51 protein-coding genes, 10 tRNA genes, 2 rRNA genes and 1 other annotated feature (1 of these 64 running past the window's edge) are annotated in these 57,671 nt (G+C 43.5%); of the genes, 56 read left to right on the forward strand and 7 right to left on the reverse strand.

What is annotated here, in order from left to right:
- The 23 genes from BLS49_RS16505 to tnpA form a co-directional block, all read left to right on the forward strand.
- A 23S ribosomal RNA gene (locus BLS49_RS16505) occupies positions 1–283 on the forward strand; the annotation flags it as partial.
- A gap of 164 nt (positions 284–447) precedes the next feature.
- Positions 448–564, forward strand: a 5S ribosomal RNA gene (gene rrf, locus BLS49_RS16510).
- Positions 565–569: 5 nt separating this feature from the next.
- Positions 570–645, forward strand: a tRNA-Asn gene (locus BLS49_RS16515).
- Positions 646–650: 5 nt separating this feature from the next.
- Positions 651–725, forward strand: a tRNA-Glu gene (locus BLS49_RS16520).
- Between the two features lie 22 nt (positions 726–747).
- Positions 748–823, forward strand: a tRNA-Val gene (locus tag BLS49_RS16525).
- 36 nt (positions 824–859) lie between these two features.
- Positions 860–933, forward strand: a tRNA-Met gene (locus tag BLS49_RS16530).
- Positions 934–977: 44 nt separating this feature from the next.
- Positions 978–1,054 (forward strand) — tRNA-Asp (locus tag BLS49_RS16535).
- Positions 1,055–1,077: 23 nt separating this feature from the next.
- Positions 1,078–1,153, forward strand: a tRNA-Lys gene (locus BLS49_RS16540).
- Between the two features lie 17 nt (positions 1,154–1,170).
- A tRNA-Gly gene (locus BLS49_RS16545) sits at positions 1,171–1,245 on the forward strand.
- A gap of 4 nt (positions 1,246–1,249) precedes the next feature.
- Positions 1,250–1,326: transfer RNA gene (locus BLS49_RS16550), tRNA-Arg, on the forward strand.
- A gap of 15 nt (positions 1,327–1,341) precedes the next feature.
- A tRNA-Leu gene (locus BLS49_RS16555) sits at positions 1,342–1,421 on the forward strand.
- An 8-nt stretch (positions 1,422–1,429) separates the two neighbouring features.
- A tRNA-Pro gene (locus tag BLS49_RS16560) sits at positions 1,430–1,503 on the forward strand.
- A gap of 130 nt (positions 1,504–1,633) precedes the next feature.
- The gene (locus BLS49_RS16565; RefSeq protein ID WP_091233013.1) at positions 1,634–2,335 is read left to right on the forward strand and encodes a BofC C-terminal domain-containing protein; all 702 of its coding nucleotides are present in this window, start codon (positions 1,634–1,636) and stop codon (positions 2,333–2,335) included.
- A 195-nt stretch (positions 2,336–2,530) separates the two neighbouring features.
- Complete coding sequence (ruvC, locus tag BLS49_RS16570; protein WP_091233017.1) at positions 2,531–3,034, forward strand: crossover junction endodeoxyribonuclease RuvC; 504 nt, start codon at positions 2,531–2,533, stop codon at positions 3,032–3,034.
- Positions 3,031–3,645 carry a Holliday junction branch migration protein RuvA gene (gene ruvA / locus BLS49_RS16575; RefSeq protein ID WP_091233020.1) on the forward strand — a complete coding sequence of 205 codons (615 nt, stop codon included), beginning with the start codon at positions 3,031–3,033 and terminating at the stop codon, positions 3,643–3,645. The genes ruvC and ruvA overlap by 4 nt, the downstream gene beginning before the upstream one ends.
- Before the next feature lie 36 nt (positions 3,646–3,681).
- Complete coding sequence (gene ruvB, locus BLS49_RS16580; protein ID WP_091233219.1) at positions 3,682–4,686, forward strand: Holliday junction branch migration DNA helicase RuvB; 1,005 nt, start codon at positions 3,682–3,684, stop codon at positions 4,684–4,686.
- Between the two features lie 17 nt (positions 4,687–4,703).
- Positions 4,704–6,818 (forward strand): SpoIID/LytB domain-containing protein, encoded by a 2,115-nt coding sequence (locus tag BLS49_RS16585; protein WP_342707210.1) that lies wholly within the window; start codon positions 4,704–4,706, stop codon positions 6,816–6,818.
- Positions 6,818–7,846 (forward strand): tRNA preQ1(34) S-adenosylmethionine ribosyltransferase-isomerase QueA, encoded by a 1,029-nt coding sequence (gene queA / locus BLS49_RS16590; protein WP_091233023.1) that lies wholly within the window; start codon positions 6,818–6,820, stop codon positions 7,844–7,846. The genes BLS49_RS16585 and queA overlap by 1 nt, the downstream gene beginning before the upstream one ends.
- Before the next feature lie 15 nt (positions 7,847–7,861).
- Entirely contained in the window at positions 7,862–9,001 is a 1,140-nt protein-coding gene (tgt, locus tag BLS49_RS16595) for a tRNA guanosine(34) transglycosylase Tgt (protein WP_091233224.1), read from the forward strand.
- A gap of 30 nt (positions 9,002–9,031) precedes the next feature.
- Positions 9,032–9,349, forward strand: coding sequence for a preprotein translocase subunit YajC (gene yajC / locus BLS49_RS16600; RefSeq protein ID WP_091233027.1), 318 nt, complete (start codon positions 9,032–9,034; stop codon positions 9,347–9,349).
- Positions 9,350–9,896: 547 nt separating this feature from the next.
- Complete coding sequence (locus tag BLS49_RS16605; protein ID WP_091233029.1) at positions 9,897–10,076, forward strand: YvrJ family protein; 180 nt, start codon at positions 9,897–9,899, stop codon at positions 10,074–10,076.
- A gap of 466 nt (positions 10,077–10,542) precedes the next feature.
- Entirely contained in the window at positions 10,543–11,763 is a 1,221-nt protein-coding gene (locus tag BLS49_RS16610) for a hypothetical protein (protein WP_091233032.1), read from the forward strand.
- Between the two features lie 213 nt (positions 11,764–11,976).
- Entirely contained in the window at positions 11,977–12,429 is a 453-nt protein-coding gene (gene tnpA, locus BLS49_RS16615) for an IS200/IS605 family transposase (RefSeq protein ID WP_091233036.1), read from the forward strand.
- 460 nt (positions 12,430–12,889) lie between these two features.
- Here tnpA and BLS49_RS16620 read toward each other — a convergent pair whose 3' ends face one another.
- Complete coding sequence (locus BLS49_RS16620; RefSeq protein WP_245742491.1) at positions 12,890–13,711, reverse strand: phosphatase PAP2 family protein; 822 nt, start codon at positions 13,709–13,711, stop codon at positions 12,890–12,892.
- Positions 13,712–13,786: 75 nt separating this feature from the next.
- The gene (locus BLS49_RS16625) at positions 13,787–14,179 is read right to left on the reverse strand and encodes a TIGR04086 family membrane protein (RefSeq protein ID WP_091233039.1); all 393 of its coding nucleotides are present in this window, start codon (positions 14,177–14,179) and stop codon (positions 13,787–13,789) included.
- Between the two features lie 176 nt (positions 14,180–14,355).
- Between BLS49_RS16625 and BLS49_RS16630 the strand changes: the two genes are divergently transcribed.
- The gene (locus BLS49_RS16630) at positions 14,356–15,105 is read left to right on the forward strand and encodes a DUF421 domain-containing protein (RefSeq protein WP_245742493.1); all 750 of its coding nucleotides are present in this window, start codon (positions 14,356–14,358) and stop codon (positions 15,103–15,105) included.
- Here the strand turns inward: BLS49_RS16630 and spoVB are convergent, their stop codons facing one another.
- A complete protein-coding gene (spoVB, locus tag BLS49_RS16635) occupies positions 15,106–16,692 on the reverse strand; it encodes a stage V sporulation protein B (protein WP_091233043.1) in 1,587 nt (528 codons plus the stop codon).
- A gap of 185 nt (positions 16,693–16,877) precedes the next feature.
- On the opposite strand from spoVB, the gene BLS49_RS16640 reads away from it, so the two are divergent.
- From BLS49_RS16640 to BLS49_RS16665, 6 genes are all read left to right on the forward strand, one after another.
- Positions 16,878–17,135, forward strand: a complete 258-nt coding sequence (locus tag BLS49_RS16640; RefSeq protein WP_091233046.1) for a post-transcriptional regulator — start codon at positions 16,878–16,880, stop codon at positions 17,133–17,135.
- A 129-nt stretch (positions 17,136–17,264) separates the two neighbouring features.
- A complete protein-coding gene (gene secD, locus BLS49_RS16645) occupies positions 17,265–18,518 on the forward strand; it encodes a protein translocase subunit SecD (protein ID WP_091233048.1) in 1,254 nt (417 codons plus the stop codon).
- A complete protein-coding gene (gene secF / locus BLS49_RS16650; RefSeq protein ID WP_245742495.1) occupies positions 18,508–19,413 on the forward strand; it encodes a protein translocase subunit SecF in 906 nt (301 codons plus the stop codon). Before secD ends, secF begins: the two co-directional genes overlap by 11 nt.
- A 100-nt stretch (positions 19,414–19,513) precedes the next feature.
- Positions 19,514–20,470 (forward strand): cation diffusion facilitator family transporter, encoded by a 957-nt coding sequence (locus BLS49_RS16655; protein WP_091233051.1) that lies wholly within the window; start codon positions 19,514–19,516, stop codon positions 20,468–20,470.
- 65 nt (positions 20,471–20,535) lie between these two features.
- Positions 20,536–22,941: a single-stranded-DNA-specific exonuclease RecJ gene (recJ, locus tag BLS49_RS16660; RefSeq protein WP_425432159.1), complete on the forward strand. Its 2,406-nt coding sequence runs from the start codon at positions 20,536–20,538 to the stop codon at positions 22,939–22,941.
- A 51-nt stretch (positions 22,942–22,992) separates the two neighbouring features.
- Positions 22,993–23,508, forward strand: a complete 516-nt coding sequence (locus tag BLS49_RS16665) for an adenine phosphoribosyltransferase (protein WP_091233054.1) — start codon at positions 22,993–22,995, stop codon at positions 23,506–23,508.
- 55 nt (positions 23,509–23,563) lie between these two features.
- On the opposite strand, the gene uraA is transcribed toward BLS49_RS16665, so the two are convergent.
- Both uraA and BLS49_RS16675 read right to left on the reverse strand, forming a co-directional pair.
- Entirely contained in the window at positions 23,564–24,859 is a 1,296-nt protein-coding gene (uraA, locus tag BLS49_RS16670; RefSeq protein WP_091233057.1) for a uracil permease, read from the reverse strand.
- Between the two features lie 196 nt (positions 24,860–25,055).
- Positions 25,056–25,400, reverse strand: coding sequence for a DUF4870 domain-containing protein (locus tag BLS49_RS16675; protein WP_175471447.1), 345 nt, complete (start codon positions 25,398–25,400; stop codon positions 25,056–25,058).
- Between the two features lie 271 nt (positions 25,401–25,671).
- Here BLS49_RS16675 and BLS49_RS16680 point away from each other — a divergent pair, with 271 nt between their 5' ends.
- From BLS49_RS16680 to BLS49_RS16740, 14 genes are all read left to right on the forward strand, one after another.
- On the forward strand, positions 25,672–27,849 hold the full coding sequence (locus tag BLS49_RS16680) for a RelA/SpoT family protein (protein WP_091233059.1): 2,178 nt from the start codon (positions 25,672–25,674) through the stop codon (positions 27,847–27,849).
- Positions 27,850–27,883: 34 nt separating this feature from the next.
- Positions 27,884–28,330 carry a D-aminoacyl-tRNA deacylase gene (dtd, locus tag BLS49_RS16685; protein ID WP_091233062.1) on the forward strand — a complete coding sequence of 149 codons (447 nt, stop codon included), beginning with the start codon at positions 27,884–27,886 and terminating at the stop codon, positions 28,328–28,330.
- A gap of 88 nt (positions 28,331–28,418) precedes the next feature.
- On the forward strand, positions 28,419–28,577 hold the full coding sequence (locus BLS49_RS24870) for a hypothetical protein (RefSeq protein ID WP_175471448.1): 159 nt from the start codon (positions 28,419–28,421) through the stop codon (positions 28,575–28,577).
- 39 nt (positions 28,578–28,616) lie between these two features.
- Positions 28,617–29,129 carry a hypothetical protein gene (locus BLS49_RS16690; protein ID WP_091233066.1) on the forward strand — a complete coding sequence of 171 codons (513 nt, stop codon included), beginning with the start codon at positions 28,617–28,619 and terminating at the stop codon, positions 29,127–29,129.
- 216 nt (positions 29,130–29,345) lie between these two features.
- Positions 29,346–29,622: a binding site (T-box leader), on the forward strand.
- A 65-nt stretch (positions 29,623–29,687) separates the two neighbouring features.
- On the forward strand, positions 29,688–30,932 hold the full coding sequence (gene hisS / locus BLS49_RS16695; RefSeq protein ID WP_091233069.1) for a histidine--tRNA ligase: 1,245 nt from the start codon (positions 29,688–29,690) through the stop codon (positions 30,930–30,932).
- Positions 30,933–30,994: 62 nt separating this feature from the next.
- Positions 30,995–32,773, forward strand: a complete 1,779-nt coding sequence (aspS, locus tag BLS49_RS16700; protein WP_091233072.1) for an aspartate--tRNA ligase — start codon at positions 30,995–30,997, stop codon at positions 32,771–32,773.
- 142 nt (positions 32,774–32,915) lie between these two features.
- Positions 32,916–33,944: a LacI family DNA-binding transcriptional regulator gene (locus BLS49_RS16705; protein ID WP_091233074.1), complete on the forward strand. Its 1,029-nt coding sequence runs from the start codon at positions 32,916–32,918 to the stop codon at positions 33,942–33,944.
- Positions 33,945–34,129: 185 nt separating this feature from the next.
- Complete coding sequence (locus tag BLS49_RS16710) at positions 34,130–35,467, forward strand: sugar ABC transporter substrate-binding protein (RefSeq protein WP_091233077.1); 1,338 nt, start codon at positions 34,130–34,132, stop codon at positions 35,465–35,467.
- Between the two features lie 120 nt (positions 35,468–35,587).
- Positions 35,588–36,898: a carbohydrate ABC transporter permease gene (locus BLS49_RS16715; RefSeq protein WP_091233080.1), complete on the forward strand. Its 1,311-nt coding sequence runs from the start codon at positions 35,588–35,590 to the stop codon at positions 36,896–36,898.
- On the forward strand, positions 36,895–37,731 hold the full coding sequence (locus BLS49_RS16720) for a sugar ABC transporter permease (protein ID WP_091233083.1): 837 nt from the start codon (positions 36,895–36,897) through the stop codon (positions 37,729–37,731). The genes BLS49_RS16715 and BLS49_RS16720 overlap by 4 nt, the downstream gene beginning before the upstream one ends.
- Before the next feature lie 47 nt (positions 37,732–37,778).
- Positions 37,779–39,533: a glycoside hydrolase family 13 protein gene (locus tag BLS49_RS16725; protein ID WP_091233086.1), complete on the forward strand. Its 1,755-nt coding sequence runs from the start codon at positions 37,779–37,781 to the stop codon at positions 39,531–39,533.
- Between the two features lie 53 nt (positions 39,534–39,586).
- Complete coding sequence (locus BLS49_RS16730; protein ID WP_091233089.1) at positions 39,587–42,082, forward strand: glycoside hydrolase family 31 protein; 2,496 nt, start codon at positions 39,587–39,589, stop codon at positions 42,080–42,082.
- Positions 42,083–42,099: 17 nt separating this feature from the next.
- The gene (locus BLS49_RS16735) at positions 42,100–42,852 is read left to right on the forward strand and encodes a tRNA threonylcarbamoyladenosine dehydratase (RefSeq protein ID WP_091233093.1); all 753 of its coding nucleotides are present in this window, start codon (positions 42,100–42,102) and stop codon (positions 42,850–42,852) included.
- A gap of 209 nt (positions 42,853–43,061) precedes the next feature.
- Complete coding sequence (locus BLS49_RS16740; RefSeq protein ID WP_091233097.1) at positions 43,062–45,191, forward strand: HelD family protein; 2,130 nt, start codon at positions 43,062–43,064, stop codon at positions 45,189–45,191.
- Positions 45,192–45,274: 83 nt separating this feature from the next.
- On the opposite strand, the gene BLS49_RS16745 is transcribed toward BLS49_RS16740, so the two are convergent.
- A complete protein-coding gene (locus BLS49_RS16745) occupies positions 45,275–45,583 on the reverse strand; it encodes a CD3324 family protein (protein WP_175471449.1) in 309 nt (102 codons plus the stop codon).
- A gap of 412 nt (positions 45,584–45,995) precedes the next feature.
- Here BLS49_RS16745 and BLS49_RS16750 point away from each other — a divergent pair, with 412 nt between their 5' ends.
- Complete coding sequence (locus BLS49_RS16750; RefSeq protein WP_091233103.1) at positions 45,996–47,309, forward strand: replication-associated recombination protein A; 1,314 nt, start codon at positions 45,996–45,998, stop codon at positions 47,307–47,309.
- A gap of 169 nt (positions 47,310–47,478) precedes the next feature.
- On the opposite strand, the gene mnmA is transcribed toward BLS49_RS16750, so the two are convergent.
- Positions 47,479–48,594 (reverse strand): tRNA 2-thiouridine(34) synthase MnmA, encoded by a 1,116-nt coding sequence (gene mnmA, locus BLS49_RS16755; RefSeq protein WP_091233106.1) that lies wholly within the window; start codon positions 48,592–48,594, stop codon positions 47,479–47,481.
- A gap of 258 nt (positions 48,595–48,852) precedes the next feature.
- Here mnmA and cymR point away from each other — a divergent pair, with 258 nt between their 5' ends.
- From cymR to mltG, 11 genes are all read left to right on the forward strand, one after another.
- Positions 48,853–49,272 (forward strand): cysteine metabolism transcriptional regulator CymR, encoded by a 420-nt coding sequence (gene cymR, locus BLS49_RS16760; RefSeq protein WP_091233112.1) that lies wholly within the window; start codon positions 48,853–48,855, stop codon positions 49,270–49,272.
- Positions 49,273–49,496: 224 nt separating this feature from the next.
- The gene (locus BLS49_RS16765; protein WP_091233115.1) at positions 49,497–50,648 is read left to right on the forward strand and encodes a cysteine desulfurase family protein; all 1,152 of its coding nucleotides are present in this window, start codon (positions 49,497–49,499) and stop codon (positions 50,646–50,648) included.
- Positions 50,649–50,736: 88 nt separating this feature from the next.
- Positions 50,737–51,234 carry a PRC-barrel domain-containing protein gene (locus BLS49_RS16770; RefSeq protein ID WP_091233118.1) on the forward strand — a complete coding sequence of 166 codons (498 nt, stop codon included), beginning with the start codon at positions 50,737–50,739 and terminating at the stop codon, positions 51,232–51,234.
- Positions 51,235–51,272: 38 nt separating this feature from the next.
- Positions 51,273–51,476: a hypothetical protein gene (locus BLS49_RS16775; protein ID WP_091233241.1), complete on the forward strand. Its 204-nt coding sequence runs from the start codon at positions 51,273–51,275 to the stop codon at positions 51,474–51,476.
- 153 nt (positions 51,477–51,629) lie between these two features.
- On the forward strand, positions 51,630–52,697 hold the full coding sequence (locus tag BLS49_RS16780; RefSeq protein WP_091233244.1) for an AI-2E family transporter: 1,068 nt from the start codon (positions 51,630–51,632) through the stop codon (positions 52,695–52,697).
- A gap of 394 nt (positions 52,698–53,091) precedes the next feature.
- Positions 53,092–55,716: an alanine--tRNA ligase gene (alaS, locus tag BLS49_RS16785; protein WP_091233122.1), complete on the forward strand. Its 2,625-nt coding sequence runs from the start codon at positions 53,092–53,094 to the stop codon at positions 55,714–55,716.
- Positions 55,717–56,173: 457 nt separating this feature from the next.
- Positions 56,174–56,434, forward strand: a complete 261-nt coding sequence (locus BLS49_RS16790) for an IreB family regulatory phosphoprotein (protein WP_091233125.1) — start codon at positions 56,174–56,176, stop codon at positions 56,432–56,434.
- 8 nt (positions 56,435–56,442) lie between these two features.
- Positions 56,443–56,859, forward strand: a complete 417-nt coding sequence (gene ruvX / locus BLS49_RS16795) for a Holliday junction resolvase RuvX (protein WP_175471450.1) — start codon at positions 56,443–56,445, stop codon at positions 56,857–56,859.
- Positions 56,860–56,871: 12 nt separating this feature from the next.
- Positions 56,872–57,186 (forward strand): DUF1292 domain-containing protein, encoded by a 315-nt coding sequence (locus BLS49_RS16800; RefSeq protein WP_091233132.1) that lies wholly within the window; start codon positions 56,872–56,874, stop codon positions 57,184–57,186.
- Entirely contained in the window at positions 57,179–57,478 is a 300-nt protein-coding gene (locus BLS49_RS16805; protein ID WP_091233135.1) for a DUF1292 domain-containing protein, read from the forward strand. Before BLS49_RS16800 ends, BLS49_RS16805 begins: the two co-directional genes overlap by 8 nt.
- Before the next feature lie 101 nt (positions 57,479–57,579).
- Positions 57,580–57,671, forward strand: partial view of an endolytic transglycosylase MltG gene (gene mltG, locus BLS49_RS16810; RefSeq protein WP_245742502.1) — the start only. It continues 961 nt past the right edge of the window; 92 of the gene's 1,053 nt are visible here — the first part of the coding sequence; the start codon lies at positions 57,580–57,582; its stop codon lies beyond the right edge, outside the window.

Below are 57,671 nucleotides of genomic sequence, written 5' to 3' on the forward strand. Positions count from 1 at the left end.
TCCCTATCTGTCGTGGGCGTAGGAAATTTGAGAGGAGCTGTCCTTAGTACGAGAGGACCGGGATGGACGCACCGCTGGTGCACCAGTTGTTCCGCCAGGAGCACAGCTGGGTAGCTAAGTGCGGTAGGGATAAGCGCTGAAAGCATCTAAGCGTGAAGCCCCCCTCAAGATGAGATTTCCCAATCAGTAAGACCCCTTGAAGACGACGAGGTTGATAGGCCTGAGGTGGAAGTGCAGCAATGTATGGAGCTGACAGGTACTAATCGGTCGAGGGCTTATCCAAATTCCTGATTCATTCAGGTCTAACTTGCAAATCTAGTTTCGTATCCAGTTTTCAGGGAACAAGAACAGCCTGATGGTTATCCAAGTGATACATAAGGTTAAATTGCTTGCAGCATTTGGCGATGCTGTGACCTGAATAATAAGCATTTGTGCTACAAATGCCCGTTTGGTGGCGATGGCGGAGGGGTTCCACACGTACCCATCCCGAACACGACCGTTAAGCCCTCCAGCGCCGATGGTACTTGAACCGAAGGGTTCTGGGAGAGTAGGACGCCGCCAAGCATTATTCCCTGATAGCTCAGTTGGTAGAGCACTCGACTGTTAATCGAGTTGTCACAGGTTCGAGTCCTGTTCGGGGAGCCATTTAAGGCCCGTTGGTCAAGGGGTTAAGACACCTCCCTTTCACGGAGGTAACAGGGGTTCGAATCCCCTACGGGTCACCATCAATATTAGAATCAATCATATGGAGGCTTAGCTCAGCTGGGAGAGCATCTGCCTTACAAGCAGAGGGTCAGCGGTTCGATCCCGTTAGCCTCCACCATCTACTTCTTTAATGAGTATGATGAGTTAATACTGACGCGGGGTGGAGCAGCCCGGTAGCTCGTCGGGCTCATAACCCGAAGGCCGCAGGTTCAAATCCTGCCCCCGCAATTATACTCAAATCCAAATTTGAGTAAAGTTTCAAAATTTACTGTGGAGCCGTGGTGTAGAGGCCTAACATGCCTGCCTGTCACGCAGGAGACCGCGGGTTCGAATCCCGTCGGCTCCGCCATTACATCTTTGAATAAGCTATGAGAGCCATTAGCTCAGTTGGTAGAGCACCTGACTTTTAATCAGGGTGTCGAAGGTTCGAGTCCTTCATGGCTCACCATTGTTTCATTACCGCATGCGGACGTGGCTCAGCGGTAGAGCATCGCCTTGCCAAGGCGAGGGTCGCGGGTTCGATTCCCGTCGTCCGCTCCATTATGCGCCCTTAGCTCAGCTGGATAGAGCGTTTGACTACGAATCAAAAGGTCAGGAGTTCGAATCTCTTAGGGCGCGCCATTAATTTCATAATGTGCCGGTGTGGCGGAATTGGCAGACGCGCGCGACTCAAAATCGTGAGGGAAACCGTGGGGGTTCGAGTCCCTTCACCGGCATCATATTTCGGGATGTAGCTCAGCTTGGTAGAGCACCTGGTTTGGGACCAGGGGGTCGCATGTTCAAATCGTGTCATCCCGATACGACCGAGACAGTCATTGGATAATGGCTGTCTTTTTTACTTGCTCTCCTTTTGATCTTGTATTGTTATTGTATATTTCATAATTTCTTAGGTCACAATATACAATAAAGTCGACAGAAGGGGATTATCGTGAATATTTACCGGATTAAAAAACAGCTCAGAAGACGTTGGAAAAGATGGAGACGTGCAATTTGGACCATTGGTGCTTGTGGCTTAGTAGGGCTGATGGCTTGGCTTGGTGTGCCTCTATCTGATCAAATGGAAAAACTAATGACTACGCAACCAGGTGTGATGGAGACGCTAGGAAAAATACACGAAATAGATAAACTAGCGATTGGACAGAAGGAAAGCTCAGATCAAGATTCATCAGATCAATGGCTCGATGATATCAGAAGATCAGAGCAGGTTCGGATCGTTCATTTGAATAAAAAATATACTTGTGGAGAAGAAGAAAGCTCTGTACTCGGCATATTGTCACCGATAGAAATTACAGAATTAATGAAGCAGCATCCAGATTGGATTGGAAGAGTTGGTGCTGGGGGAGATGTATGGCTGGAAGAGTCCATTGAAGGATTATCTGAGGAGTGTCAACAGGATGGATACATCGGAGTAGATAAGAACGGAAACTTAAGCCTGTTTGAAGGACCACCTAAGGACGAGAAGGTCATCAAAACCTTTTTTCAACTGGATGTTGGTACAATGGAAAGCGCACTCCCTGAAGAAGTGCTGAAACAATTGAAACAAGGTATTCGGGTGCAGGATGTATCCGAATATAACAGCGTGCTTTCCACCTTTAGTGATTATGCAATAGGACAGGGTCAACATAGATAGTTAAATCAGCTAAATGAGCAAAGCGAAAAATGAGATAAAGTAGTGGTGATAAAAGAGGCGAGTAATTCGTCTCTTTTTGTTTGCAAACTTTTTTCCTCAACATGTCTAAACTTTTGATATAATGAAGTGAATACATATGTTCGCTTATTCAAACTATTTGTTCGAGTAAACAGGGCATTTGAGGAGAGACAACATTTGCGGATATTAGGCATCGACCCCGGTATTGCTATCGTAGGCTTCGGATTTATAGATAAACAAGGTAGTAAATGTGTCCCTGTACAATACGGATGCATTCAGACTGAGGCGCATACTCCTGAAGAAGAACGGCTGCTTCATGTATATGAAGGAATAGTGCAGCTCATTGATAAATACAAACCTGATGCGGTTGCCCTTGAGAAATTGTTTTTCAATCGTAATGTAACGACAGCAATGACCGTTTCACAGGCTAGAGGAGTTATGGTACTGGCTGCTACTCAAAAAGGATTGCCAATAGCTGAATATACACCCATGCAGGTAAAACAAGCTATTGTCGGATATGGCAAGGCAGAGAAAAAACAAGTTCAGGAAATGACTAGAATGTTTTTGAAGCTTCAAGCTATACCAAAACCGGATGATGTTGCGGATGCTCTTGCTGTAGCAATCTGCCATGCACATTCGTATACTCTAAATTCCAAATTGAATGAGGTATTGCGGAAATGATAGATTTCTTACGTGGGCAGATTGCCTTATTAGAAACAGAATATGTAGTACTTGATGTACATGGTATTGGTTATCGTGTGTTTTGTCCGAACCCCTACGTGTATGGAACAAAAAAAGATGAGATCGTTACGATTTACATTCATCACCATGTACGTGAGGACGCCATTTTATTATTTGGATTCTCGACGAGAGAAGAACAGAAATTGTTCCGGAAGCTTATTGAAGTGTCTGGAATAGGACCACGTGTAGCTCTAGGCATATTAAGCGGCGGAAGTCCGGATCATGTGGTGGCGGCAATTCATCAGGAGAATATCAGCTTTTTAATAAAGTTGCCGGGAATAGGTAAGAAAACAGCACAAAGAATGATTTTGGACTTGAAGGACAAGTTGGATGGAATGGGTGCACCTTCATTATTTGACGAAGCGCCGGTACTTAGTGATGCTCAAGAAGGGAACTCCGGCTGGCCGGAAGCGAGAGAAGGGCTTAAAGCGCTCGGTTATACTGATACAGAGCTGGATCGTGTATGGCTGCGTTTGAAAGACAGTGTAGGTCCAGATGAAGCAGTGGACTCTGTGATGAAAAAAGCCCTTAAGCTGCTCTATGCGGGTTAATGGTGAGCAAGAAGGAAGGAGTGCAAGGGATCGATGATGGAAGATCGAATTATTTCTGCTAATTTGATGATGGAAGACCAGGCTGTAGAGCTGAGTCTTCGTCCTCGTTATTTGGCGGAGTATATCGGACAGAATCAGATAAAGGAAAATATGAAGATATATATAGAAGCAGCCAAAATGCGAAAAGAGGCGCTTGACCATGTACTGCTGTATGGTCCTCCGGGGCTCGGTAAAACTACGCTAGCCAACATCATTGCTAATGAGCTAGGTGTAAACATTCGGACGACATCAGGGCCCGCTATTGAACGGCCTGGGGATCTAGCTGCTTTACTTACGAACCTGCAAGAGGGCGATGTATTATTCATCGATGAAATACACAGATTGCACCGTACAGTTGAGGAGGTGCTCTATCCGGCAATGGAGGATTCTGCGCTGGATATCATGATCGGTAAAGGGCCAAGCGCAAGATCCGTTCGTCTGGATCTGCCCCCATTTACCTTGATAGGAGCTACTACTCGTGCAGGTCTTCTCTCGGCTCCACTTCGTGACCGTTTTGGAATTGTAAGCCGTCTGGAATTTTATGCGACAGAGGAATTGAGCTTCATCGTCTCTCGTGGGGCTGATATTTTTGGTATAGAAATCATTGGAGATGCTGCAGACGAGATTGCTCTTCGATCTCGGGGAACGCCTCGGATTGCAAATCGTCTCTTTAGACGGGTGCGTGATTATGCGCAAGTGCGCGGTGATGGGCTTATTACCACGGATATAGCAAGAGAAGCTCTGCAAATGCTGCAGGTAGATAATATGGGACTGGATCTGATCGATTACAAAATGCTGCAGGCGATGATTACAAGCTTTAGAGGTGGCCCCGTTGGCCTTGATACGATAGCAGCAACCATAGGAGAAGAAAGTCAGACGATAGAGGATGTATATGAACCATATTTACTCCAAATCGGATTTTTGCAACGTACACCTCGAGGACGTATAGTAACGGCTGCAGCCTATCAGCATCTGGGTTTGCCGTTTCCTGAACATCAGTAAATGAGGAGGAGCAGATTGTGGTATTAGATAAAACGAGTATGAAAATAAGTAGATGGGGAAAAGGAATCCTTTCTGGATTTCTTTTGCTAGGTGCATTACAATTGCCGGTATCATCGGTTTCAGCTGATTCATCCATAGATCGTACTGTTCGTGTTGCCCTGTTTCTAGATGCGGGGAGCACATATAAATCAACTGTTCCAGCAGTTACTCTCAAAGCAGAATCAGAGTGGTCGGCAGGATTCTCATTTGGAGGGGGATTTGAAAGCTGGGTTCAATTGAATGCCGGACAATCGGCACGGTTCAGTGTTGACGGATTCAAGGTAAAAGCGATGGAGAGCAAGGACTGGAGCATCGTTTCCGCTGCAGTTAAGAAGCTTCAAGGCACTGCGGACAAGCCTGTATTAATTGCTCTGGATCAAGGAGGAAGCACACTCTATCAAATCTTTACCGGACCATACGCCACCGCTGATGAAGCTAGCAAGGCAGCTACACGAGTCGCTTCCTCTATACCAGGACAATTAAAAGGACAAGCACCTGAGGCTAGAGGAAGTTATTACTACACTGCAGGAAGCTTCGGAAGTAAGGGTGAGGCTGAAAGCCTTCGTCAAAGCATCAGCAGCCAAGGGGTTGACGCATACGTTGTATTAACTGCTCCACAGCAATTTGCTGTATGGGTCGGTGGAATGGCTAGTGAAAATGATCTGGCAGGCTTGCAGGCACAACTTGCTCAAACTATGCCGCAAGTATCACTTGCCCCTGTTAATCAGGGTACAGGTCTTATTGAATTTAAAGATGCTACACTAAATCTTGAAGCTCCTTCTCCGGTGGATCATTATAAATTGACAGGTGCTGATGCTAGGCTGATTATTCGAGATGGAGAGCAATCGGTTATTCAGGTAACTGAACGTTCTGCGCGTCAGTATCGTGGAGATTTTGAAATTAGCAATTATAACGGCCAATTGGCACTCGTCAATGAGATTTCGTTGGATCAGTACCTTTATTCTGTTGTAGCTGCCGAGGTTCCTTCGTCATGGCATCTGGAATCATTGAAAGCACAAGCTGTGGCTGCTCGCAGCTATGCTCTATATAATTCAGCTATTAATAAGTTCAAAGTAGCAGGACTCGTAGACACGACGTTAAGTCAGGTGTATAACGGGGTGGATAAAGAGATTGCAAGCATAACAGAGGCTGTTGATAGTACAGCTGGAGAAGTTATCATGGCAAATGGCAAGGTTGTCGAAGGTGTTTTCTCTTCTAATAGTGGAGGGGTAACAGCAGATTCATCAGAAGTGTGGAACAGTGTAAATTCCATATATTCAAGTACTTTGAGCCAAGAGGACAAGGCGGCTGAGGCTTCATTGAAATCCTGGTATCATGTTCTTTTGTCGACTGGCAAGACAGGGTATATTCGTGAAGATAACATTGTATTAACGGGTGGATCTACAGCTGCAGGGCTTAAAAAGCTCGCGGTCACAACGAGCTCTGTTATGGTCAGACCATTGCCAATAATTCAATCTAACGTAGAACCTGTTGCTAAAATGAATCCAGGTGATGAGGCGATCATTTTGGACAAGGTGAGTGAGTCGAACTCATATGCTTGGGTTAGAGGTCCTTTCAGTTCCGATGATTTGGTGAAATCGTTAAAAGGCAAAACTGTAACGGAAGCTCCAGCTACTATTACGAACCTGGAAGTGACCCAAAGAGGTCCATCTGGCCGGGTATTGCAGGTTAAAGCAAATGGTCAAATTCTGGATGTAAAATATCCTGATCTTTACAGATCAGCGTTAGGCGGACTTCCAAGCACGCTGTTTGATATTGTTGCTATCGGAAGGTATACTGTACAAGGTGCTGGAGACGTTAGGTCAACGGCGACATCGACTTCAGGGACAACAGTATTGTCTTCGTCCGGCGTAAAGACAAGCAGCGGCAACAATTTAGTCGTACTGGGTGCGGACGGAGTATCGAGAGTTGTTGAACAAAGTAATGAGTTTATGTTTGTAGGACGTGGAAATGGTCATGGTATCGGCTTGTCCCAGTGGGGCGCTAAAGGCATGGCTGACGCAGGGTATGATTATCGTCAAATTTTGCAACACTACTATCAAAATGTGTCTATTGTAAGGAATGAACAATAATGAATGTTGAATTATATGATTTTGATCTTCCAGAAGAATTAATTGCTCAAACTCCATTGACGGATCGCAGTGCTTCACGGTTGTTAACGCTGAATAAAAATGATGGAAGTGTAGAGCACCATACGTTTTCAGATATATTGGAATATTTGCGTCCTGGCGACACGCTAGTGCTAAATGATACTCGAGTTATTCCAGCACGTTTGTTTGGTGTTAAGGAGGATACTGGAGCAAAAGCTGAAGTATTACTGCTCAAAAATTTGGGTGAAGATTGCTGGGAAGCTCTTGTTAAGCCGGGAAAAAAATTAAAAACAGGCTCAGTGATTGTTTTTAGTGATGAATTAAAAGCGACGATTGAATCTGAGGGAGAAATGGGTGGACGTGTTCTTCGTTTCTTATACACAGGAATTTTTAATGAAATTTTAGACCGATTGGGTCAAATGCCTCTTCCACCATATATTAAAGAAAGACTCGAAGACCAGGAGCGGTATCAGACGGTATATTCCAAGCATGAAGGTTCTGCCGCTGCACCTACAGCTGGACTTCATTTTACAGAATCTTTGCTGCAGCAAATATCCGATCAAGGAATCGATATTGCTTTTGTAACACTTCATGTGGGATTAGGGACTTTTCGGCCGATGTCGGTTGATCGTGTAGAGGATCATGTAATGCATGAGGAATACTACGTGCTTCCACAGGAAACAGCTGACCTTCTTAATGCAACTAAAGCCCGAGGAGGCCGTGTTGTTGCTGTAGGCACAACATCTGCACGGACGCTGGAAACAGTGGCTCAAAAATGCGGGAATGGTCCTGTGGTTAAAAGCAGCGGTTGGACAGGTATTTTTATTTATCCTGGCTATGAGTTTGGATTAGTGGATGCCCTGATTACTAATTTCCACTTACCTAAATCCACATTAGTGATGCTGGTAAGTGCACTTGCAGGTCGGGAAAATATTTTAAACGCATACAAGGAAGCGATCGAACAGAAATATCGTTTTTTCAGCTTTGGCGATGCAATGTTCATATATTAAAAGGGATGGTTGATAATATTGGCAGCAATAACCTACGAACATATCAAAACGTGCAAACAATCCGGTGCTAGGCTGGGACGTGTACACACGCCCCATGGCATAATTGAGACCCCAGTATTTATGCCGGTCGGAACTCAGGCTACAGTCAAGACAATGAGCCCTGAGGAATTAAAGGAAATGGATGCGCGTATTATTCTGAGCAATACGTATCATTTGTTTTTGCGTCCGGGTCATGAAATTATTCGGGAAGCTGGAGGGCTGCATAAGTTCATGAACTGGGATCGTGCGATATTGACCGATAGCGGTGGATTCCAAGTGTTCTCACTTAGTGAGATGCGTAAAATTACAGAGGAAGGCGTACATTTTCGTTCTCATTTAAGTGGTGATAAGTTGTTCCTCTCTCCCGAGGTTGCTATGGAAATCCAGAATGCGCTGGGTTCAGATATCATGATGGCTTTTGACGAATGTGCTCCATATCCAGCTGAGTATGATTACGTGAAGCATTCGCTAGAGCGTACAACTCGTTGGGCTGAACGTTGCCTCAAAAGTCATGCACGTCCTGACGATCAGGGCCTGTTTGCTATCGTTCAGGGTGGTATGTACGAAGATTTGCGCAAACAGAGCGCTAGAGATTTGACTTCCATGGATTTCCCGGGGTATGCTATTGGTGGACTGAGTGTAGGTGAGCCTAAGCATTTGATGTATGATGTGCTGGACTATACAGTTCCACTTTTGCCAACAGACAAGCCTCGTTATTTGATGGGAGTCGGTTCACCGGATGCACTTATTGAGGGATCAATTCGTGGAATTGATATGTTCGATTGTGTGTTGCCTACCCGGATTGCGCGTAATGGTACAACAATGACAAGTCAAGGCAGATTGGTCGTTCGAAACGCTCAGTATGCTAAAGACTTTGGACCGCTTGATCCTGAGTGTGATTGCTATACTTGTCGGAACTATTCCCGAGCGTATCTCCGCCATTTGATTAAAGCAGATGAAACGTTTGGACTTCGGCTGACTACATATCACAATTTGCATTTCCTGGTTAATCTGATGGGCAAGGTTCGTCAGGCAATTATGGATGACAGATTGCTTGATTTTCGGGATGAGTTTTTTGAACAGTACGGTCTGATTGGCAATGAAAAAGGATTTTAATGGATTCAGGACATAAAGGGGAAGGAGGAAATGTACATGTTTCAATATGCAGCAGCTGCGCCATCAGGAACGAGTTCGCTAATTTCTTTCATTGTTCCACTCGTGCTTATGTTTGCAGTATTTTATTTCTTATTGATTCGTCCGCAAAAGAAAAAACAGCAAACTCGTAATAACATGCTTAACGCTCTTCAAAAGGGTGATAAGATCGTTACGATCGGTGGTTTGCATGGTACGATTATGGAAATGGCAGACGATACGGTTGTTCTACGCGTGAATGATGTAACTAAATTGACTTTTGATCGCAATGCGATCAGTCATCGCGTGGACACGCCTTCAGAGAGCAAATAATCGAATTCGGTAATTGCTGTTAGATGAGATTGTAGGATAGCCCGCATTGCGGGCTATTTTTTTGTCTAAAGAAAGGGGCTGTCCCAAAAGTAGGTTTATTGTCAAAACTAGAAATAGCCGTGCAAGGAAGACGATCCCCACACCCTGCACCGCTTGATCCTGCCACATTCTATGACCGTATCTCATGTGTAATAGTGTCATGATGCGGAATTCCTGAAATTCCTGCAAATGTGCAGGCTTTGATCATGTAAAGCCTCTAAATGCCCTAAATTGCTGCGAATGTGCAGGCTTTCTCTAAGGATTCTTTTCAAACCAGTCTATTCTGAACCATATTCCTGCATTTTTGCAGGCTTCTGTTCATCCTTTTATAGCAACTTTAAAAAAAACTGTATTTTTACATTCTTTTCCTGATATTTTGCCTTTCCACTGCAAAAAAAAGTGTCCCTCAAAGTTATCTTAGATAACTTTTGGGACAGCCTCGCGATCCGCAAAATTCGAGTGTCTGCATTAGACAAACTTCGTAAAGCAATGCAGGGAAGGGGGGATTATGGGGGAGGGACAACAACCATTTACATACTTACTTACAGCAATAAGCCAGGTTGGATTTCCTATTGTTCTTACTGCGTATCTACTTACTCGATTTGAAAAGAAACTCGACAAACTAACCGAAAGTAAACGAGCCAAAGTGAGGAAATCTATGGAGAATGATCTTTTTGATTTAGTTTAGCTCGCACAAAATGGAAATCTTGAAGCATTAGAATCAATTATTCAAACCATTTTCCCTGCAATTCGGAGTCAACGCATGAATGTTACTACTGGACGTCAAGACGATCTTGAGCAAGTTATTGTAGAGACTGTTGTAGAGACTGTTATTAAAAAAATCCTTTCCTATGGTCTATCTAAGAGTCCAGATTTTACAAGCTTCTGTGAGAACATCACTAATAGCAGAGAAGTATAAGAACAAATCATAAATGCCCTAGAGCACACTCGTTTACGAGTGTCAAGGTTGTAGAGAACTCCACATTTTTTTAACGGTGGGATTCTTTTCTTGTTTTTTTCAAGCTAGTGAACGGGAACATATTAACGCGGAGTCGCATTTAATTATTTTGATCGCTCTATTATATATGAGTTGCACCGCAACATTTTGCAGCATCATTCGTCTATATAAAAAAATGAAAAGTGGCGATCACGTCGTGCGACGAATTATTACGAAATTATTGATATGTGCCGGGTTGCTTGCTTCTATTGCCCTTCCGTTACAGGTTGGCTATGCTCAGGCATCGATATCTGAGCTGCCGATCATTGAAAATGACGCGGCCGTGTTTCAATTGATATCGCACAAAATATCTGCAAAATTGAACAAGTCATCCATCACATTGGATTCGGAGTCCTTGAAAGCTTCTCCGCTGCTTATGAAGAACGGCAACCTCTACTTACCGATCAAGTGGCTAGAGCTAGCGCATGTTGGAAAGATCATGAAAAGCACAAAAACGAATAGTTATTGGGTCGAGTTTAGTCCAGATCATCCGACTTACTTTTCAACCATTCATTTCAAGCCTGACAGCCCCAAACTATATACTGAATCGAACGGCAAACTTACAGTGCTCGATGATGCGCAGAAAATTCTGCCACCGTTTATGAAAAACAATACGCTGTATGTTCCAGTTTCAATGTTGCCACGGATGGGGATCAACTATAACTGGAGCCAGGGAACTTTGCAGTTGACGTGGAGTGAGATGTCAGCGAAGGTTCTGCACCCTGTCTATACGACAGAGGCAGGTCGTATCACGTTCAGTTCATTGGTTCAAAAAGGGTACGGAGAAGTTTCTTTAATGCAACGCTTGGGTCCTGACGGAATGTTAGCCGTTCAGGATAGTAAAGGGTCAAAGACCAACGACAAGTCGATCAAAATTGGAACTCGTGAATTTAATCGGGTTGAGTTTTCCGTTGATCTCCGTCCAGGACCGAATCCGCTGCAGATTCATTCCAGTGACAATCCATCTGCAGACATCATCGTCAATCGGATCGTTAAAGATCCATCCTTGATTCCTGTCCGATATACCCATGATACGTATGCGAATAATCTCGTATTTAATAAACCAACACAAGGCTACCTGCGGGTACAGGCTGGAGAAGCCATTGAAATTAGCGGATCTGTCATTACGGAGTATATTCAGAGTCTTGGATTGGAATTGATGAAGTTTCAGAATGGAGACTATCAAACAAGCGGCAACCGAACAGTCGTTCAGATGAACGAGAATAGAGAGTTTAACGGGTCGATCGCGATCAATGAGCCAGGCAGTTATTTGATTAAAATACTTAGTCTGGACGTATTCGTAGGGGGAGAGACATCGCCGTACAGCTCAGAGAAATGGGCGGAGATTGCGGTTGAAGTACTGCCGAAAGGCAAGTAGCGGGAAGAGCTAAAAAGTATACACATGCAGGGCTATCCATCGGATAGCTCTTTTATTATGGCTTAAGCCAGTTGAGCTCGCGAAGCGTGCGAAACAAAAAACCACCTGCTATGCGGGTGGTGTAGTCAAGCTTATAGCAAAAAACCACCTGATGCGGACGTTATAATAGAGTTGTTCAAGCTACTATGTATAACGAAAGGATAAGGTGGTTTAATGGCTAATCGAAGTGATATGTCACATACAAAGTGGATGTGTAAGTATCATATCGTATTCAGCCCAAAGTATAGACGAAAAGCGATATACAATCAATACAAGGAGAGTATACGAGATATACTGAAGCAACTGTGCAATTACAAAGGAGTAGAAATACTAGAAGGACATTTAATGCTGGACCATATCCATATGCTGGTGAGTATTCCACCGAAGATGAGCGTATCGAGCTTTATGGGATACCTGAAGGGAAAGAGTGCATTAATGATCTTCGACAAACATGCAAATTTGAAATATAAATACGAAAATCGTCATTTCTGGGCAGAAGGCTATTATGTCAGTACAGTAGGTCTGAACGAAGCAACGATTCGAAAATATATTCAGGAGCAGGAAAGTCACGATATCGCACTGGATAAGCTGAGTGTGAAGGAATATGAAAATCCCTTCAAGGGATAGCAGGTAATAAAAGCACCCCTTCAGGGGTAGGCAAAAGAGGCAAAGGCATAGTAGCTTGAACGAAGTGAAAGCTAGCGCCTTTAGACGCGAGCCGGTAATAAAGGCTTATAGCCTTAGAGCAAACCACCCGTTGGACGGGTGGTTATGATTATGGCTTAAGCCAGTTGAGCTCGCGAAGCGTGCGAAACAAAAAACCACCCGCTATGCGGGTGGAGGGATCAAGGGTTTGACCAACTAGACCATACTTGTAAAATTGAGATGTTCAGGCTCAAAAAAAGGATGGTCTAAGATGGCGAAAAGAAAACTATAGTCTAGCTCAGAGATATTATAATGACTTCTTTGAGGAAGTAATTGCCTTACAGAAGAAATATAAGCCACCCCATGGCTACATTGACAATGCACTTCAGACGAACGGGACTTTGATTACTGATCGTTGGGCGTATTTTCTGAAAAAAAATTATTATGCCTGAATGTCATGTGGGATATCGATTCGATCTTGGAACCGATTTGCCCATTTCAAGCCGAGAGAGGACGCAACACCTGCTAGAATAAGTCCGCCAAGCATATCGATTAGCCAATGAATACCTAAATAGAATATGGAGAATACAATGATAGCAGCACTACTGACTGCAATTGCTGCCCAAATGCGATTTCCGGATCGAACAGCCAGTATGGCAACAGTAACTGAAATCGATGTATGAAGACTCGGAAAGCAATTATTTATGCCGGATAACGGACGATATAGCGTATTAAATTCAGGAAAAGCCTCGAGCATGTATAAAGAAGCGCCTGAAGGAGCAAAGGACCAAACTTCATTTACTGGAATTAACAGATAGAAGGGAATTGCTATCAAATAGTTAATCATTACAGCACAACAGGTAGCTTTAAGAAACTGAAGCCTTCTCTCACCAGCAAAAATGATTAAGGATGATAGAATTAGTGCCTGGAATACAACTAGATAGAAAAAAGAAGATATGGTCGTAATCCAATCCGAATGAAACCAGCTTTGGAAGGTAGCCACAAACTTACCCTCAAGAGAGAAAAGCCAAGGTGTGAAATCCGCGTTATAGGAAATACTCTCTTCAAACTTAAGCTCTAGGCTGTTAAGTAAGAGTACCCCAATCATGGATAAAAACATAATCAAGAAAACTTTAGAATGGATGAGTTCCTTTGCGAAACTGACAATAGGGCGCCATGGGTTGGACAAGGTTCCTATGCCAATTAGAATCAATGTTACAACGACCGTCAGTGCTGAAATTGAGAACATCGAGTGAAATTGCAATGATAAATCCTCCTTATGTAAACTGGGACAGATATGACCAGATTACCATAACCGGAGAATTAATGTAACCAAAGCTTATTTTTTATGCAAATTTACTCCAAGCACACCGCCTGCTGCACCGATAAGTAAGGCCGGGATGAGAAGTGAAAGATCGCTAAATGTTAAAGAACTGTCGAGGGCCAGAAAACTGATAATAAAAAGCAACACTCCATAAAACAATCCTGTTACAGCACCTTGATACAATCCCTTACGACCAGCACGTTTTCCTGATACCAGTCCACCAAACAAAGCCGATAGGGAATGCACGATATAGATATACAAAGTAAGATCGGTTTCTTCAATTATTTCAGACTGAAGCAATAAGGATAATCCCAAAGCACCGATCATCATCCAAAGAAAAGCGTACCATAAGCCGGATAACGTGGGGTGTGATAACCTGAAAGAAAAGATGAGGCGGATGTAGTGCATGACGCGATCCTCCAATCGAATATTGATATCCCATATGTATGGTCAAGCTGCCGGCAATATGACTGAAGGGAATGTTTTTTAAGGAATAAATTGTTGGGGATGGGAAGGAGGAATTGAGGTCAAAATAGCAATACATTGTTTTCTTGAAGCATGATTGCTATTGGGAGGGAATCACTGTGACTGAACATATATTCTCGCTCGTATTTCGTACGGTACTTATGTACTTTTCGGTGTTTATATTTATGAGAATTATGGGAAAAAGAGAAATCGGCGAGTTATCGATATTTGATCTGGTGATCTCTATTATGATTGCAGAAATTGCTGTTATGGCGATTGACAGTGAGACGCCTTTGTACGATGGATTTGCGCCCATGATCACTCTGCTTGTTATTCAGATCGTAACCGCAGGACTATCTCTTCATTATCCAATGGTTCGTATGTGGTTCGATGGCAAACCAAGCGTTATTATTCGTAGCGGAAAAATAAACCGGGATGAAATGAAGAAGCAGCGATACAATCTTGATGATTTAGTTACTCAGCTTCGTGCGCAAAAAATAGACAATATCGGAGATGTAGAATTTGCTGTACTTGAAACTAGCGGACAGCTTAGCGTTTTGCCTAAGGATAATTCTGAGAAGAAAACCGCTGAACCCAAGTACAATAAACGAGATTCGACGAATAACAAGGACACAAAAGAGGCGTTAGCTGCCTCTCTTGCATCAAAAATCAAATATGAAGCACTACCATTTTCACTTATTATGGATGGACGGGTAGATGATGATAATTTAAAAATTATCGGGAAGACGCGATTTTGGTTGAAGAATCAAATCCAAGCGTATGGGGTGAATGATTTTAAGGATGTGTTCTATTGTTCAATTGATCATAAAGGCAAAATCTACGTTAATAAAAAAGAAAAGTGGTTATAGCTATTGTGTAAACCATTTACGCAACAAGGGCAAGCGCTTCACATCCTGAAAATCAATCAGACCAATAAAACCTGCTAACGCCACATAAAGGATTCCTGCTATCATCGAGGTGGCAATGAATTGAAGAATCATGCTTGAACTCATAATAACTTCGTTAAACATAAAGGTTGTGGCTCCGGCCATAATAATCATCAAACAACACACCTTGATCAGATCTAGCCAAGGAAGACGGTAATGAAGTGAACGGGATACGCTGAAGCTGTGAAGTATGGTTACAATGACAAAATTAACGATAATGGCGATGACAGCCCCATAGATCCCAAAGTCAGGATTGGACGCAAGGTAGAAGATTAATGAAATTTTTACGATAGCCCCGATTAAGGTATTAATCAAAGCCCGTCCCGGTTTGTCTAACGCCTGCAAAGTTGCTTGGAGTGGAGCCTGAGCATACAGAAAGATGGCAAATGGAGCCATCGTTTTAAGCATCCCGGCAATTTCGGTGTTTTTATAAATAAGCAGACATAGCGGTTCAGCGAGAACATACATAATGACGGCGAATGGTGCGCCTGTGACGAGCGCAAGTCTTAAGGATTGATGCAGACGCAAATGGATGGTTCGCATATCGCCTTTTGCCTGGGCTTCGGCCAAAGAAGGCACCAGGGAGATAGCGAGCGATGAAGTTAGTGCTCCTGGAAGCAGCAGCAACGGGATTATCATGCCTTGAAGCGCTCCATATTGTGAAGTTGCTACAGCGGTAGCTATTCCTGCAATAGCGAGGCTTTGTGCGGTAGTAATCGATTCAAGCAGATAAGACATAGAACCGACAAGTTTTCCCCCAGTTACTGGAATCGCTACTCTCATAATGCGGCCAAGTGAAGGAACAAACAGCTTTGTGAATGGCCTGTGCTCCTCTGTTTTTTGCTTTTTCATTTTCCGTTGAGCCCGAGCTTCTCTTGACCGAAGTCTTTGATATTGCCATAGCAGCACCGCAAGACCAATAACTTCTCCAACGACGACACCAAGCATGGCTCCCGCAGCCGCATATTCAATGCCTTTAGGTAAAAGAAGGAATGAAAACCATAACACGCAAATAATTCTGGCAATGGTCTCAAGAATTGATGAGACTGCGGATGGGATCATATCCTGCTTGCCTTGAAAATATCCACGGTAAACAGCCGAGACAGAAACGATAATAATCATTGGACTCATGGCGATAAATGTCTGATACACTCGGGGATCGGTCAAAATATAACGGCTTACCCAAGGAGCTCCGAGCAGACAAATTAGCATAAATAAACAGCCAGCAACTATGGAGAATATTAGGCTCGTCCTCAGAATGACTGCAGATCGATAAGATCGTCCCTCTGATTCCGCCTCAGCCACCAGTTTGGCTACAGCAAGTGGAATTCCTCCCGAAATAATCGTAACCAGTACAAGAAAAAATGGGTATCCCAGTTGATATAATCCAACGCCCTCAGCGCCAATAACACGGGGTAGCAAAATGCGAGGGATAAAGCCGAGTATACGATTGACGATACCTGCTACTAGAAGAATCATAGTGCCTTGAATAAAAGTCTGCTTATTCAAAGTAATTTCCCTCTCTCCCGTTTTGAACATAACAGCTGGACAACATTTATGACTATTATTTAAGATATGCAGGACCTGTCCGGCTTCATGACTTGTCTTTTTTAGTTGGAAGCTTTTATCCAAGCAGGAATCGAAAAAATGAAGTAGAATGTAATAAGACAGGGTTGATGGAAGGAGGCTTCATGATGGCAGAAGAAGAGTTCACCGAGAAACATCTAAATGAAGCGATTGAAACGTTATGCCAAAGTAAGGCGGAGGAGTTCCGGCTAATCGGCTATGAGCATGTTACAGGGTCGGATATTTGGGCGTGCATTAACCAGAAATATGAAAAGAACGGTTTTCCGCCACTGCACCAATTGGTGAACGATATTCTTTCCCTAAAGGCGACCCAGTTTATGAACTATATGACGATTTCCGCTTATCGTGGATCCCGTTTCGAATGAAAGGGGTCTTTTTTGTGATGCAAACTTGAGGAATACGTTAACAAAAAGACAACAATTGATAAATTGACTGGCTTTTCCTGCATCGCTATAATAGGAATATTGAGAATTGAAAGGGGAACGAAGTGCGGGATGAAAAGAATTATAGCATTCATAACCGTCGTGGTTGTTTCAACTGCAATTATGGCATGGACAACTCCTGACCTGCTTAAAAATGTCCGTCTTGGCCTAGATTTAAAGGGCGGATTTGAGATTCTGTATGAGGCATCGCCAATTGAAGGCGGCGCAAAGGTCACACGGGAGTCGCTCTTAAAAACAGCGCAAAGTCTTGAGGAACGGGCCAACAAGCTCGGTACCAGTGAACCAGAGGTAACAACAGAAGGGACAGAACGTATTAGATTAAAGCTTGCGGGCGTAACTGATGAGGCAGAGGTTCGCAAGCAAATGAAAGAACCTGCATCACTCACTTTCCGCAGTAAAGATGGAACGGAGACCGATCCAAATCAGTACAACAAAATCGAGATGATTGGTACTGACTTCGCTGAAAATGGTGCAAAACTGGAATTCACTCAAATGAATGAACCAATAGTTGGCATCAAAGTGAAAAGCAAGGATAAATTTGCTGAAGTTACTAAGCGTTTGCTTGGTAAGCCTTTGGCCATTTATATGAATGAAACGCTAATTTCTGATCCTGTAGTACAAGCTGTACTAACTGATGGAACAGCATCGATTAGCGTTGGCGGTGATCTTGATAAAGCGAAGGAGCTTCGTGACCAGATCAACCTTGGGGCATTGCCGCTGAAGCTAACTGAGAAATACTCACAAAGTGTTGGAGCTACGCTTGGTAAGCAATCTTTGAAACAAACAATTGAAGCGGGCTTAATCGCATCCGTATTAATTATCCTATTTATGGTTGCGATGTATCGCATCCCGGGCTTATTTGCGGGATTTGCTCTTATTGTTCACACTTGGCTATTGATACTCGTATTTGTATGGGCGGACTTCACGCTGACCTTGCCGGGTGTAGCCGCGTTTATACTAGGTATCGGGATGGCCGTGGATGCCAACATCATTACAAACGAACGGATCAGGGAAGAAATACGAAGCGGGAAGAGCATCATGTCTGCTGTCAAGGCAGGGGGCAAGCATTCCTTCCGTACGGTAATGGATTCCAATATTACGACGATAATTGTAGCTGCAGTTATGTACATGTTTGGTACTGGTGCAGTAAAAGGTTTTGCGCTTGTGCTCATCGTTGAAATCGTGCTTAGTATTGCTACGAATATTTATTTCTCCCGCTTCCTGCAAAACCTGCTCATTAAAGCTGGTAAGCTGTCGAAGCCGAAATATTTCGGTATAAAGGAGAGTGAAATTCGTGAGCTCTAATCATAAAAACATTAAAACTCTTGATTTCGTACATCTAAGTAAATACTTTTACATTTTTTCAATTACATTGACGGTTTTGGGTCTTATTTTCCTCGCTATTTTCGGTTTGAACTACAGCGTAGATTTCAAAGCCGGATCTAACGTGGACATGACGTTAACCAAAAATTTAACAGCAGAAGAGGTCACACCGATCCTTGAAAAGCTTGAAATTTCCAAAGACGCCGATCTTACAGTTGGTGATCAAAGAATGAGTATTCGTTTTAACGAAGTATTGAATGAAACTCAAGATCATCAATTGAAGGAAGAGATATTGAAGCTTGATGGCGGGGCCTCTTTTGAAGTGAATACTGTAGATCCAGAAATGGCGAAAGAGCTTGCTAGAAATGCGATCTATGCAGTTCTGATTTCTTGTATCGGGATCATCATTTACGTCAGTATTCGATTTGAGTGGCGTTTTGCAGTAGCTGCGATCGTAGCGCTTCTACATGATGCATTTATGGTAGTTGCCGTCTTTTCGATTTTCCGTTTTGAAGTTGATCTTACCTTTATCATTGCGGTCCTCACCATTATCGGTTATTCGATTAATGATACTATCGTTATTTTTGACCGGATTCGTGAGAACCTGCGTTTTGCTAAACAGAAGACAACAACAGATTTGCATGAGCTCGTTAACCATAGTGTGTCCCAAACTATTATGCGTTCTTTGTATACGGCACTTACCGTCTTTATTGCAGCATTCTTCTTGTACCTGTTCGGCGGAGAGTCCATCAAAATGTTCTCGCTGGCGATGGTTATTGGACTATTGTTTGGTGCCTATTCATCAATCTTTATTGCAAGCCCGCTCTGGTTCGTACTTAAGAGCAAGCAAAAGAATAAGCCGGCCAAAGCGTCCTAAACGACTATTTAGCCTATGTTTGGTATGATAGAGCCGCGTCCTTTTTGACGCGGCTTTATCACTCTTTTCAGAAAGATTGTGCTTCAGGAGGGTTACTACTATGACACGCGAACAGACCGTGCAAGCGGACTCTATGACTTGGCTCGGTATAGTTAACCATGTAGTCCTGTCATTGCTTAAAGGAATAGTGGGCTTGTTGTTTGACAGCCCTGCTCTGCTAGCTGGAGGATTGTATTCAGCCTCGGATGCAGCGGCTATAGTCGTAAAAAGAGTTAAATTGCCTCATTTGCGAAAACAGACGGGGGCGACACAGCGCATATTTACCCACAAAGAGTCTATAAGACCTTTGGTAGCTATAATGATCTCGGTTGTATTACTTCTCTGCGCATTGCAACTCGGCATTTCTTCGATTACTGCGCTATCTAAAGGAAATGTTTCTGCGCCTGGTTATATGGCTGGCGTTGCTATCGTAATTGCCATTGCGATTAAAGAGGCAGTATTCCAATTTCAATACCGGTGGTGGAGAAATAGATCGCCAGAAGATACACAATCATTAATTGAGTCTCATCGTTATTCTCTGTATTCTTCAATTGCCATTCTAATTGGTGTTATCGGCGCTATGACGGGACAGGCCTGGGATTTAGAGGCTATGATATATCTTGATACAGTAGCATCTCTTATTGTAGTATGTCTTCTGATTTGGAGAGTGTATCGTTTGATTAGCACCTCTATTTACGATGCACTTCTCTCGGAGAGACAGGAGGATACGACCAGTTTTATAGAAACTGTTCAGAGGGTACATGGCATAATTGCAGTTGAAGATTTGAAAGCGCGTGAGAGAGGGCATTACGTGACTGTAGACGCCAAAATCAGTGTGAATCCACGCCTGACCGTTCAGGAGGCGAATATTATAGCTAACCGGGCCAAGGTGCTGCTCATGAGTCGTTTCTCTCATGTTAGTGAGGTCAGTATTCTCATTTTACCCTATGATCCCGGCTATCCTTATAAAAGCAATCATGATGATGCAGGTGATAACAGTACGACCTTAATTCAATAAATATTTGTTGTTTGAATATCGGTAGCGACATTTGCTTCGGTGTATTGGTGAAAGAAGGTGTAATTGTGCTTCAACCGAAATATGACTGGAAGGTTCTGCTTTCAAATGAAACAGACGCTCAAATGCTGAGCGAACTGCTTGAAATTCATCCTCTTCTGGCTAAATTATTAGTGTCTCGCGGGATGAAAACAGCTAACGAGGCGAACGCATTTTTGAATGGTTCTGTGGAGGATATGCACGATCCTTACCTGCTAAGCGGTATGAAAGAGGCAGTGCCTCGTATAATGCAAGCTCTGGAGTATGGTGAGCGCATATTGGTCTATGGTGATTACGATGCGGATGGAGTATCGTCTACTACACTGATGATTCAGTTAATGCGCAGATTAGGAGCTAATTTTGAATATTATATTCCGCATCGCTCGAAGGAAGGGTACGGACTTCACATTCATGCTTTGGAAGAGGCCCATAAACGAGGGGTTACATTAGTTATTACGGTAGATACAGGCATTAGTGCGGTTGATCAAATAGCCTATGCTAACAATGCTGGTATGGATGTTATAGTTACGGATCATCATGAGCCGCCAGATTTTTTACCTGAAGCTTATGCACTTATTAATCCCAAACTTCCTTATTGTCAGTACCCCTTCAAAGGATTGGCAGGTGTAGGGGTGGCTTACAAGCTCGCAACTGCTTTGCTAGGTTCAGATGTACCTGAAGCATGGAGTGAACTGGCTGCATTAGGAACGATTGCGGATTTAATGCCTTTAGTTGGAGAGAATCGAATGATTGTCCGCACAGGACTTAAATCCATGTCGCAATCCCCGTTTCCTGGGATGACGGCATTGCTTAAGGTGGCAGGGTGGAACAAAGGAGAAGTGACCTCAACTCAGGTTGCCTTTGGACTAGCTCCAAGGATTAACGCGAGCGGCAGAATGAGCCATGCGAACAAAGCAGTAGCACTATTAACCGCAGAAAGTTCGGAACAAGCAGACATGGCAGCCCATGAGCTTGATCTTTTGAATAAAGAGAGACAGTCGCTGGTTGAAAATATAGTGGGCGAAGCGATGGACATGCTCGAAGGTAAGGAAGCTTCAGGGAACCTGCCTGATGTTATCGTTGTAGCAGGAGAAGGTTGGAATGTAGGAGTTGTTGGTATCGTAGCTTCCAAAATTCTTGAGCGGTATTATCGTCCGACTCTTGTACTGGGAATTGATTCTGATACTGGTCAGTGCAAGGGCTCAGCCAGATCAATTCCGGGCTTTGATATTTATGAAGCATTAAATCATTGTTCTAGTCTTCTGGAACATTTTGGCGGACATCCATCCGCAGCAGGTATGTCGCTTCATCGTGATCAATTGGAACAATTTGATCAGAGGTTGAATGCATTTGCTTCAGACCTGCTGCTGCCAGAACATTTAATTCCTACAATGACAGCTGATCTTGAATGCTCACTACAGGAAATAACGTTGCCTATCATTGAACAATTGGAAGGATTAGCTCCATTTGGCATGGACAATCCCAGTCCTCGTCTGCTCATTCGAGGCGCTAAGCTGCTGGAGCTTAGACAAATGGGCAAAGATGGAAAGCATTTAAAATTAACGCTAGAACAGCATGGAAAAATGATTGAGGCTCTGGCTTTTGGCAAAGGAGAGATAGCTTATTTGCTCTCGAAGGATGCCATGGTCGACATCATTGCTGAGCCTGGAATTAACGAGTGGAATGGTTCTCGCAAAGCTCAACTGTTTATTCAGGATATATCGATTCCTCAGCTGCAGGTGTTTGATTATCGCGGCTCCAGTCATCCAGAATCTGCAATACAAGACATTCTGGAGCGTCTGTTAAAGCTGCCAAATTGCCAAGCTAATTCAACGGCAGTCGTGTTAAACGATGGTTCGGATGACATGTATAATTTCAAATTGAAGGACACCTCTCTTTGGGTATATGATAGGAGAGTTGGTGTTCTTCCGAAAAGTGATGGTGTGGAAAATGCTGCTGCCCATCACATTAGAACACTATTTGTTATGGAGCTTCCTAAATCGCCCGTTATCTGGAATACCATATTAACTCTCTTCACATCGTTAGAAAGAGTATTTCTGATGCATCCGATGTCCAAATCTGATGATGTGATCGAGATTCCATCTCGTGAACATTTTAAACAGGTCTATGCGCTTCTTAGAAGGCTTGCTGTGGTAAGTATAGCTGAAGACGAGCTGGTACAAGCTCTGAAGGCCCGAACCTCGTTATCAAGACGTATGCTGGCGATGACGCTGGATGTTTTTGAAGAACTCGACTTCATCGAACGGGCATCGGGAATAATAACGGTAAATAACGCACCCTCCAAACGTCCGCTAGATAGTTCAAGCAAATACAAGGAACTGGGATGGTTGGCAGAGATGGAGCAAATGATGCTGCACTCACGTGCGTCCCAAATTACCGAATGGATGCTGGCCCAAATTCAGGAGGTTTCATAATATAAGTTTTTTGTTTTGTTGGTTATGCATTTAATTTAGGAGGAGATCTATTTGGATTTCAAAGATTACATTCGGGTGATTCCGGATTTTCCGCAACCTGGTATTAGTTTTAAAGATATTACGACTCTACTTAACGATGGGGAGAAGTATCGTCTAGCAATTAATGAACTGAAGGAATTGGTTTCTGATCTGAAAATTGACCTTATTGCGGGTCCGGAGGCACGCGGGTTTGTAATTGGAGCTCCGCTTGCTTACGCATTAGGCGTAGGATTTGTTCCTATTCGCAAGAGCGGCAAATTGCCTTATGAGACCATTGAGGCTGGATACGACCTTGAGTATGGTAAGGATACTCTGGCTATGCATAGTGATGCAATCAAGCCGGGACAAAATGTACTCATAGCTGATGACCTGCTGGCAACAGGTGGAACGATTTCTACATCCATTAGTCTTGTACGTCAGCTCGGTGGTAATGTCGTCGGAACAGCATTTTTGATTGAGCTTAGTGAGTTGAACGGGCGCGATAAATTGGATGGAATCAATGTGGTTTCTTTGGTGAAATATCAATAAAAGATTGCAAAAAAAGCCCGTCCGGAAATTCCGGACGGGCTTTCTCACTGTCTAATTAATGTGATGACTCAGACTCCTCAAGATCGTTAGAAATACGAAGTACTTCAAACAATTTGAACAGAAGGCTTAGCAAAATACCAACAATTGTAGCTAAAGCCATACCTTTAAGTTCTACTGTACCGAGTGTCAAAGTTGTACCGCTAAGTCCGACAACGAGAACGACCGTTGCAAGCAGCATATTTGTAGCTTTGGAAAAATCTACTTTTTGCTCTACGAAGATACGAAGACCAGATGCTGCGATAACACCGAACAACAGTAGCGATACACCACCCATAACTGGTGTTGGTATAAACGCAATAAGCGCTGAAAACTTACCAGAGAAGGAGAGCAGGATGGCGATAATAGCTGCTCCACCGATAACAAAGGTTGAATATACTTTTGTAAGAGCCATAACCCCGATGTTTTCACCGTATGTAGTATTTGGTGTTGAACCAACGAAACCGGAAATTACTGTTGAAATACCGTTACCGAGCAAGGAACGATGCAATCCAGGATCTTTGGATAAATCTTTGCCAACGATGTTGCTCGTTACAAGCAAGTGTCCGATATGCTCAACGATTACGACGAGAGCTACTGGAATGATTGTGATGATCGCGGACATGTTAAATTGAGGCGTTGTAACATCAGGCATTGAGAACCATTTAGCATTCGCGATGGCTTCTGTATTTACTTCGCCCATGAAATAAGCTACAACATAACCTGTAACGATACCGATCAGAATATGAATGATCTTAGGGAATCCTCTGAATAGAACCGCACCAAATACGGTAACACCTAGGGTAATGAGTGAGAGTGTGATATGTGATGGATTCGGTGTCCAAGCCTTTGTAGGGTCACTGTTGATCCAGCCAGCCATACCAGCGGCTACTGGAATAAGCTCCAGACCGATCAGGGCAACAATGGCACCCATTGCGGCTGGTGGGAATACGACGTCAATCCATTTCGTTCCAGCATACTTAACTAACACACCGATCAGAATGAAAATAATACCTGTGACGATGAACGCGCCAAGTGCAAGGGCATATCCATTATCAGGATGGGTACCTAGCACAGCCAGAACAGGTGAAATAAATGCAAAGCTGGAGCCGAGGTATGCCGGAATTTTGCCTTTACAGATAAAGATGTAGAGTAGAGTACCGATCCCGTTCATTAGCAAAATCATACTTGGGTCTACTCCGAACAAATTAGGTACAAGCACTGTACTACCGAACATAGCGAACAGATGCTGCAGACTCAGCAATAGGCCGGGTCCAAATGGAACTTTTTCATTAACTTGAATTTCACGTTGCAAAACAGGGTCACTCCTTATTTTATAGGTGATGACTATCCTTAATAGATTAATTATATTGGCGACATTTTTCAACAATAAAATTATGATATCGTTTACTTTTTATTTACTATTTCCAGATTGCGATCATTTGAATACTTATGTATGAATAAAAAAGCCCGAAGCGAGTGGCTTGGGCTGGAAGCAAGTTGATTAAAGCTTAAAAGTTCTGACTTTGCTTCTCGGCTATGTCGCCTGCAATGGGCAATTTAAACGTCTTGCCTTGCAGAGCCATAAGCATAAGTACAATCCACAGAATGAAGCTAAGCGGAGAAATAATGAATGAGGCAATCCATCCGATGACTGGTATGTATGTAAGAATAATATTCAGGACGGTTAGTGTTCCAAAGATAATAATAGATTGCATCGCATGGAATTTGACAAACTTGCTTTGTTTTTCAATGATAAGAAAGATAATACCTGTGATAAATCCTAATACGTAGCAGAGCAGTCCGGCTACTTTGGGATCAAGTCCTGTTGATGAAGGTGTTATGTGTTCATTCATGCCGCTGATTTCCTCCTAATTTAAAATTATGAATTGTTATCATGAAAGATTATTCGCGATGTATGGATAAAATTCCTCTTTTTGGAATGCACTTTTGCATATTGTTAGCAAGGTTGTCAGCATCGCGCGATTTGTTGAATACTCTGGGCTAAGAGTTGACGGAAGAGACCTCAAGAGTCATAATAATATACAATCAAAAATGGGGCAAGAATGACATTTTGCAAGCAGTTATTCAGCTTATTTTCATATAGAAAGGAATCGAATAGATTCAATGGGCATAGAGCGATTACTTGAAAAGGCGTCCGCCTATATAAAAGAACCGGACCTTAACCGCATACGGGAAGCGTATGAATTCGCGGAACAAGCCCACCATGGACAGTTGCGGAAATCCGGTGAGCCGTATATTTTGCATCCGTTAGCGGTTGCAGAAATTGTCGTAGGCATGCATATGGACATATTGTCGATAATTGCCGCGCTTCTTCATGATGTTGTTGAAGACACTACAGTTTCATTGAAAGAGATTGAGAGCCAATTCGGGAATGACTGTGCACTGCTTGTAGATGGATTGACAAAGCTTGAGCGAATCAAATTTCAGTCCAAAGAAGAACAGCAGAATGAAAACTATCGGAAAATGTTTATCGCTATGGCTCAGGACATCCGTGTCATTGTCATTAAACTGGCTGACCGCCTGCATAATATGCGTACGCTTAAATATCAATCTGAAGAAAGCCAGCGCCGCATTGCTTACGAAACACTGGAAATCTTTTGTCCAATCGCTAATCGGCTCGGTATTTCTGCAATCAAATGGGAAATGGAGGATATTGCTCTTCGGTATTTAAACCCGCAGCAATATTACCGCATTGCCAATCTGATGCGTAAGAAGAGAGCAGAGAGAGAGGAATTCATCAAAACTGTAATTTCCAGAATTGCAGAGAAGCTGGATGAGATGGGAGTTGAAGCGGATCTCTCTGGACGTCCAAAGCATATTTATAGCGTGTATAAGAAAATGACGACAAAGAACAAGCAGTTTAATGAAATTTATGATCTGCTTGCGATTCGGATTATTGTAGATAATATTAAAGATTGTTATGCAACCTTGGGGATCATTCATACATTATGGAAGCCGATGCCTGGCAGATTTAAGGATTATATTGCTATGCCTAAGGCCAACATGTATCAATCTCTGCATACGACCGTAGTTGGACCGACTGGTGAACCAACCGAAGTGCAGATTCGTACATGGGAAATGCACAGGACTGCTGAGTACGGGATCGCTGCGCACTGGGCATATAAGGAAGGCTCTGACTCTGGCGGTCCAGAGAATAAAATGACCTTTTTCAACGAAATTCTGGAACTGCAACATGAAGCAAAGGATGCTTCAGAGTTCGTAGAATCGCTTAAAATGGACTTTTTCTCGGATCTTGTTTTTGTGTTTACCCCTTCTGGTGAAGTTATTGAGCTGCCGACGGGCTCTGTGCCGCTGGATTTCGCATACCGGATTCATACTGAAGTGGGTAATCGTACAATCGGCGCCAAGGTGAATGGCCGAATTGTTCCGCTTGACCATAAATTAAAAACTGGCGATATTGTTGAAATTCTGACTTCAAAGCACTCGTACGGACCAAGTCAGGATTGGCTCAAAATCGCTCAGTCTTCGCATGCCCGAAGCAAAATTAAGCAGTGGTTCAAAAAAGAGAAGAGAGAAGAAAATGTCGATAAAGGCCACGATGCAATTGAACGTGAACTTAAGCGAGCCAGTATAGATACTTCTGTTTGGATGACCGATGATAAGCTGCTGGAAGCTGCTAAAAAGTTTAATTTTAACGATATAGAGGATATGTTGTCTGCGATTGGTTTTGGCGGTCTTACAGCTGCGCAGGTAGTGACCAAATTGACGGAGAAGCTTCGTAAGGAGCAGGAGGAAGGAAGCTATATTGAGCTAACCTCCGAGGTTAAGGAAGTGAAGTCTGCTCCTGAGATTCGTAAATCTCGTCCAACTAATGGTGTAGTCGTTAAAGGAATTGACAATTTGCTCGTACGTTTTGCTAGATGCTGCAATCCTGTACCTGGAGATGACATTATCGGCTACATTACACGTGGTCGGGGTGTTTCAGTTCACCGCAGTGATTGTCCCAACATTCCTGCTGCAGGTGAAGGTGAAGAAGCTGCACGCGTCATTGAGGTAGAATGGGAGAACGCGATTGAAGCTAATTACAGCGTTGATATAGAGATCACTGGCCATGATCGCCGTAACTTCCTGAATGAGGTTCTACAGGCCGTTTCAGAGAGTAAAACGAACATTTCAGCAGTCTCTGGACGTTCTGACAAGAACAAGATGGCTCTTGTTCATATGACGATTTTGATCCGTAATACAGATCATTTACAATCGGTTGTAGAGAAGATTAAGCGTGTCAAAGATGTCTACACCGTGCACAGAATCATGCAATAAATGACATGAAGAATGACAGGGAGTAAGCAGACTGATGAGAATCGTGGTACAGCGTTGCAAGCAAGCTAAGGTAAGTGTTGATAACAGAGTCATTGGTTCGATTGAAAAAGGGCTAACGCTACTAGTTGGAATTACACATGAGGATACAGAGAAGGAAGCTGGTTATCTTGCCGAGAAAATTGCGGGTCTTCGCATTTTTGAAGATGCTGAGGGAAAGATGAACCTTAGCGTGCAGGATATTGGTGGAGCAATATTATCAGTCTCGCAGTTTACGCTTTACGGTGACTGCCGGAAAGGGAAACGTCCAAGTTTTATTTCCGCTGCAAGGCCGGAGACGGCAAAGCCGCTTTATGATCGATTCAATGAAATGCTGCGTGAGAAAGGACTCACTGTAGAAACTGGCGAATTTGGCGCAGACATGGATGTAGAATTCACAAACTGGGGACCGGTGACTTTGATTTTGGAGCACCCGTTTAATTAAAAACACTTGGATAGGGAACTTCGGTTTTGGATAACCTTCTAGACATAGTCTGGAACGTTAATTTCCAAAAAAGGAGTTCCTTTTTATTATGCGGCAATCGAGGAAAGCCAAGGCTTGGCAGTCACTACAATGCATACAGGCAGCAGGTCAACGTGAAGCTACAATTCTGTCGCAACTGCATCAAGCCGATGATCGGGACATGATGAATGAGCTTAAGCCATCAAGGGAATCATTGGCACGTCAGTAAATGAAAAAAGCTGAATTAATAAATAAAGGAGAATAAGATATGGTAAAGCATATTCAGGCATATTTTGAGAGTGAGGATCAAGCTGAAGGGGCGAAAACACATCTTATCGCACAAGGGGCAAAGGCCATTGAAGTAAGCTCGCTAAATATGGGTATGGGAGCAGGAATGGATCAAGGTATGGGGGATAATCTTAATGATAGTCATAATGTGTTAGTTCCCCTCCTGCCAGTAAATGGGGATGCTACAAATATGGGTGGGCCGTATGGAGCGGTTGGAATCCCAGGAACGATGAATGCACAGACCATCATACCAGCGATAACTTTGGGGGACAGAAGGGCAGATGAGGATGGCTTTGAAGTTCAAGATGAGCGAACGATGGCGCAGGGAGATCAAAGAGTTATTGATCCGATTGTAGATATTGATCTTGTGGATCGGGCCAGTTCTAACCATTTGAAATACGTATTAAGTGCAAAAGTAACAGATACTGATTATGATGAAATTGTCAGCATGCTAAGGTCAAAAGGTGCAATTGTGGATGAGTCTTTTGAGTAAACGCTTTCTACTTTGTAATATAACTGTAATATTAGTTTCATGTTCCTTTAACATAGTCTGTATATAATAACAGCATGACCCCCTTTTTAATATAATATCTTTGGACCTGCACCCCGTTGGTAGCAGGTTTTTTTCTTTGTAGCGTGTTTTTCTGCACTTTCTAGACTTGACTTTATTACTGCAGTTCCTTAAAATCAGTGAGTATACAGTTTTTATAGTGATTCGATGAAGGGACAAAGTAATTCAACCCCACATCTGCAGAGAGGAATCCCTGGGCTGAAAGGATTCTGGTGATGATTGAACGAATGACTTCCCTGAGAACCGACGACGAAATGCATGGCGTGTAGGGCAATGAGCTTTATGTGTTGCTTTGTCAGAGTAGACGTACGGCGCAGGCGGGCGTTAACCGTTTAAAGCGAATATTTCATTAGTGAATATTCGGAATGTGGGTGGCACCACGGGTGATTTGAACAATCGATCTCTCGTCCCTGTTTGTTTGTAATCAAACAGGGAGGGGAGTTTTTTTATTTTCAAATAGTAAAAGATGGAGGGAAATATATGTCTTTTCAGAAACCAAAAGGCACGCAGGATTTGCTGCCAGGAGTAGTAGAGAGATGGCAATATATTGAAGAGAAGGCTCGCGATCTATGTCGACGCTTCAATTACCGTGAAATTCGGACACCTATTTTTGAACAGACGTCACTGTTCGAAAGAGGTGTGGGTGAGACGACTGATATTGTGGAGAAGGAAATGTACACGTTTCTTGATAAAGGAGATCGGAGTATGACTCTGCGTCCAGAAGGGACTGCAGGGGTGGTTCGCTCTTACGTTGAGAACAAATTGTATGGTGAGCCTGATGTGAGCAAGCTGTACTATATTGGCCCCATGTTTCGTTATGAACGACCACAAGCAGGTCGCCAGCGTCAATTTCATCAATTTGGGATAGAAGCCTTCGGAGCTACAGATCCAGCAATAGATGCCGAGGTAGTAGCACTAGGGTATCAATACTGCCGTGAGCTTGGTTTGCAAGGGGTTAAGGTAGAAATTAACTCGGTAGGCAATCCTGCTGTTCGTGCGGCTTATCGGGAGACATTACTGGGGTTCCTTATGCCTATGAAAGATACTTTGTGTAAGGACTGTCAATCCCGTATGGAACGCAATCCGCTTCGTGTATTGGATTGTAAAGTTGACCAAGCCAAGTTTGAAGGCGCACCTTCAATTTTGGACAGCCTGGATGAAGAATGCTCTATTCATTTTGCAAAAGTTCAAGAGCTGCTTACGGCTATGGAAGTCGATTATGTCATTAATCATCGCTTGGTTCGAGGTTTGGACTACTATACACACACAGCATTTGAATATAAGGCTCAAGGCATCGGAGCCATCGATACGATTGGCGGTGGCGGACGCTACAATGGTCTGGTTGCTGAGGTTGGCGGACCTGATCAGCCAGGTATAGGACTTGGACTTGGACTTGAGCGAATTGCTTTGATTCTAGAGAAGCAGGAAATTGAAATGGGCGAGGTTAAGCCGCTCGATGTATATTTCGTTGCTCTTGGCGAGGCTGCAGACAAGGAAATAACTACACAGCTGTACAGAATTCGACAAGCTGGGTACTCGGCTGAAAGAGACTATCTGGGTCGTAAAATGAAGGCACAGATGAAATCTGCGGAGCGTATGCAGGCACGTTACACAGCGATCCTGGGGGAGGACGAACTCGAACGTGGCGAGATTGCCCTTAAGTCGATGGAAAGCGGTGAGCAGCGCACTGTGAAGTTAAGTGAACTTGCAAATGAACTGAAGTAATTAATTAGTGTATACACAACTCACAATATAAATAATTTTATGTAAAGGGGACAAACAGTATTATGAAACGTAGTCATCAATGCGGAACGCTTAGTACCGCAAACATCGGAGAAACGGTAACATTAAACGGTTGGGTTCAAACCCGTCGTGACCTTGGGGGGGTACTATTTATCGATCTTCGTGATCGCAGTGGTATCGTACAAGTTGTTTTTAACCCAGCATATTCCGGCGAAGCGCTTCAAGTAGCCGATAAGGTTCGCAGCGAATACGTTATTGCAGTTAGCGGGAAGGTTGTACAGCGTGATGCCGAGACAATAAACCCTAACTTGCCGACAGGTCAAATTGAAGTGCAAATTACTGAAATTGAAGTGTTGAACGCTGCAAAAACTCCTCCGTTCTTTATTGAAGATGGCGTAGAAGTTGATGAATCCATTCGTTTGAAATATCGTTATCTTGATCTTCGCCGTCCGGAAATGCAAAATACGCTGTTGCTTCGTTCGAAAGCAGCTAAAGTATTCCGCGATTTCCTGGATGGAGAAGGCTTTATTGAAGTAGAAACACCAATCCTAACGAAGAGCTCTCCTGAAGGTGCGCGTGACTATCTCGTACCAAGCCGTGTGCATCCAGGCGAATTTTTCGCATTGCCACAATCCCCGCAGCTTTATAAGCAATTGCTGATGGTGAGTGGCGTTGAACGTTACTATCAAATCGCTCGCTGCTTCCGTGATGAAGACCTGCGTGCTGACCGTCAACCTGAATTTACTCAAATCGATATTGAAACTTCATTCTTTTCACGGGACGATCTGCTCGACATGATGGAGCAATTGGTTGTTCGTCTATTCAAAGAAACTAAAGGCATTGATATCCCTACTCCATTCCAGCGTCTTAGCTACGCCGATGCGATTGGCAAATACGGCTCTGATAAGCCTGATCTGCGCTTTGGCTTGGAGCTGCAGGATGTCAGCGACCTTGTAGCGACTAGTGGAGTAAAGGTATTTGCTTCTGTCATCGAAAAAGGCGGACAAGTTAAAGTGTTGAACGCTAAAGGCTGCGGAACTTGGAGCCGTAAGGACATTGATGATCTGGGTACGTATGCATCCCGTTACGGTGCTAAAGGTCTTGCTTGGATTCAGGTGAAGGAAGGTGAATTCCGCGGACCGATCGTTAAGTTCTTCACTGAGCAAGAAATTGAAGATCTTAAGGCACGTACTGGTGCAGAAGAAGGAGACTTGCTTCTTTTCTCCGCAGACAACAAAAAGGTAGTTGCCGACGTTCTTGGTGCATTGCGTCTGAAAATCGGTCGTCAGCTTGGTCTGATCGACGATAATGTATTTAAATTTGCCTGGGTCGTTGACTTCCCGTTGCTTGGCTGGGATGAAGAGCAAAAACGTTATGTAGCTGAACACCATCCGTTCACACGTCCACGTGAAGAAGATATCGAATTGTTTGATACAGACCCAGGACAAATTCTGGCTCAAGCCTATGACCTCGTATTGAACGGTTATGAAGTTGGCGGCGGATCTATGCGTATCTATAAACGTGATATTCAAGAAAAAATGTTCAAAGCCATCGGCATGTCTATGGAAGAAGCTCAAGACAAGTTTGGCTACCTTCTGGATGCGTTTGAATATGGTACACCACCGCATGGCGGAATTGCCTTCGGTTTTGACCGTCTCGTAATGCTCCTGTCCGGTCGCACTAACCTGCGTGAGACAATTGCATTCCCTAAAACAGCGAGTGCGACCGATCTGCTTATGAACGCTCCGTCCGAGGTAGATGCTCTTCAAATAGAGCAGTTGCATATCAAGCTGGCGAAGAAACCTGTTGAAGAGAAGAAATAATACGGTTATCACAATAAAGGGGCTCCTTGATTCAGGGGGCCTCTTTTTGTGCGAAAAATATTATTGACAAAGAAACAAGAGGATGTTTTAATCAAATTGTACTTGATGTAACGTTTAATCATGAAATAAGGTTGGAACTCAAATGAACAACAAAGTGTCGATCAAAGATATCGCGCGTCTTGCAAACGTTTCAATTGCGACGGTATCCAATGTTATTAATGGCAAAGGCAGAGTATCGCCAAATACTGTGAGCAAGGTGAACAAGATCATTCAGGAATTGCATTTCGTACCTAGTGCATCCGCACGAAGCCTGAAAGATATGAAATCACATCTGATTGCGGTAGTTGTACCGTTTCTGGAAAAGGGAATGCTTCAGGACAATCCGTTCTATTGGGAGTTTGTACGCGGGGTAGAGAGTGGAGCACGTCATCACGAGGTACAGGTTATTCTACTAGGAATTGATGAGAATGAAGACTTTTCGTTTGTAAGGCAGCGCCATTTAGACGGTCTTATTGTAGTTGGTGTATTTGAACATACGTCAGCTTTTCAGAAATTGCTGTCTCTAGATATTCCATGCGTGTTTTTGGATAGTCATTTATCCAATCCTGATTTTCATCAGATTGATCTTGATGATGAAGCAGGTGGATACTTAGGAACCAAACACTTAATCGGGCTAGGACATAAAGTAATCGGAGTGCTTACAGGCAAATTGGAGGAAGGCGGGGTTAATTATTTCCGTCATCAAGGCTATTTAAGAGCACTTAGAGAATCCGGGATTCCAGAAGATCCTGAGTTGGTTTTTGAAGAGTCGCCTTCTATTCAGGGAGGTTATCAGGTAGCTCAGCGCATCGGCAACTATAAGAGTAAGATCAGTGCTATCTTTGCCTTCTCGGATGTATCGGCGATTGGTTTGATTCGGGGCTTGCATGATATAGGCCTATCTGTTCCTGCTAATTTGTCGATTGTTGGGTTTGATGATATTTTTTATTCCCAGTATCTGATTCCTTCTCTGACTACCATTCGGCAGGATATTGTAGCTAAAGGTCAGATCGCGGTAAAAATGCTTCTGGATCAAATTGACGGAACAGGCCTTGGTATAGATAAAAGGTCCGTGAAAATTCCAGTGAGCCTGGCGGTCAGACAAAGCAGTACAAGTTATAAAGAAATATAGTTCTCACACAAGGTGTAACTATATTTTTTTGATAAATGATTAAACGTTTAATCAAAAAGTTGATTAAAGGAGGTGGTCTGAAAGCTTAACTATTACTGGAGAAGGGCTACATAAATAACATGTTTGATTAAATGTTTTAGTAAAATCAATGTAAGCGTTTAATTAACTAGAAGGGTGGTTTTGCAATGAATATGAAATTTAGAAAAATGCTGTCTTTATTGTGTGTGATGGTGTTGCTATTTACGACTACAGTGGCATGTTCATCAAAGAATAATTCGACTTCTAATGGAACCAATGGGACTAAAGCTGAACAACAAGGTGCTGCCAACAATACTAACAATAGAACTGATGCTGCAGCAGAAGATGAGCAATTGACTCCTGAATCTGGAGCTAAACTGATCGTTTGGGATGGAAATGATGGAACTCCTTTTTTAAAAGAAATTGTGAAAGAGTTTTCTGAGAAGTACAACATTCCGGTAGAGGTTCAAGAACAGGGAGCCCCAGAGCAGATGCAAAAAATGAAAACCGATGGTCCTGCAGGATTGGCCGCTGACGTTCTCGTATTGCCGCATGACAATCTGAGTGAAGCAATTGCAGGCGGTTTTGTACTGCCAAATGATTTTTTTGAAGAAGAGACACGTGCAGAGTTCCAGGAGACAGCTGTAAACGCGGTTACTAAGGACGGCATTTTATACGGATATCCACGTAACATGGAGACTTATGCTTTGTTTTATAACAAGGAGCTGGTTACTGAGAATGATCTGAGCAGTTGGGACAATATTATCAGCTTCTCCAAAAAGTATAATGATCCAGCCAAGAAGAAATACGGTTTTATGATGCCGCTGAACATTTTCTATTTTGCATATCCGTTCATCTCTGGTTTTAATGGCTATATTTTTGGAAATGACAACACAAACCCTGAAGATATCGGACTGAACAACGAAGGGTCTGTTGAAGGAATGAAATACTTCCAATCCATGCGTGAAATTCTGCCAATGGAAGCAGCTGATGCAACGATTGATGTAAAAACTGGATTGTTCCAGGAAGGGAAGTTGGCAATTAATCTTGATGGTGTGTGGAATATCGGCAATTTCTCCAACCTTTCATTTGAAGTAGGTATGGTTCCTTTGCCTGAGTTTCCGAATGGACAACAGCCAGATACTTTTGCTGGTGTGAAGGCTTATTACGTGAGTGCTTACAGTAAATATCCTAACGCAGCGAAATTGTTCGCCAGATATGTAACCTCGCAAGAAGCATTGCTCAAAAACTTTGAAATGACCGGATTCATTCCAGCTCGAAAAGGAATGGAGAATGAACCGGCAATTAAAGATAACGCAATGGTGAGCGGAGCAATTAAGCAGTTCGAGCATTCCATTGCAATGCCTTCCATTTTTGAAATGCAGCAAGTATGGGCTCCTATGGCAAATGCTCTTGAGTTGATCTGGAAAGGCGAAGATGTCAAGAAGACGCTCGATAGCGCTGTTGAAAGTATGAAGCAAGGCATAGAGACGTTGAAAAAATAACGTTGGATATTGAATGACGTCGTCCGTTCTAAGTGACGGATGACGTCGTCCATTTTGTATTGATATACGCGTTCAAAATATGACTTTTTGAACAACCTCTTATACGGGAGATGATTGACAATGAACCAGCATCGTAAGTGGGCGACCGTATTATCGCTCATAGGTATGGGGTTTGGTCAAATATACAATAGACAAATTATTAAAGGATTTCTACTATTTATCGTTCATCTGCTAGGGATTACGTTGGCAATGGTATTGCCAAAAGCTATCTGGGGATTGGTGACATTAGGAGAACAAGCCGATCATCTCGAAAAAGTAGGCAAGGTTTACGTCAATGTCCGTGGAGACCATTCGATCTTCCTGATGATTGAAGGCATGATCGTCATTATAGCAATGCTCATCATAGTTGCTATTTATATCGCTAATGTAAAGGATGCCTACAACGTTGGAAAAATGCGCGAACATGGAATAGCGCCGCGCCGTTTCTCTGATACACTTCATTATCTCGGTGAGGTTAAGTTTCCGCAAATGATCATTTCCTTACCGATTCTGCTCGTTATTTTCTTTACTATAATGCCTATTCTTTTCATGATTTCTCTAGCGTTTACGAACTATTCTGCGCCAAATTATTTACCTCCAGCCAAGCTCGTCAGCTGGATCGGGCTGGATGGCTTCAAGGATATTTTTACGATCAAGGCGTGGAATCAGACTTTCTTTGGAGTAGCGTTCTGGACGCTCATATGGACGGTATGTGCGACCTTGACTACATTTACAGGCGGATTTGCTGCAGCTCTGATGGTTCAGAAAAAAGGGATTCGTTTTAAAGGCTTCTGGCGGACTCTCTTTATTATTCCTTACGCGATCCCTCAGTTCATTTCCCTGTTGATCATGAGAAACATGTTCAATGGAGAATTTGGTCCGATCAATCAATATTTGTCTTATTTTGGACTTGGAGGCTTGCCTTGGTTAACAGATCCGTTCTGGGCCAAATTTACAGTTATTATTGTTAATATCTGGATTGGTTTTCCAATTACCATGCTTATGATTATCGGTATTCTTACAACAATATCGAGGGATTTGTATGAAGCTGCCGAAATTGACGGAGCCACACCATTTCAGCAATTCAGCAACATAACCTTTCCATCCGTCATGCTTTCCTTTGGACCACTTCTTGTTATGTCCTTTGCCGGCAATATTAACAATTTCAATTTGATTTATCTCCTGACGAATGGTAATCCTGCAAATCCGAATTATCAATCTGCAGGCAGTACGGACATTTTGATTACCTGGTTGTTTAAATTAACGATGGACAGCGGTAAATACAATTTTGCATCGATTATCGGTATCTTTATATTCATCATTGTTGCGTCCTTCGCAATTATCAATGTTCGTCGAACGAAAGCATTTAAGGAGGAGGATGACTACAGATGACAACATCGAAGCGTAAATTCAGTATGGGCAATCTATTCTGCTACCTGGGGCTAATTATTATTGGTATTGCTTGTGTATATCCGGCACTTTGGGTCGTTATGTCTTCTTTCCGTCCGGGAAATGCCTTGTACAGTGAGACCTTGATCCCGTCCTCGTTCACACTGGAGCATTACAGTGATTTATTTGAAAAGTACCCTTTTGGGCAGTGGTTCATTAACACCTTTAAAGTTGCTTTTTTTACGATGATATTCAGCACAATTCTCGTAACAATCACAGGATATGTATTCTCGCGTTTTCGGTTCAAGGGCCGTAAGAAAATGATGCTTGGCCTGCTCGTGATCGGGATGTTTCCGGGCTTCATGAGTATGATTGCTGTCTACATTTTGTTAATGCAGCTGCAGCTTCTGAATACGCACATTTCGTTGATTCTGGTCTATTCGGCCGGGGCACCGATGGGATACCTGTATGTCAAAGGCTACTTCGATACGATTCCGCAGAGTTTGGTGGATGCTGCAAAAATAGACGGTGCAGGGCATTTAACTGTATTTCGTCGTATTATATTGCCGCTCTCCAAGCCGATGCTGGTCTATCTTGCGTTGACTTCCTTCAGCGGCGGGTTTGTTGATTTTATTTTTGCCAATATGGTACTAAGTACGCCAGAAAAACAAACCCTGGCTGTAGGCTTGTTCCGCATAGTACAAGGTAGATCTGCGACAGAGTTTACTATGTTTGCGGCAGGGTGTGTATTGGTTGCTGTACCGCTGACTTTATTATTTATTTTCCTGCAACGCTATTTGGTTGAAGGGCTTATGGCAGGCGCCGATAAAGGCTGATCTGCAAATCCGGAAACTGACATTATACTAAAGGAGCTGGAAACTCTATGCTATTGGAAGCTATTTATCATCGATCAAACGATTGCTGGGCTTACGGATATAATGAACGCTCGGTTCATGTACGTATTCGTACAAAAAGAGCGGATATCGATAAAATCAATGTACTCTACGGAGACAAGTGCAAGCCGTGGGGAGATATGAAGGTCAAGCAAATGGAGTTGCTTGCTTACGATGAGCTTTATGACTATTGGCAAGCGGAGGTAGATCCACCTTACGGTAGATTGGCTTATTGTTTTCTTTTGACAAAGGGTGAGGAGCAGATTTGGTTCACAGAAAAAGGGTTCGATAAAACCATGCCAAAGGAGCATCTGGGATGCTTCGAGTTCCCTTACCTGCACCCGATCGATTTGCAAAGTCCACCGGACTGGGCGAAAAACGCAATATTTTATCAAATCTTCCCGGAGCGCTTTGCAAATGGCGATAAGTCCAATGATCCGGAAGGAATACATGAATGGGGAGATAAGCCGGAATATCGTAATTTCTTCGGTGGTGATTTGCAAGGAGTTATTGATCATCTGGACTATTTAGCCGACCTGGGTATTACCGTGATATATTTCAATCCTATATTTGAAGCACCAGCCAATCATAAATATGATACACAGGATTACATGAAAATTGATCCTCATTTTGGAACGAAGGAAACGCTAAAGGAATTAGTGCGCTCCTGTCATGAACGGGGAATTCGCGTCATTTTGGACGGAGTATTTAATCATTCCGGTGCTACGTGGCCCCAGTTTCAGGATGTAGTAAAAAAAGGCCCTGACTCAGCGTATTACAACTGGTTCCACATTCAGGAATGGCCGCTTCAAGTGGTAGATGGCATTCCAACCTATAAGACGTTTGCATTTGAAAAAACGATGCCAAAGCTGAATACCTCGAATCCGGAAGTACGTGATTATTTCCTTCAGGTAGGTCGTTATTGGATCGAAGAGACCGATATGGACGGATGGCGACTGGATGTAGCTAACGAGACGGACCATACTTTTTGGAGAGAGTTCTCTAAAGCGGTAAAAGAAGTCAAACCGGATGCTTATATTTTGGGTGAAGTTTGGCATGACGGGATGAAGTTCCTGCAGGGGGACCAGTTCCACGGGGTTATGAATTATCCGGTCTCGAATGCTATTCTTGATTTTTTTGTTTTCCAGCATGAGGATGCGCACTCTTTTGTGTCAAAACTGGGAAGGTATTTAGCCAGATATCCGCAGCAGGTGAATGAAGCTTCATTTAATCATTTGGATACACATGATACGGTTCGTTTGTTGACCTTGTGCGAGAATGATAAAGCGAAGATGAAGCTGGCTGTAGCTTTTCAGTTTACTTTTATCGGGGCTCCAAGTATTTATTACGGAGATGAAATTGGTCTGGACGGACAATTTGATCCGGATAACCGTAAATGCATGATTTGGGAGAAACAAAATCAGGATTTGGACTTGTTAACTTTTTACAAAAAGTGTATAAAATTACGTAAAGATCATCCAGCATTAATTTCAGGGGCGTTTCGGGTTCAATCGGCCGAGAAGGGCTCATCACTGCTCGTATATGAACGCCAGGAAGGAGAGGATCATCTGATCGTAGCTATGAATGCATCTTCTTCGTCAAGCTTGGTCACTGTTTCTTTACCTGATGGTGTGTGGAAGGAAGCAGATATGGTGGAGGACGGATTTGTGAGCGATCAAAATTATGAAGGTGAATATAAGGCTGAGCTCGGTCCGTATAGATTTCATATTTTATACAAGAATTGATATGAATCGTGAACTGTACTGTCAAATAGAAAAAGAAGGAGTGGTGAAAAATCATGCAAACGAGTGAGAAAATTCACCCAGATCAAATAGAGAGCGAGTCTATCTCGATATATCGTGACATTGGTCCGTATAAGGGCTACGAGTGTAGGGACAAGTATGTCATGATCTATAGTGAGCATGCCAATCTTACCGTAAAGCTGGTGACGCCGGGTATTGTCAGAATATCGGTCTCACTGGAGGGTAGAGATGCTGAGCTAGAGCCATCAAAGGCGTTGCTACCCTATGAACCGCTTGAAGGCTGGAATGTGATTGAGCTGAATAATGAATTGGAAATTACTAGGGGTAATGTTGTCCTCGTTGTAGATATAGCTGCGTTGTCTTTTTATGTGAAGACTGGTCAGGGAACGTTGTGTGGGTCTTACAAGCTGTCCTTCTCTGATACCGCTGTGCGGTGTCAGGGCGGCATGGATGATGAAGCTATGATATACGGACTCGGTGAGACTACGGGATATTTAAATAAACGCGGCGAGAGATATACGATGTGGAATTCCGATGTGTTTGATCCGCACGTACCCGATATGGAGTCGCTATATCAATCGATCCCGCTGCTGATACACCATGCATCCGATAATACTTTCGGATTGTTTATTGATAATCCGGGAAGAACTGTTGTAGATTTGCGCGAAGCGCTAGATAGCTACTTTATTGAGACGGCCAGCGGAGAAATGGATTTGTACTTCATTACTGGCCCCGGGTTTAAGGATGTCGTTACGAATTATTCGATATTAACAGGTAAAATGCCGCTTCCACCACTGTGGTCATTAGGCTATCAGCAATCCAGATTCAGCTATATGAATCAGGAGGAAGTCATTCAGCTCGCGCAAAACTTCAGATCCAAGGGCATTCCATGCGACGTTATTTATCTTGATATTCATTATATGGACGATTATAAAGTGTTCACCTTCGATACGGATCGTTTTCCTGACCCTGCAGCCATGATGAGCGAATTGAAGGAACTGGGATTTCGTATAGTGCCTATAGTTGATCCAGGCGTAAAAGTCCAGAATGGCTATGAGGTATACGAGCAGGGGATTGAAGAGGGACGTTTTTGCCAAACTCCTGATGGTAAAGAGTATGTTGGAGCCGTCTGGCCAGGTCCAAGCGTATTCCCGGATTTTACGGATGAAGTTACTCGTGAATGGTGGGGAGCACTTCATCAGTTTTATGTGGACTATGGAATCAGTGGAATATGGAACGATATGAATGAGCCCAGTGTATTTAATTCTCCTACGAAAACGATGGATGACAACGTGATTCACCGTAATGATGGAAATCCAAAAACACATGGAGAAATGCACAACATTTACAGCTTGCTCATGAGTCAGGCAACTTATGAAGGAATGGAGAAGCTGTTGCAGGGAGAAAGGCCATTCGTGTTGACAAGAGCAGGTTATGCCGGAATTCAACGATATGCCACGGTATGGACGGGAGATAATCGGAGCTATTGGGACCATATGAGATTGTCAATGTCGATGGGACTTAATCTCGGACTCTCCGGGGTAGCTTTTTGCGGAGCAGACATTGGCGGGTTCATGCACCATGCTTCTGGAGAGCTGTTAGCCAGATGGACCCAGTTAGGCGTATTCACTCCTTTCTGTAGAAATCACAGTGCTATCGATACTCGCAACCAAGAGCCATGGACTTTTAATGATGAGGTCGAAGAGATTTGCCGAAAATATATTGAATTTAGATACCGGATGCTTCCTTATCTCTATTCTCTTTTTTATGACTCAACCTGCACAGGACTCCCTATTATGCGGCCGTTAGTGTTGGAGTATCCTAAGGATCGCAATACGTATCATTTGTCTGATCAGTTTTTACTGGGAAAAGATTTGCTTGTTGCCCCGATCTATGAACCAGGCAAACAACACAGGGTTGTCTACTTACCTGAAGGTATCTGGTTTGATTATTGGACAGGAACGCGATATGAGGGAGGCGCTCATATTATCGCTCATGCGCCGCTTGATGTTTTGCCGCTATACATTCGGGCAGGGGCTATCCTTCCTCAGACACAGCTGATGCAGCATACGGGTCAGGCAATTTGGCACAGGCTTGATATCCATTTATATGGTCAAGGCAGGTTAGGTGCGGCAGCTCAGGGTGATGTAGGGGCAATAGGTGCTGAGGTTTCATATCATACAGATGCCTGTGGTGCTTTTACTCTGTATGAGGATGATGGTTTAAGTGATCGGTATGCTCAAGGAGCTTATAATTTGATTCAAATTAGTACTGAAGAGAATGATCGTCAATATACAATTAGTGCTGCTTATGAGGTCTTCGGATTACAACAAGACGATAAATCCATACTGTTTACTGTTCATCATCTTTCCTTTATTCCGAAGTCTGTGAACCTGATTTCAGAAGTTCCTGAAATGAAGCATCTTGAGGAGCAGAGTTTTGGATGGTATTATGACAAACAGGACAATCAACTGTATATTAAAACGCAATTAGCGGGGTTGCAGGAGGTTGAAATTATCGTCGAGGGTTAATAGGAGGTTAGCAGACAATGCTTCATCAATTTTCACGGACAGAGCTCGCTATCGGAGCTGAAGGCCTTGCTGTAATGAAAAATAGTACTGTGGCGGTACTTGGAATTGGCGGTGTAGGTGCGATGGCAGTCGAAGGACTGGCCCGTACTGGAATCGGTCGGATTATCCTTATTGATAAGGATGTTGTCGATATCACGAATGTGAATCGTCAAATTCATGCCTTGACTACAACAGTCGGACAAAAGAAAGCAGATTTGATGAGCGAGCGGGTTAAGCTGATCAATCCGGATTGTGAAACGATCGCTTTAAATATGTTCTATACGGAAGAAACGTATGAAGAGTTGTTTAAATATGATATCGATTATGTGCTCGATGCTTCTGATACGATTATTTATAAAATTCATTTGATCAAAGAATGCCGTAAACGGAATATTCCTATGATCTCTAGTATGGGTGCAGCAAACAAAATGGACCCTACTAAGTTCCAGATTGCGGATATTTCCAAAACACATATGGACCCGATGGCGCGCGTGATTCGCACGAAGCTGCGCGAGGACGGGATCAAAAAAGGAGTAAAGGTCGTGTTCTCCACCGAGCAGCCCGTGAAACCGCGTGCGGATGTTACGGAGAAAATCGCACCTGAAGGAGCGAAAATTCGCAAAGCTAAGCAGCCGCCAGCGAGTAACTCTTTTGTTCCGCCAGTAGTAGGTCTCATTATGGTTAGTGCTGCTGTTCGTGATTTGTTGCAAGCGGGCGGGGTTCAGGTATGAATTCAGTTTTGATTCAGCTAAATCTGGTGCTTTATGCGCCTGAAGAAATAGTGGGAAAAATCCATTGCAGCATCCAGCCTCGTCCTCGACGAGGTTTTTTATTCGCTTTTTTAATCCCGCAGTGATATAATAAAGCTCCTTTTGACTTCGACGACTTTAGGCAGTTAAGCTGAGGAACGAACGGAATTTGATCTTAGGAGGTAACTGAAGTGGAACAATTTCAAAGTGCCTATCAAGAGGAAAAGGAGCGGCTGGACCGCACCTTAGAGACTATTGACAGGAAGCTAGAGCAATTAAGAAGCATCCCCGTCTACACGGGACATGATTTTACGGAGCAGCTGCTCGAAGAAAATCGTGAAATGCAGAGACAGCAGCTTGAGCAGTCGCATCGTGAGCCTTATTTTGGCAGACTGGATTTTGAAGAGCAAGGCAAGTCGATGTCCCCGTTGTACATTGGGAAAGTCGGCGTAAGCGGTGATGATGTTCGTGAGCCGATTGTAATCGATTGGCGGGCTCCTGTAGCCAGTCTATTTTATTCTTTTACAGGTGGAGATCATGCGGAGTATGAAGCGCCAGAGGGTCTGATCGAAGGTTTGGTGTATCTGAAAAGAAACATAGTAATCCGTAAAGGAATACTGGAGCGGGTTGTGGATACGTTTAACAAGGATAGTGACGGACCTGCAGTTTCAGACGAGTTCCTCGTATACAGACTGGGAGAGAATAAGGACAACCGTCTGCGAGATATCGTCTCAACGATTCAGGCGGAACAGGATAAGATCATCCGGGCCGCGAAAAATACAGCACTCATCATTCAAGGCGTAGCAGGTAGTGGTAAAACAACAGTGGCACTGCACAGACTCGCCTTTTTGCTGTATCAGTATAAGGAGCAGATCAAGGCAGAACGCATGGTCATTTTTGCACCGAACCTCATGTTTATCGATTATATTTCAGAGGTGCTGCCTGAATTGGGCGTTGGTGATATCATGCAGAGCACCTTCAGCCATTGGGCTCTTCAGATCCTTGGAATTCATAATGATGGGCTCTTGGTTAGTGATACGGATTCTCTAGTACGTTGGTTTGATAGCAGTGAGAAGGGAAACGAGGCTTTAGAGGATTCACTTCTACCGGGAAGATATAAAGGTTCACTTGAGTTTAAGTCGGTGCTGGACGAATATTTAGAACATATAGCGCCTAATATTGTTCCGGTGATCGATTTCGAGCCATGGGAAGGGAAAAGGCTTCCTTACAAAATGATTGAGCAATGGTTCGAGGATGAATATCGCCACTACAAGGTAGCAGAGCGTAAGGAGCGGGTTCTAGCCCGTATCCATCGCTGGATTGAAATGGAGCTTAAGAAATCTCCGTCTGCTGCCGTGATGAAGGAGCGTAAGAAAAAAGCACAGCAGCGGGAAAAGGCGTATGCCAAAAAGTGGCCGGAGCTAGAAGCGTTGGCTCTGTATCGGAGCTTATTTATACCCTCCAAAGCGGAGTCCCAAGAGATTCAAGCAATTACCGACAAAATACCAAAAGGAATCTTCAAAGAAACACAAGCCTACCTGAAAAAAGGAATGCTGCATGAAGAGGACATGGCTGCACTGCTATATATATATTCTGGTATTCAGGAGATTAACGGGAATCTGACTTTTGACCACGTCGTTATCGACGAAGCGCAGGATTTTAGTCCGTTTCAGGTGGCGGTATTGGATCGATTTGTAAGAGGACATTCCTTTACGATACTTGGTGATTTGTCGCAAGGCATCCATTACTACAAAGGGGTTCGCAAATGGGAGGAGATGCAGACTCTTTTTGATCCTGAAGAGACAGCTTATTTTGCATTGACTCGAAGCTATCGCTCAACGATGGAGATTATCGATTTTGCCAACGAAATATTAAAGCGTGGTGTGGGCAGTGAATTGCTTGCGGTTCCGGTATTCCGTAGCGGCGACCCTGTTCGTCTTGAACCAGCCTATGGGAACGATAGATTGCGGATTATTTCGGCTACATTGGAACAAGCAAGTTCGCATGACTATCGCACAGTTGCGTTGTTAACCCGAACGCTGCATGAAGCTGAGTTGCTGCATACTTACTTACTTGAAAAATCGGTCGAAGCCCATTTAATCAACGGTGACAAAACGCAATATGAAGGCGGTATTTCTGTACTGCCTGTGTATTTGTCTAAAGGATTAGAGTTCGACGCGGTTATAGTAACTGATGTAGACCAAGACCACTATGGACCAAGTGATGCAAAGCTTCTCTATGTGGGATGTACACGGGCGCTGCATGAATTGTGGCTTTTGCATGGAGAAAAGCTGCCGGATTATGTTGTGGCAACAAGTTAGCCTATATAAAACTAAAACAACCGCCTTATGCACTCATAGGCGGTTGTTTCTATTTTAACAGTGTTCCATTATTTATCATCGAATTATTCACTAGCTGTGGCGGCGGCCTCGCGATAGGACGCTCTCATTTTGCTGAGGATTTTGCGGATACTCTCATCAGACAGATAATAGGTTTTTGCCAAATCACTGATGGAATGGCCTTTATGGTGCATATAGTATATTTCCTGATTTCTTTTGGCGATTGATGTGCGGGTTCCGCTCAATTCTCCCCATAATGCTCTGGATTTTTCCGATTTGGGGATGTAGAGCAGTTCGCCTTGTATATAGCGCTGAAGCTCCTTCAGCAGCCTAGGGGGAAGCACATCCTTCCCATTTTTGTAGTTCACGAGCATGGTCCTCCTTATTTCTTGGTTCAGTGATCAATAAGGTATTGAAATAAGTCCACATGTCGTAAATCCCCCTTTCGGCATAGAAATTTTTGTTGGATAATTTAATGATATCGGATCTATATTAACATATTTTAACATGCAATCCTACAAAAAAATTCAAGATAGCAATAAATAAGAGGGGCCTTGCGGCCCCCCTGTCTAGGGCTTCCGCGTTAAGCGAAAGCCACCTCGCTCGCTGTAAACACTTTGATCAGCCCCCTTTTCCAGCTATTTGTCGGCCCGACATCTATATTAACTCATATATGACTCTTGATCGGTAGCGAAAGAACGATTATAAGTGTTTTTTACTATGGCTGTGTTAAAATAGAGGTTGCGAGTAAGTTGATAATGATGATGTAATCAAGGAAGTGAAGGTATGGATTTATTTTCAGTTCGTCAAGATAATGACCCAACCGGAAGACTGCTAGCGGATCGTATGCGGCCGACCTCGTTGGATGAATATATTGGTCAGGAACATATCATTGGTCCAGGGAAGTTGCTGCGCCGTGCGATTGAAGCGGATCAGGTGTCTTCGATTTTGCTGTATGGTCCTCCAGGCTGCGGAAAGACGACACTTGCCCATATTATATCCAAGCATACTCAGGCCGAATTTGTTCGACTTAATGCGGTAGATGCATCGGTAAAGGATGTTCGTGAAGTTATTGAGAAAGCGCATAATGACAAATCCTTTTATGGGACAAAAACGATTCTGTTTTTGGACGAGGTGCATCGATTCAACAGCTCCCGGCAGGATGCGCTGCTCCCGGCTGTTGAAAAAGGAACGATTATTTTTATCGGGGCGACGACAGAGAACCCGTTTCATTATGTGAACGGAGCCTTGCTCAGTCGCTCGACCTTGTTCCAACTAGAGCCACTTAACAAGGAGCACTCCAAGATCGCGATGAAGCGAGCGCTGGAGGATTCCGAGAACGGGCTAGGCTTCATGAAGCTTAACGTTGACGAAGAGGCACTTGAGCATATTGCAGTAATGGCGAACGGAGATATTCGGCGTGCGCTGAATGCACTTGAGCTTGCAGCTATGACAACACCGGCCGAGAGTGATGGAACCGTCCATATTACGCTGGAGGTAGCAGAAGAATCGATTCGTCGTCCTTTGGTTAAAGCGGATGAATCTACACAATATGATGTTCTTTCGGCTTTTCATAAAAGCATCCGCGGCTCAAGCGATGCTGCCTTGTTCTGGTTCCTGTACGCGGTGGAGAAATTAGGTATGGACCCGATGACATTTATTCGTCGTTTGATCGCAGCAAGCAGCGAGGATATCGGATTAGCCAATCCTCAAGCCATGGTACAGGCGATTGCCGCGCTGGATGCTTATCGCAATAACGGTTGGCCGGAGGCAAGGCTGAACATTGTACAGGCTATTTTGTTTGCAGTGGAGAGCCCCAAATCCAATGGAGTCGTTACAGCGATTTCGAACGCGATGTCAGCGATTGACGAGGTGAAATCAGCCGAAGTTCCTTTGCATTTACGGGATACCCACTACAGGGGAGCTGCTAAGCTTGGACATGAGGGCTACAAATATCCGCATAACTACCCGGGGCACTATGTGAAGCAGGAGTATTTACCGAGTAGCTTGTCCGGAAGAACATTTTATGAAGCGACTGAGCAAGGGAATGAGAGTAAAATCCGTCATAATCAGGAGCTGCGGCGCAGAAATAGAGAGTAATGTATAAGGTGATTGAGTAATACATGCTGGCGTTGCATCAAACGGATGCATGAGCGTCAAAAGTGACGTAGAAATGGTGAGTGGAGCGGCAAACAGGCGATGGCGAGTGAGGCGAAAAAAGTTCCGAGACCCATTTCATAGGCCTCGGAACTTTTTTTACTTTACATCTTTATTTTTTCGGCAATTTAACTGGTGCTTCGATCGTACCGCCACCAAGACATAGTTCACCATCATAAAATACAACAGCTTGTCCAGGCGTTATCGCCTTTTGTGGTTGGTCGAACTCAACAAATACTGTACCATCTTCCTGCGGTGTTATTGTAACACCTTGATCCGGTTGACGATAGCGGAACTTGGCAGAGCACTTGAACGGACCTTTTGGCAGCTTGTCAATACCTTCAATCCAGTTCACAGCGGAAGCGGTCAGAGCAGTAGAATAAAGGCTGTAATGACTGTCCCCTTGAACTACATACAAAATATTTTTCTCCAGATCCTTTTCCGCAACAAACCAAGGCTCGCCATTTCCTGAACCGCCGATTCCGAGACCTTGACGCTGACCCAGTGTGTAGTACATTAGTCCATCATGACGACCCTTGACCTCGCCAGTAGCGATATCGACCATTTCACCGGATTTAGCTGGTAAATAATGGCTTAAGAACTCGCGAAAGTTGCGTTCTCCGATAAAACATACTCCTGTACTATCTTTTTTCTTGGCCGTGTATAGTCCGGCTTCAGCAGCGATTTTACGAACCTCTGGTTTAGGAAGGTGACCGATCGGGAACATCGCTTTGGACAATTGTTCTTGATTCAGGGCATTAAGAAAATAAGTTTGGTCCTTGTTGCTGTCTACACCACGCAGCAGCTTGAACTCGCCGTCTTCCTCAACAACACGGGCATAATGACCAGTTGCAACATAATCAGCTCCGAGAGATAGAGCCTTGTTCAGAAATTCCCCGAATTTGATCTCCCGGTTGCACATGACATCAGGATTAGGCGTACGTCCCCGTTTATATTCTTCAAGGAAGTATGCGAATACTTTGTCGTAATACTCTTTCTCAAAATTGACGGTATAGTAAGGGATGTCGATCTGTTCACAGACACGTCTGACATCCTCTGAATCTTGCTCCGCAGTACAGTTGCCGAACTCGTCGGTATCGTCCCAGTTTTTCATGAATATGCCAATGACATCGTAGCCTTGCTGCTTCAAGAGCAGGGCAGTCACAGAAGAGTCTACGCCCCCGGACATTCCGACAACAACTCTGGTTTCATGGTTTGGTTTAGACATGGTTTTCACTCCTTTAGGCCTCTTTTGACCTGTCGATATTTTATCATAAGAGAAGGGATATATACGATGATCCCCTAACATTTGTAACAGTATGGTAAACAATTGTAGCATTTATTGCGCGATTTGTTTTCCAAACAGACATATGATATGTTACGATAAACAGAGATTAATTATAGGAATAGAAAGATATCCTGTTATTAATTGATCAAGGTTCAATTATATAAAGATTATTCGAAAATTGAAAGAGGTTGATTTTTTATGAAAATTTCCACTAAAGGACGTTATGGGCTAACGATTATGATGGAATTGGCCTCGAAATTCGGCGAAGGGCCAACCTCACTTAAGAGCATTGCCGAGAAAAATCAATTATCTGAACATTATTTGGAACAATTAATAGCTCCACTTCGTAATGCTGGTCTTGTTAAAAGTATCCGTGGTGCTTACGGCGGTTACATTCTATCCCGTGAAGCGAGCGAGATTACGGCGGGAGATATTATTCGTGTGCTCGAGGGCCCGATTTCACCTGTTGATTTTACAGAAGAGGATGATCCGGCAAAACGTGACCTGTGGCTCCGCATTCGGGATGGCATTGCGGAAGTATTGGATTCCACAACACTTGAGAATCTGATTTCATTTGAAGAGCATGGAGCTAAAGAAAACTATATGTTCTACATCTAGCATTGTAGCTCGAAAGCTTGAGAGTGAACAATAATGAAGAAGATAAAGAATGACTAACATAAAAAGGAAGTGACCCTCTCCAGTACGATTGAATGAGTGGTTGCTTCTTTTTTAATGAGGCGAACAAAGGAAAATTTCGGTTGTTATCATAGTAGTTTTTTTGTGCAAAATAATATAAAATATAGTTCGTTTTAAATGTACCTTCAAAATATAAGGTGGTTTCTATGAAACATATATATTTGGATCACGCTGCTTCGACTCCAATACATCCTGAAGTAGCTGAAGTGATGATGTCAGTTATGCGCGAGCAATATGGTAATGCCTCAAGTATACATTCTTATGGTCGTGCTGCAAAAAAATTGGTGAATGGAGCTCGTGACAGGATTGCCAAAGTATTGGGCTGCCGCTCTGATGAATTGGTGTTTACAAGCGGTGGGACCGAAAGCGATAATCTGGCTATTTTCGGAACAGTTGCAGCTCGATCCCAACGTGGTAGACATATCATTACTACATCTATAGAGCATCATGCTGTGCTTCATACTTGCGAGAAGCTGGAAAAGGATGGATTTGAGGTTACTTATTTGCCCGTAGACCGTTATGGTAGAATACACTCTGAATCCGTGCTGGAGGCCATTCGTCCTGACACAATTCTAGTTAGCGTGATGTACGGAAATAATGAAGTTGGCACAATTCAGCCTATAGAAGAGATCGGCAAAATTACTTCCGAACGAGATATCGTGTTCCATGTTGATGCAGTACAGGCATTAGGAACCGTGCCGATCCATTGCAACGAGCTGCCGGTGGATTTAATGAGCTTTTCTTCGCACAAAATTAACGGGCCTCAAGGTGTAGGTGCACTTTATGTGCGACACGAGCTTATGATTGAGCCACAACTTCATGGAGGTTTACAGGAGCGCAAACGCCGTGCCGGAACGGAAAATATGGCGGGAATCGCCGGATTTGCCAAGGCGTTGGAACTCGTAAACACAGGATTAGCTGAGGTGGTTCAGCACGATGAGATGCTGCGCAGCACTTTACTGAACTCTCTTGAACAGCGCATCGGAAGTGATAGATATCAAATCAATGGCTCACAGTCGGAACGTCTTCCGCACATTTTGAATATCAGCTTCCCAGAATGCGATGCAGAGACGATGCTCATGAATTTGGATATGGAAGGCATCGCAGTTTCCAGTGGATCAGCTTGTACCTCCGGTTCTTTGGAGCCTTCACATGTGCTGGAAGCAATGAACCTGCCTAAAAATCTTTTGAGTTCTGCGATTCGATTTAGTTTTGGATTGGGTAATACTAATGAAGAGATGAAACTTACCGCTGAAAAAGTTGAAACCATTTTGGAGCGTCTACGTAGTAGAAAATAATGGGCTTCGATTTTAACTTTTTACGGAGGGAGGGTGCTGCGTTTTTTGTCAGCGTATGAATTTGCCCACCGAGGAGGGACCTGTACTTTTGAAGCTTCAGGAGATGATAGGTTTAGCTGTATTTGATCTGTCTAATGGGAAACAGGTTGGTAAAGTCCTCGATATTCTGCTGAATGAAGATTGGTCGATCTCAGGTATTCAATTGGAAGGCAAGAAGCTGTTCTCCTCCAATATTAAGGCGGTTCTATGGGAAGATGTCATAGCCTATGGTGAAGATGCCGTGATGATTCGAAGTCAACAGGCAATCCGGAAATGGAAAGCCGAGAATATACAATTAACTTATTTGGACGGTAGCAGTAAATTGAAAGAACTCCCTGTCCTTACCAGAGACGGGGTAACTATAGGATTCGTATCGGATGTTTACTTTGACCAAGAAAAGGGAAATACAATTACTGGGATTGAAATTAGTGACGGGTTTATTTCCGATCTGATGGAAGGGCGAAAGGTGCTTCCCTATGTTCCGGAAATGACCGTGGGTGAGAATGTGATCATGGTGCCACCGGGTAGCGAGCAGCGGCTGGAGTGAGATCATGAATTTTGTTGACGGATAGGTGATAATGTATGATGAAATGTCCAAACTGCAGTTCTAAAGATATCGGGAAAATCGGTTCCCACCAATTTTATTGCTGGGGCTGCTTTATCGAATTGACGGTAAACGGAGAAAAGATGTCGGTCTATCAAGTAGAAGAGGATGGAACGCTTAGCTCTCTGGATGATTTGTTTTTTGGAGAAGAAGTTCAGCAGGACTTTAACCAATTGCAATTGTAATAACAGAAATATTCATAACGAGGCTCTTTCCTTTTGCGGGAGAGAGCCTTTTTCGTTGTCTTACAGTGATGGGTAACGATTATTTTTACGATTACAGGCATATACTTTGTTCATAGCTGGTCCGATTCCGATGTTCGGGAGGGATATTTGAAGGTGGAGCCGATCTTTAAAAGTAAAATGTTTCGTTACGCTGTTTGGTTATTGCTAGGTCTTATCATTCTCTTTTTCGTGTGGACGCTTCGCCCGATGTTTGCGGTCGTGTTCAATTTTATAAAGGTTATATTTTCTCCTTTTATTATCGCAATGATTATTTCTTATGTATTAAATCCGGTTGTCAAAATGCTCGGAGACAGAAAGGTTCCGCGTACGATGGCAGTCCTCTTAATATATGCGGTATTTTTGACAAGCTTATCGGTCATTTTGATGAATGTGATTCCGATGTTCGCGTTGCAACTTGAGGAATTAGGAGAGCATTTGCCGGAATTAACGCTACATACGCAGCAGTTGATGAACCGCTGGGATAACAGTATTTTACCGGGCAGCATACGCATGGGTATGAACAATTGGTTTTATCAGTTTGAACACCGTCTTGCAGGAGCAATTTCAAGCTTTCTCGACAATATCGGCACAACAATTGGAGTAGTATTCAACGCATTTATTGTACCGTTCTTGATCTTTTACATGCTAAAGGATTTTGAAGCCTTTGAGAAAATTGTACTTAGATACTTGCCGCGAACAAGACGCAAATCCATCGTTACATTGCTAAAAGAAATTGATGATGCACTCGGAAATTATGTACGGGGCCAGTTTCTCGTGTGCGTTATTATCGGTGTGCTGGCGTATATCGGGTATATGATAGTTGGTATGCCATTTGCTCTTTTATTAGCAGGTGTAGTGGCGGTTTGTAATATCATCCCTTATGTAGGTCCGTTCCTGGGGGCGGCTCCTGCGCTGATCATGGCAACGACGATTTCATGGAAAATGGTGCTGTTTGTGTTCCTGGTGAATTTGATCTGCCAATTGATCGAGAGTAACATTATTTCTCCGCAGGTCGTCGGACGAAGTCTTCACTTACATCCAATGACGATTATTTTTGCACTGCTTGTAGGGGGAGAAATTGCCGGGATTCCGGGGCTAATCTTCGCCGTACCGCTGTTTGCGGTGGGGAAGGTTGTGATCCAGCACTTTTATGCTTATTACGTTAGGCGTAAAACGGTTTAAACGGGAGCATGCGTGCATTGACAGCATATTCTTCGCCTTATATACTTAAAATGATTTGTTTAAAATAATTTTGTAAATCTATGATGAAATAAAGTACGTCCAAGTTGATTTTCCCAGAGAAGGAGTTCCTTCGTTTAGGTGACAGTGTTTACCTCCGCGATGGCTGAAAGAACCCGAATATTGACCGGATGGAAAGCTAATTTCGGAGTGTGGATTAAACTTCACCGGGTGGTTTCCGTTAATGGACCGATAAGGCGATCGTTCTATTTTGCTCATGACGTGCAGAATAGTCGATAACCAGGGTGGTACCGCGATTGAATCGTCCCTGAATTTCAGGGGCGTTTTTTCTGTTTTATATGATTTTGTGAAAACATTTACCAGGGGGTATATATCCATGAAAGCAAGTGAAATTCGCTCTAAATGGCTAGAATTTTTCGCCAGCAAAGGGCACAAAATTGAACCAAGTGCATCGCTCGTACCGCATAATGACCCGTCTTTATTATGGATTAATGCCGGTATGGCGCCGCTTAAGCAATATTTTGACGGTCGTGTAAAACCGGAGAATCCACGTCTTACTAATTCGCAGAAATGTATCCGTACGAATGATATCGAAAACGTAGGGAAAACCCGTCGTCACCACACTTTTTTTGAAATGCTTGGCAATTTCTCCATTGGCGATTATTTCAAAGAAGAAGCAATTACGTGGGCATGGGAGTTTTTGACGGGAAAAGAATGGATTGGCTTTGATCCTGAACGTCTGTCTGTAACTGTGTATCCGGAGGATGAAGAAGCATACAAGTTCTGGAATGAGAAGGTTGGCCTTCCGGCTGAACGGATCATTAAGCTGGAGGATAACTTCTGGGATATTGGCGAAGGCCCTTGCGGACCTTGTACAGAAATTTTCTATGACCGTGGCGAAGCATATGGCGATTTGTCTGATCCGGAATGTTATCCTGGCGGAGAAAATGAACGTTTCCTTGAAGTGTGGAACCTTGTATTCTCGCAGTTCAATCACAATAAAGACGGCAGCTACACACCGCTTCCAAATAAAAATATTGATACAGGCGCAGGGCTTGAACGTTTTGCTTCCATCCTTCAGGATGTGAATTCCAACTTCGATACAGACTTGTTCCAACCTATTATTGCAAAAACGGCCCTGCTTGCTGGAGTGAAATATGGTGAGAAGGAAGAGACGGATGTAGCTTTTAAAGTTATCGCGGACCATATTCGTACAGTTGCATTTGCTGTAGCTGATGGCGTATTGCCTTCTAATGAAGGACGCGGTTATGTTATTCGCCGTTTGCTCCGCAGAGCGGTTCGTTATGGCAAAGTGCTTGGACTGGACAAACCGTTCATGTTCGGCCTAGTTGAGACTGTTGGCGATATCATGGGCACTTACTATACCGATGTTGTTGCAAAACGGGATTTTATCGAAAAAGTAATTCATGCTGAAGAAGAACGTTTCCATGAAACGCTTAGTGATGGTCTAGTTATTTTGTTCAATATGAGTGAAGAGGCCAAAGCGGAAGGACGTACAGTAATTAATGGTGCAGATGCGTTTAAATTGTATGATACTTATGGATTCCCGCTCGACCTGACAGAGGATTTTGCAGCAGAGCATGGTCTTGGCGTAGATTCTGAAGGATTTGAAGCGGCGATGGAGGAGCAACGTGAACGTGCTCGTGCAGCGCGTCATGACAGTGGAAGTATGAAGGTACAAGGCGGAGCACTGTCTGACTTTACGACTAAAACAGAGTTTGTTGGATATAATGAGCTTGAAATCAATACTAAAATTGTAGCCATTGTGGCTGATGATCAGTTCGTGGATACACTGTCCGAAGGGCAAAGTGGTCAAGTAGTTTTAGCTGAAACTCCTTTCTATGCGGAAAGCGGCGGTCAAGTCAGTGACCAGGGTATCATTCGCAGCGACGCTGGAATTGCTGATGTGGAAGGGCTGTTCAAAGCGCCTCATGGCCAGCATGTACACCATGTCACTGTAACTTCTGGTGAATTGCGTGTAGATGCAGTAGTGACAGCGGTAGTTAACCGCGAGCTTCGCAGAGATATCGTGAAAAACCATACGGCGACTCACCTGCTGCATAAAGCACTTAAAGAAACACTCGGCGAGCATGTGAATCAAGCTGGTTCCTTGGTAGAGCCTCAGCGTCTGCGTTTTGACTTCTCGCATCTGGGCAGCATTTCTCCTGAAGAACTAGTAGAAATCGAGCGTCGTGTGAATGAACAAATCTGGAATGCACTGGATGTTGTCATTGATCTGAAGCCGATTGATGAAGCTAAGTCAATGGGAGCTATGGCGCTGTTTGGTGAAAAATACGGAGATATTGTTCGTGTAGTACAAGTTGGCGGATACAGCTTGGAGCTGTGTGGTGGTTGTCATGTAAGCAATACTTCTGAAATAGGCCTGTTCAAGCTCATCAGTGAGAGCGGTATTGGCTCTGGCGTTCGTCGGATCGAAGCCGTTACGGGAAAAGGTGCTTACTTGTTTATGGATGGTCAACTCGACCTTCTGAAACAATCCGCAGTACTTCTTAAATCCAATGTAACAGATGTTCCCAAACGGATCGAAGCTCTGTATGCACAACTTAAAGAGCTTGGCCGTGAAAATGAATCCTTGCAAAGCAAGCTCAGCACCATTGAAGCCGGGGAACTGACCAGCCAGGTGGTTACGATTGGTTCGACAAAGCTCCTGCCCGCACAGGTTCATGTTGGAAGCATGGATGCCCTTCGCGGAATAGCTGATGAACTTAAAGTGAAACTGCCGGATACCGTGCTAGTGCTTGGTGCGACTATGGAAGACAAGGTTAACTTTGTTGTTGTCGTTCCGCAGGAGCAAGTGAAACAAGGCCTTCATGCTGGCAAGCTTGTAAAAGAAGTTGCTGCAATTTGCGGCGGCGGTGGCGGCGGACGTCCGGACATGGCACAAGCTGGCGGTAAAGATGCTTCCAAGCTCGAAGCAGCATTGAAGCATGCTGAGCAGTTGATTGCTGCACAAGTTTAAGGTTCAGTAAGGATTTAAGGATTTACAGAAATAAGCAAAACCTGCAATTATGCATTTTTTTGCTAGCGAAATTTCTGATTGGAGAGGAATTCCTGCAATTGTGCAGTAATTCTGAATCAATTTCGTTGATAACGAAATATTACGCCCCAAAAAATGTATTTTTGCAGGAAATTCATTTGACTAATGATCAGCAGAAAGAATTGCTGTATATTTGCAGGAATTTGAATTTTGAGATGGCATCTCACCTAAGCGTTTGTTAAGTCTTTGCTGATGAATTGAAGATAACAATCTGAGCCTGTTATTTCTTAAGCCAAGCTGTAATCAAAATTTGCCTTTTTGAGCAACATATAAAGGGAAAATTTCCTTATGGAGCCCATGATATGATATAGTATGATTAGGATTAAGATGAATCAGTCTGCGAATACCAACCGTATGTCTGAAGAAGCGAGGTGTCATCATGGACTCCATGGATAAAACCGTCAAGTTTAATGTTACTGGCGATGTTGAGGAAGTTTCTGCCAAAGAAATTCTTCTTGCGGTATATGAGGCTCTCCAGGAAAAAGACTACAATCCTATTAACCAGATTGTCGGTTATTTATTGTCCGGAGATCCGGCGTATATACCGCGTCATAACAATGCAAGAAGTATGGTGCGCAAGAAGGAAAGAGATGAGCTGATCGAGGAACTGGTCAGATTTTATCTTGCAGGACATCGTTAGGAGTAATCATGAAAATATTGGGTCTTGATTACGGGGACAGAAGAATTGGTGTAGCACTAAGTGACGCCTTCGGTTGGACAGCACAAGGGCTTGAGGTCATTGAACGACGCCGTGAAGGTGAGGAATTTGATCGCATTGCCTATCTGGTTGACCAGAATGCTGTTGAAGAAGTCGTAGTAGGGCTACCGAAGAACATGAACGGCACCATCGGTCCTCGTGGTGAAATATGTATGGCCTTTGCCGATGCTTTGAAGGATAGACTGCAAGTGCCTGTCATTCTTTGGGATGAGCGTTTGACTACTGTATCCGCGCATCGAACGCTGATTGAAGCAGATGTCAGTCGAAAGAAGCGCAAAGGGGTCGTTGATAAAATGGCCGCAAGCTTGATTTTACAAAATTATTTGGACTCTAAGAGTATAAAGTGAGGGTGATCGTAAATGTCTAAAGATCGTATCGGCAATGAAGAAGAACCGGAAATTATTTATATCCCTGATGATGAGGGTAATGAAGAAGAATTCGAAGTTATTATGAAATTCGAAGTTGACGGTTCCGAGGCAAAGTATATGATGGTCGTTCCTTTGGATTCCGAGCTTGAAGATGAAGAGAGCGAAGAAGTATACGCATTCCGTTACGAAGAAGACGGAGATGACCTGAAATTGTACACGATCGAGAGCGATGAAGAATGGGAGATCGTGGAGGAAACCTTCAATACCTTGATCGACGAGTTCGATGGGGAGGAAGACAATGACTGAGTTCTCCGCAGATCAAGTAGTCTGGACTTCCCGGGTAAGTGACCACTTTGGTCCTGTAGTTGAACTTCGGGATGATGCTGGAGCTGTATCGTATTACAGTGTTGAGAAAGAATTTGATGTTGCGGGTTCTTCTTACGCTGTATTACGTCAGGAGGATGGTTCTTCGGAAGAACCGGAAATTTTTAAAATTGTAACAACTGCGGATGGCACCCTTGAGCTCATTACAATAGATGACGATGAAGAATGGGAAAATGTATCCGAATTGTACGATGAGTTGACGTTTCCTGAGTAGGCTGAAACGCTGATGGGGAGACTATAAATTGTACAGATAATATAGATCGGTCTGAGAAGGGCGGGATAACCGCTCTTTTTGGCTGTAAAGGGGTTGACCTATTGAAGAAGGCGATAAAATGGCTGCTTGTGTTTGTACTAATTGTGATTATAACTGCTGGAGCAGGAGCTGCTTACGTTTATAACGGCATTCA

It is taken from the genome of Fontibacillus panacisegetis (assembly GCF_900102215.1).
Taxonomy (GTDB): domain Bacteria; phylum Bacillota; class Bacilli; order Paenibacillales; family Paenibacillaceae; genus Fontibacillus; species Fontibacillus panacisegetis.

Coding starts and splice junctions, on each gene's coding strand:
- ruvA (WP_091233020.1), top strand. CDS start 3,031: ATGATAGATTTCTTACGTGGGCAGATTGCCTTATTAGAAACAGAATAT.
- ruvB (WP_091233219.1), top strand. CDS start 3,682: ATGGAAGATCGAATTATTTCTGCTAATTTGATGATGGAAGACCAGGCT.
- queA (WP_091233023.1), top strand. CDS start 6,818: ATGAATGTTGAATTATATGATTTTGATCTTCCAGAAGAATTAATTGCT.
- yajC (WP_091233027.1), top strand. CDS start 9,032: ATGTACATGTTTCAATATGCAGCAGCTGCGCCATCAGGAACGAGTTCG.
- BLS49_RS16605 (WP_091233029.1), top strand. CDS start 9,897: ATGGGGGAGGGACAACAACCATTTACATACTTACTTACAGCAATAAGC.
- tnpA (WP_091233036.1), top strand. CDS start 11,977: ATGGCTAATCGAAGTGATATGTCACATACAAAGTGGATGTGTAAGTAT.
- BLS49_RS16625 (WP_091233039.1), bottom strand. CDS start 14,179: ATGCACTACATCCGCCTCATCTTTTCTTTCAGGTTATCACACCCCACG.
- BLS49_RS16640 (WP_091233046.1), top strand. CDS start 16,878: ATGGCAGAAGAAGAGTTCACCGAGAAACATCTAAATGAAGCGATTGAA.
- secD (WP_091233048.1), top strand. CDS start 17,265: ATGAAAAGAATTATAGCATTCATAACCGTCGTGGTTGTTTCAACTGCA.
- BLS49_RS16655 (WP_091233051.1), top strand. CDS start 19,514: ATGACACGCGAACAGACCGTGCAAGCGGACTCTATGACTTGGCTCGGT.
- BLS49_RS16675 (WP_175471447.1), bottom strand. CDS start 25,400: ATGAATGAACACATAACACCTTCATCAACAGGACTTGATCCCAAAGTA.
- BLS49_RS16680 (WP_091233059.1), top strand. CDS start 25,672: ATGGGCATAGAGCGATTACTTGAAAAGGCGTCCGCCTATATAAAAGAA.
- dtd (WP_091233062.1), top strand. CDS start 27,884: ATGAGAATCGTGGTACAGCGTTGCAAGCAAGCTAAGGTAAGTGTTGAT.
- BLS49_RS24870 (WP_175471448.1), top strand. CDS start 28,419: ATGCGGCAATCGAGGAAAGCCAAGGCTTGGCAGTCACTACAATGCATA.
- BLS49_RS16690 (WP_091233066.1), top strand. CDS start 28,617: ATGGTAAAGCATATTCAGGCATATTTTGAGAGTGAGGATCAAGCTGAA.
- hisS (WP_091233069.1), top strand. CDS start 29,688: ATGTCTTTTCAGAAACCAAAAGGCACGCAGGATTTGCTGCCAGGAGTA.
- aspS (WP_091233072.1), top strand. CDS start 30,995: ATGAAACGTAGTCATCAATGCGGAACGCTTAGTACCGCAAACATCGGA.
- BLS49_RS16705 (WP_091233074.1), top strand. CDS start 32,916: ATGAACAACAAAGTGTCGATCAAAGATATCGCGCGTCTTGCAAACGTT.
- BLS49_RS16710 (WP_091233077.1), top strand. CDS start 34,130: ATGAATATGAAATTTAGAAAAATGCTGTCTTTATTGTGTGTGATGGTG.
- BLS49_RS16715 (WP_091233080.1), top strand. CDS start 35,588: ATGAACCAGCATCGTAAGTGGGCGACCGTATTATCGCTCATAGGTATG.
- BLS49_RS16720 (WP_091233083.1), top strand. CDS start 36,895: ATGACAACATCGAAGCGTAAATTCAGTATGGGCAATCTATTCTGCTAC.
- BLS49_RS16725 (WP_091233086.1), top strand. CDS start 37,779: ATGCTATTGGAAGCTATTTATCATCGATCAAACGATTGCTGGGCTTAC.
- BLS49_RS16730 (WP_091233089.1), top strand. CDS start 39,587: ATGCAAACGAGTGAGAAAATTCACCCAGATCAAATAGAGAGCGAGTCT.
- BLS49_RS16735 (WP_091233093.1), top strand. CDS start 42,100: ATGCTTCATCAATTTTCACGGACAGAGCTCGCTATCGGAGCTGAAGGC.
- BLS49_RS16745 (WP_175471449.1), bottom strand. CDS start 45,583: ATGCTCGTGAACTACAAAAATGGGAAGGATGTGCTTCCCCCTAGGCTG.
- BLS49_RS16750 (WP_091233103.1), top strand. CDS start 45,996: ATGGATTTATTTTCAGTTCGTCAAGATAATGACCCAACCGGAAGACTG.
- mnmA (WP_091233106.1), bottom strand. CDS start 48,594: ATGTCTAAACCAAACCATGAAACCAGAGTTGTTGTCGGAATGTCCGGG.
- cymR (WP_091233112.1), top strand. CDS start 48,853: ATGAAAATTTCCACTAAAGGACGTTATGGGCTAACGATTATGATGGAA.
- BLS49_RS16765 (WP_091233115.1), top strand. CDS start 49,497: ATGAAACATATATATTTGGATCACGCTGCTTCGACTCCAATACATCCT.
- BLS49_RS16775 (WP_091233241.1), top strand. CDS start 51,273: ATGAAATGTCCAAACTGCAGTTCTAAAGATATCGGGAAAATCGGTTCC.
- alaS (WP_091233122.1), top strand. CDS start 53,092: ATGAAAGCAAGTGAAATTCGCTCTAAATGGCTAGAATTTTTCGCCAGC.
- BLS49_RS16790 (WP_091233125.1), top strand. CDS start 56,174: ATGGACTCCATGGATAAAACCGTCAAGTTTAATGTTACTGGCGATGTT.
- ruvX (WP_175471450.1), top strand. CDS start 56,443: ATGAAAATATTGGGTCTTGATTACGGGGACAGAAGAATTGGTGTAGCA.
- BLS49_RS16800 (WP_091233132.1), top strand. CDS start 56,872: ATGTCTAAAGATCGTATCGGCAATGAAGAAGAACCGGAAATTATTTAT.
- BLS49_RS16805 (WP_091233135.1), top strand. CDS start 57,179: ATGACTGAGTTCTCCGCAGATCAAGTAGTCTGGACTTCCCGGGTAAGT.